General features: G+C 56.6%; 45 protein-coding genes and 1 pseudogene. 30 read left to right on the forward strand and 16 right to left on the reverse strand.

Annotated features, from left to right (window positions below; genetic code table 11):
* From AC6RA8_RS05125 to AC6RA8_RS05135, 3 genes are all read left to right on the forward strand, one after another.
* Positions 1–1,039 (forward strand): COG4223 family protein (locus AC6RA8_RS05125; RefSeq protein WP_500351050.1); only part of this gene is annotated, 1,039 nt, incomplete at its 5' end.
* Between the two features lie 11 nt (positions 1,040–1,050).
* The gene (locus AC6RA8_RS05130) at positions 1,051–2,520 is read left to right on the forward strand and encodes a heme biosynthesis protein HemY (RefSeq protein WP_500351051.1); all 1,470 of its coding nucleotides are present in this window, start codon (positions 1,051–1,053) and stop codon (positions 2,518–2,520) included.
* Positions 2,521–2,690: 170 nt separating this feature from the next.
* The gene (locus AC6RA8_RS05135; RefSeq protein WP_500351052.1) at positions 2,691–3,773 is read left to right on the forward strand and encodes a polysaccharide biosynthesis/export family protein; all 1,083 of its coding nucleotides are present in this window, start codon (positions 2,691–2,693) and stop codon (positions 3,771–3,773) included.
* A gap of 67 nt (positions 3,774–3,840) precedes the next feature.
* On the opposite strand, the gene ahcY is transcribed toward AC6RA8_RS05135, so the two are convergent.
* Positions 3,841–5,229 (reverse strand): adenosylhomocysteinase, encoded by a 1,389-nt coding sequence (gene ahcY / locus AC6RA8_RS05140; RefSeq protein ID WP_500351053.1) that lies wholly within the window; start codon positions 5,227–5,229, stop codon positions 3,841–3,843.
* Between the two features lie 177 nt (positions 5,230–5,406).
* On the opposite strand from ahcY, the gene AC6RA8_RS05145 reads away from it, so the two are divergent.
* Positions 5,407–6,003, forward strand: coding sequence for an HD domain-containing protein (locus AC6RA8_RS05145; RefSeq protein ID WP_500351054.1), 597 nt, complete (start codon positions 5,407–5,409; stop codon positions 6,001–6,003).
* A complete protein-coding gene (locus tag AC6RA8_RS05150) occupies positions 6,000–6,485 on the forward strand; it encodes a GNAT family N-acetyltransferase (protein ID WP_500351055.1) in 486 nt (161 codons plus the stop codon). Before AC6RA8_RS05145 ends, AC6RA8_RS05150 begins: the two co-directional genes overlap by 4 nt.
* 182 nt (positions 6,486–6,667) lie before the next feature.
* Here AC6RA8_RS05150 and AC6RA8_RS05155 read toward each other — a convergent pair whose 3' ends face one another.
* Together AC6RA8_RS05155 and AC6RA8_RS05160 are read right to left on the reverse strand one after the other, a co-directional pair.
* Complete coding sequence (locus tag AC6RA8_RS05155) at positions 6,668–7,222, reverse strand: ActR/PrrA/RegA family redox response regulator transcription factor (RefSeq protein WP_500351056.1); 555 nt, start codon at positions 7,220–7,222, stop codon at positions 6,668–6,670.
* 83 nt (positions 7,223–7,305) lie between these two features.
* The gene (locus tag AC6RA8_RS05160; RefSeq protein WP_500351057.1) at positions 7,306–7,926 is read right to left on the reverse strand and encodes an SCO family protein; all 621 of its coding nucleotides are present in this window, start codon (positions 7,924–7,926) and stop codon (positions 7,306–7,308) included.
* Positions 7,927–8,001: 75 nt separating this feature from the next.
* Between AC6RA8_RS05160 and regB the strand changes: the two genes are divergently transcribed.
* The 8 genes from regB (at position 8,002) to trxA (ending at position 19,811) form a co-directional block, all read left to right on the forward strand.
* Positions 8,002–9,399, forward strand: a complete 1,398-nt coding sequence (gene regB / locus AC6RA8_RS05165; protein WP_500351058.1) for a sensor histidine kinase RegB — start codon at positions 8,002–8,004, stop codon at positions 9,397–9,399.
* 73 nt (positions 9,400–9,472) lie between these two features.
* The gene (locus AC6RA8_RS05170) at positions 9,473–10,993 is read left to right on the forward strand and encodes a PAS-domain containing protein (protein WP_500351059.1); all 1,521 of its coding nucleotides are present in this window, start codon (positions 9,473–9,475) and stop codon (positions 10,991–10,993) included.
* Between the two features lie 44 nt (positions 10,994–11,037).
* Positions 11,038–11,511, forward strand: coding sequence for a tRNA (adenosine(37)-N6)-threonylcarbamoyltransferase complex ATPase subunit type 1 TsaE (tsaE, locus tag AC6RA8_RS05175; protein ID WP_500351060.1), 474 nt, complete (start codon positions 11,038–11,040; stop codon positions 11,509–11,511).
* Positions 11,504–12,523, forward strand: coding sequence for an aminoglycoside phosphotransferase family protein (locus tag AC6RA8_RS05180; protein WP_500351061.1), 1,020 nt, complete (start codon positions 11,504–11,506; stop codon positions 12,521–12,523). The genes tsaE and AC6RA8_RS05180 overlap by 8 nt, the downstream gene beginning before the upstream one ends.
* On the forward strand, positions 12,499–13,191 hold the full coding sequence (locus AC6RA8_RS05185) for a nucleotidyltransferase family protein (RefSeq protein ID WP_500351062.1): 693 nt from the start codon (positions 12,499–12,501) through the stop codon (positions 13,189–13,191). The genes AC6RA8_RS05180 and AC6RA8_RS05185 overlap by 25 nt, the downstream gene beginning before the upstream one ends.
* Positions 13,184–16,135 (forward strand): double-strand break repair protein AddB, encoded by a 2,952-nt coding sequence (addB, locus tag AC6RA8_RS05190; RefSeq protein WP_500351063.1) that lies wholly within the window; start codon positions 13,184–13,186, stop codon positions 16,133–16,135. The genes AC6RA8_RS05185 and addB overlap by 8 nt, the downstream gene beginning before the upstream one ends.
* Positions 16,093–19,452 carry a double-strand break repair helicase AddA gene (gene addA, locus AC6RA8_RS05195; RefSeq protein WP_500351064.1) on the forward strand — a complete coding sequence of 1,120 codons (3,360 nt, stop codon included), beginning with the start codon at positions 16,093–16,095 and terminating at the stop codon, positions 19,450–19,452. The genes addB and addA overlap by 43 nt, the downstream gene beginning before the upstream one ends.
* 38 nt (positions 19,453–19,490) lie before the next feature.
* Positions 19,491–19,811: a thioredoxin gene (gene trxA / locus AC6RA8_RS05200; protein WP_500351065.1), complete on the forward strand. Its 321-nt coding sequence runs from the start codon at positions 19,491–19,493 to the stop codon at positions 19,809–19,811.
* A 32-nt stretch (positions 19,812–19,843) separates the two neighbouring features.
* On the opposite strand, the gene AC6RA8_RS05205 is transcribed toward trxA, so the two are convergent.
* The gene (locus tag AC6RA8_RS05205; RefSeq protein ID WP_500351066.1) at positions 19,844–20,614 is read right to left on the reverse strand and encodes a capsular polysaccharide export protein, LipB/KpsS family; all 771 of its coding nucleotides are present in this window, start codon (positions 20,612–20,614) and stop codon (positions 19,844–19,846) included.
* 238 nt (positions 20,615–20,852) lie between these two features.
* On the opposite strand from AC6RA8_RS05205, the gene hslV reads away from it, so the two are divergent.
* Together hslV and AC6RA8_RS05215 are read left to right on the forward strand one after the other, a co-directional pair.
* Complete coding sequence (hslV, locus tag AC6RA8_RS05210) at positions 20,853–21,410, forward strand: ATP-dependent protease subunit HslV (protein ID WP_500351067.1); 558 nt, start codon at positions 20,853–20,855, stop codon at positions 21,408–21,410.
* Positions 21,407–22,444 carry an aldo/keto reductase gene (locus AC6RA8_RS05215; protein WP_500351068.1) on the forward strand — a complete coding sequence of 346 codons (1,038 nt, stop codon included), beginning with the start codon at positions 21,407–21,409 and terminating at the stop codon, positions 22,442–22,444. Before hslV ends, AC6RA8_RS05215 begins: the two co-directional genes overlap by 4 nt.
* Before the next feature lie 52 nt (positions 22,445–22,496).
* Here AC6RA8_RS05215 and AC6RA8_RS05220 read toward each other — a convergent pair whose 3' ends face one another.
* The gene (locus tag AC6RA8_RS05220) at positions 22,497–22,889 is read right to left on the reverse strand and encodes a DM13 domain-containing protein (protein ID WP_500351069.1); all 393 of its coding nucleotides are present in this window, start codon (positions 22,887–22,889) and stop codon (positions 22,497–22,499) included.
* 171 nt (positions 22,890–23,060) lie between these two features.
* Here AC6RA8_RS05220 and hslU point away from each other — a divergent pair, with 171 nt between their 5' ends.
* From hslU to AC6RA8_RS05235, 3 genes are read left to right on the forward strand one after another with little or no spacing between them, the layout of a single operon-like run.
* The gene (hslU, locus tag AC6RA8_RS05225) at positions 23,061–24,368 is read left to right on the forward strand and encodes an ATP-dependent protease ATPase subunit HslU (RefSeq protein WP_500351070.1); all 1,308 of its coding nucleotides are present in this window, start codon (positions 23,061–23,063) and stop codon (positions 24,366–24,368) included.
* Positions 24,369–24,422: 54 nt separating this feature from the next.
* On the forward strand, positions 24,423–25,523 hold the full coding sequence (locus tag AC6RA8_RS05230; RefSeq protein WP_500351071.1) for an alpha/beta hydrolase: 1,101 nt from the start codon (positions 24,423–24,425) through the stop codon (positions 25,521–25,523).
* 5 nt (positions 25,524–25,528) lie between these two features.
* The gene (locus AC6RA8_RS05235; protein WP_500351072.1) at positions 25,529–26,767 is read left to right on the forward strand and encodes an MFS transporter; all 1,239 of its coding nucleotides are present in this window, start codon (positions 25,529–25,531) and stop codon (positions 26,765–26,767) included.
* On the opposite strand, the gene AC6RA8_RS05240 is transcribed toward AC6RA8_RS05235, so the two are convergent.
* Genes AC6RA8_RS05240 through AC6RA8_RS05250 form a run of 3 tightly spaced genes read right to left on the reverse strand, consistent with a single transcriptional unit; the run spans position 26,750 to position 29,027 of the window.
* Positions 26,750–27,340, reverse strand: coding sequence for a Smr/MutS family protein (locus AC6RA8_RS05240; protein WP_500351073.1), 591 nt, complete (start codon positions 27,338–27,340; stop codon positions 26,750–26,752). The genes AC6RA8_RS05235 and AC6RA8_RS05240 overlap by 18 nt on opposite strands.
* Entirely contained in the window at positions 27,337–28,326 is a 990-nt protein-coding gene (mltA, locus tag AC6RA8_RS05245; RefSeq protein ID WP_500351074.1) for a murein transglycosylase A, read from the reverse strand. Before mltA ends, AC6RA8_RS05240 begins: the two co-directional genes overlap by 4 nt.
* Positions 28,327–28,367: 41 nt before the next feature.
* Positions 28,368–29,027, reverse strand: a complete 660-nt coding sequence (locus AC6RA8_RS05250; protein WP_500351075.1) for a Tim44/TimA family putative adaptor protein — start codon at positions 29,025–29,027, stop codon at positions 28,368–28,370.
* A 114-nt stretch (positions 29,028–29,141) separates the two neighbouring features.
* Here AC6RA8_RS05250 and AC6RA8_RS05255 point away from each other — a divergent pair, with 114 nt between their 5' ends.
* A complete protein-coding gene (locus AC6RA8_RS05255) occupies positions 29,142–29,609 on the forward strand; it encodes an FxsA family protein (RefSeq protein ID WP_500351076.1) in 468 nt (155 codons plus the stop codon).
* Positions 29,610–29,670: 61 nt separating this feature from the next.
* Positions 29,671–30,159 carry a protein-export chaperone SecB gene (gene secB, locus AC6RA8_RS05260; RefSeq protein ID WP_189367219.1) on the forward strand — a complete coding sequence of 163 codons (489 nt, stop codon included), beginning with the start codon at positions 29,671–29,673 and terminating at the stop codon, positions 30,157–30,159.
* 46 nt (positions 30,160–30,205) lie between these two features.
* Here the strand turns inward: secB and dnaQ are convergent, their stop codons facing one another.
* Genes dnaQ through AC6RA8_RS05280 form a run of 4 tightly spaced genes read right to left on the reverse strand, consistent with a single transcriptional unit; the run spans position 30,206 to position 32,920 of the window.
* Entirely contained in the window at positions 30,206–30,892 is a 687-nt protein-coding gene (dnaQ, locus tag AC6RA8_RS05265) for a DNA polymerase III subunit epsilon (protein WP_500351077.1), read from the reverse strand.
* Positions 30,885–31,478 (reverse strand): dephospho-CoA kinase, encoded by a 594-nt coding sequence (gene coaE / locus AC6RA8_RS05270; protein WP_500351078.1) that lies wholly within the window; start codon positions 31,476–31,478, stop codon positions 30,885–30,887. The genes dnaQ and coaE overlap by 8 nt, the downstream gene beginning before the upstream one ends.
* Positions 31,475–32,305 (reverse strand): shikimate dehydrogenase, encoded by an 831-nt coding sequence (locus tag AC6RA8_RS05275; protein WP_500351079.1) that lies wholly within the window; start codon positions 32,303–32,305, stop codon positions 31,475–31,477. The genes coaE and AC6RA8_RS05275 overlap by 4 nt, the downstream gene beginning before the upstream one ends.
* Positions 32,306–32,320: 15 nt before the next feature.
* Complete coding sequence (locus AC6RA8_RS05280) at positions 32,321–32,920, reverse strand: Maf family protein (protein WP_500351080.1); 600 nt, start codon at positions 32,918–32,920, stop codon at positions 32,321–32,323.
* A gap of 409 nt (positions 32,921–33,329) precedes the next feature.
* On the opposite strand from AC6RA8_RS05280, the gene hemJ reads away from it, so the two are divergent.
* The 7 genes from hemJ to AC6RA8_RS05315 all read left to right on the forward strand — a co-directional run bounded on the left by hemJ (position 33,330) and on the right by AC6RA8_RS05315 (position 40,655).
* Complete coding sequence (hemJ, locus tag AC6RA8_RS05285) at positions 33,330–33,776, forward strand: protoporphyrinogen oxidase HemJ (protein ID WP_500351081.1); 447 nt, start codon at positions 33,330–33,332, stop codon at positions 33,774–33,776.
* Positions 33,777–33,899: 123 nt separating this feature from the next.
* On the forward strand, positions 33,900–35,171 hold the full coding sequence (gene rho / locus AC6RA8_RS05290) for a transcription termination factor Rho (RefSeq protein ID WP_500351082.1): 1,272 nt from the start codon (positions 33,900–33,902) through the stop codon (positions 35,169–35,171).
* A 22-nt stretch (positions 35,172–35,193) separates the two neighbouring features.
* Entirely contained in the window at positions 35,194–36,477 is a 1,284-nt protein-coding gene (gene mnmE / locus AC6RA8_RS05295; RefSeq protein WP_500351083.1) for a tRNA uridine-5-carboxymethylaminomethyl(34) synthesis GTPase MnmE, read from the forward strand.
* A gap of 13 nt (positions 36,478–36,490) precedes the next feature.
* Entirely contained in the window at positions 36,491–38,350 is a 1,860-nt protein-coding gene (mnmG, locus tag AC6RA8_RS05300) for a tRNA uridine-5-carboxymethylaminomethyl(34) synthesis enzyme MnmG (RefSeq protein WP_500351084.1), read from the forward strand.
* A complete protein-coding gene (gene rsmG / locus AC6RA8_RS05305) occupies positions 38,347–38,958 on the forward strand; it encodes a 16S rRNA (guanine(527)-N(7))-methyltransferase RsmG (protein ID WP_500351085.1) in 612 nt (203 codons plus the stop codon). The genes mnmG and rsmG overlap by 4 nt, the downstream gene beginning before the upstream one ends.
* Entirely contained in the window at positions 38,951–39,760 is an 810-nt protein-coding gene (locus AC6RA8_RS05310; protein ID WP_500351086.1) for a ParA family protein, read from the forward strand. The genes rsmG and AC6RA8_RS05310 overlap by 8 nt, the downstream gene beginning before the upstream one ends.
* 1 nt (position 39,761) lies before the next feature.
* A complete protein-coding gene (locus AC6RA8_RS05315) occupies positions 39,762–40,655 on the forward strand; it encodes a ParB/RepB/Spo0J family partition protein (protein WP_500351087.1) in 894 nt (297 codons plus the stop codon).
* Here the strand turns inward: AC6RA8_RS05315 and hemW are convergent.
* From hemW to rph, 3 genes are read right to left on the reverse strand one after another with little or no spacing between them, the layout of a single operon-like run.
* Positions 40,652–41,797, reverse strand: a complete 1,146-nt coding sequence (gene hemW / locus AC6RA8_RS05320; RefSeq protein WP_500351088.1) for a radical SAM family heme chaperone HemW — start codon at positions 41,795–41,797, stop codon at positions 40,652–40,654. The two genes, AC6RA8_RS05315 and hemW, sit on opposite strands and share 4 nt — an antisense overlap.
* Positions 41,790–42,401 carry an RdgB/HAM1 family non-canonical purine NTP pyrophosphatase gene (rdgB, locus tag AC6RA8_RS05325; protein ID WP_500351089.1) on the reverse strand — a complete coding sequence of 204 codons (612 nt, stop codon included), beginning with the start codon at positions 42,399–42,401 and terminating at the stop codon, positions 41,790–41,792. The genes hemW and rdgB overlap by 8 nt, the downstream gene beginning before the upstream one ends.
* On the reverse strand, positions 42,398–43,111 hold the full coding sequence (gene rph, locus AC6RA8_RS05330; RefSeq protein WP_500351090.1) for a ribonuclease PH: 714 nt from the start codon (positions 43,109–43,111) through the stop codon (positions 42,398–42,400). The genes rdgB and rph overlap by 4 nt, the downstream gene beginning before the upstream one ends.
* A 100-nt stretch (positions 43,112–43,211) precedes the next feature.
* On the opposite strand from rph, the gene hrcA reads away from it, so the two are divergent.
* Positions 43,212–44,282, forward strand: a complete 1,071-nt coding sequence (gene hrcA / locus AC6RA8_RS05335; RefSeq protein WP_500351091.1) for a heat-inducible transcriptional repressor HrcA — start codon at positions 43,212–43,214, stop codon at positions 44,280–44,282.
* A gap of 3 nt (positions 44,283–44,285) precedes the next feature.
* Positions 44,286–44,849, forward strand: a complete 564-nt coding sequence (locus AC6RA8_RS05340) for a nucleotide exchange factor GrpE (RefSeq protein ID WP_500351092.1) — start codon at positions 44,286–44,288, stop codon at positions 44,847–44,849.
* A 34-nt stretch (positions 44,850–44,883) separates the two neighbouring features.
* Here the strand turns inward: AC6RA8_RS05340 and mutS are convergent, their stop codons facing one another.
* Entirely contained in the window at positions 44,884–47,514 is a 2,631-nt protein-coding gene (gene mutS, locus AC6RA8_RS05345) for a DNA mismatch repair protein MutS (protein ID WP_500351093.1), read from the reverse strand.
* A gap of 121 nt (positions 47,515–47,635) precedes the next feature.
* Between mutS and AC6RA8_RS05350 the strand changes: the two are divergent.
* Positions 47,636–48,012, forward strand: a pseudogene (locus tag AC6RA8_RS05350) (NADP-dependent malic enzyme); the annotation flags it as partial.

A 48,012-nucleotide genomic window follows, 5' to 3' on the forward strand; every position in this document is an offset into this window, starting at 1 on the left:
GCCAGAGCCAGAGCCAGAGCCAGAGCCAGAGCCAGAGCCAGAGCCAGAGCCAGAAAGTGCTGCACCGTCCGCACCGCGGCAACCCGCGCCTGAAAAGCGCAGTGTCGTGCCCATGATCTTTGCCGGGATCATCGCCGCATTGGCGGGCTTTATCGCGGCACGGTCCGACATCCTTGAACCGATCCTCCCCGGCCTTGCCACACAGGCAGGCGCAGACCCCGAACTGGTTGAGCAATTGAACGGAACCGTCGCGGATTTGACCGCACGCCTCGACCAATCCACGGAACAGATTGCGACGCTGACAGCGAAGGTCGAGACCCTGTCCCAAGTTGAGGCGCCGGTGGACTTTGGCCTGCTGGAACAACAACTTGCTGCCTTGTCCGACCGCATCGACGGCCTTGGGTCACAAACAGGCACCGCGCCCGTCGTGCCGGATGAGGCCATCGACTCTGCGCTGTCTGACCTGCGCGCCACGGCATCCGCCCAACAGGCTGAAATCGACAGGCTTCTGTCTGATGCCCGGCTGGCCCGTGAAAACGCCGAAGCGTCTGCCAGCGCGACATTGGCGCGTGCCGCGATCAATCGGGTCCTTGCCGCCGTTGACAATGGCGGGCCATTTGCGGCCGCGCTTGGCGATCTTGAACAGGCTGGAGTGTCCGACATTCCCGACGCGCTGCGTTCGGCCGCCGCTGACGGGGTGCAACCATTGTCAGAGCTGCAGGCATCTGCACCCGACGCGGCCCGCAATGCGCTGGCCGCGGCCCGCGCCGCGGAAGAGGGCGGCGGGCTGGGCGCCTTCTTTGAGCGTCAGCTGGGCACGCGGTCGATTCTGCCAACGGAAGGATCACACCCGGATGCCGTCCTGTCGCGTGTGGAGGCAGCCGTGCGCGATGGCCGTTTGAACGACGCATTGGCCGAAGCCGAAGCATTGCCCGAAGCGGCACAAGAGGCGCTCGCGCCCTGGTTGGAACAGGCGCAACAGCGTCACGAGGCGGTCACCGCCGCAAACGCATTGGCGCAACGCCTGTCGGCACTCTGAAGGGGCCTTTCATGATCTGGTCATTGGTAAAAATCATTATTTTTGTTGTTGCGGTCGCCGCACTCGCGCTCGGCGCCGGATGGCTTCTGGAAACAGAGGGCGGCATTCAAATCGTTGTCGCGGGCAAGGAATATACGCTTGGACCGCTGCAGTCAGTCATCGCTCTTTTGGCGCTCGTGATCGTTGTCTGGATCGGGCTGAAGCTGCTGGGTCTTCTGGTCGCCACATGGCATTTCCTGAATGGCGACGACACAGCCCTGTCCCGCTACTTCGAACGGCGCAAATATGCCAAAGGTTACGACGCGCTGGCCGAGGGCATGATGGCGCTGGCCTCGGGTGAAGCACGCACCGCGCTGGCCAAGGCGGAAAAGGCGGATCGTTACCTTGACCGTCCCGAGCTTACCAACCTGTTGACCGCACAAGCGGCCGAGATGGCAGGGGATCGGAAAAAAGCCGAGGAAACCTACCGAAAGCTCATAGAAAACGATGCAACCCGCTTTGTCGGTGTGCGCGGAATCATGAAGCAAAAGCTGGCTGACGGAGAGACCGAAACAGCACTCAAGCTGGCTGAAAAGGCGTTTGCCATCAAACCCAAACATGAAGAGACGCAGGATATCCTGCTCAAGCTTCAGGCGGAAAAAGAGGATTGGAAGGGCGCACGCGAAACTCTGAGCGCCAAACTGAAACATGGGTCCCTGCCCCGGGATGTGCACAAGCGACGTGACGCCGTACTGGCCCTGAGCGAAGCCAAAAAAGTTCTGGATCAGGACGAGACAATCGAAGCGCGCGAAGCGGCCGTCGAGGCCAACCGCCTGTCACCTGACCTGATCCCGGCAGCCGTTATGGCTGCGCGTGGGTATGTCGAAAAGGGTCAGAAGCGATACGCCACGCGCATCCTGAAAAAGGCGTGGAATGCCCAGCCGCATCCAGATCTCGCCGCCGCCTTTGCCGAGGTTGAACCAGGCGAAGACACGGCAGCACGCCTCAAACGGTTTGCTGCTCTGACCAAGTCCAATGCCGATCACCCCGAGGCGCGCATGCTGCTGAGCGAACTGAACATCGCGGCAGAAGACTTCCCCGCCGCCCGGCGCGTGCTGGGTGATCTGGCCGAAAGCGATCCAACCACGCGGTCGCTGACCCTGATGGCTGCCATCGAACGGGGCGAAGGAGCAGGCGACGCCGTGGTGCAGGGCTGGCTTGCCCGTGCATTGACTGCACCCCGCGGACCGCAATGGGTGTGCGACAACTGCCACAACATCCACAGCGAGTGGGCGCCCACATGTGACAATTGCGGTGCATTCGATACGTTGACTTGGAAACGGCCACCAAACGCCGAACTCAGCCTGCCCGGCGGAACCGAAATGCTGCCGCTTCTGGTTGGATCACCTGCTGAAAAATCAGACGATACGGTCGCCGTTGTGGATGATGAAGATGTGATTGAGGCAGAGGATTTGGGCAATCCGCACACTCAGAACACGTGATGTGATGTACGCGCCTACTATGATTATGCAACGCTTTCGGCAATTGACCGCCCGTCGCAGAGATTCCTTTGTGTTCCGCCGATGTTTCCCGCTAAACGTGCTCTGAATACGCTGCCGTAGCCGGCCCAGAGGAACATGTTGTGCAATATCCAATTCGCTTCTTAGCGTCGTTGTTTTTTATTGCGGCGATGTCCGCCTGTTCATTGCCACGTGGCGCAGCCATCGAAAACGAAGTGATCCGCAACCAGAACGATGAAGATGCTACGTTTTCCGTTGTGCCGATCAGACAGGACAATGTGGCGCAATTGGCGATGTGGCCAGCAACGGGTTGGGCAGGGCACTACCACTGGTTCACCCGCAACCCTGGCCCCAAGTCCAACGTCATCCAGCCAGGTGACACGATTGATTTGGTAATTTGGGACAACCAGGAAAACTCGCTTCTGACTGGCGACCTTCAGCAGAATGTCGTTATGCCGGGCATCACCGTTTCACCCAATGGTATGATCTTTGTTCCCTACATCGATCAAGTGAATGTGGCCGGATCAACCCCTGACGCGGCCCGTCTCCAGATCGAGGAAAAGTTGCGTGTGGTGATACCCGATCCGCAGGTGCAACTTGCCGTCGTATCCGGCCCAGACAACTCGGTCGATGCGGTCCGTGGCTTTAACTCGCCAGGCAACTACCCCTTGCCCAATCGCAACTACTCGATCCTCAGCCTGATCTCGACAGCTGGCGGTATCTCTGCGGACTTGCAGAATCCACTTGTGCGGGTCATCCGTGGCGGCAACTCCTTTGAAATCCGGGCTGGCGACCTGTTTAAACAACCCTCGGCAAATGTCATCCTGCGTGGTGGCGATAAAATCATCGTGGAAGAAGATGAGCGGTACTTCGTTGCGCTGGGGGCCACCGGGTCCGAAACCATCGTGCCATTCACCAAGGAACGCATCAACGCAATCGAAGCACTGGCACTTGTCGACGGCATCGATGATGGACGTGCCAACCCCAAAGGGGTGCTGATCTTGCGCGACTATTCCCGCAAGGATCTGCGCGCGGACGGTTCGGGACCCGAAAAAACTCAAGTGGTGTTCGCGGTTGATCTCACCTCGGCGGACTCACTTTTTGCCGCCCGCAAATTCAACGTGAACCCCGGCGACCTTGTCATGGCTACCGAAAGCTCGGTCACCTCGATCCGAACCGTCTTTGGTCTGATTGGATCGGTCATCGGCGTCGGCAACGCGCTGGACAACAACTAAAAAAAGGGCCGCACATCGTGCGACCCCTTTGCAAGCGATAGGGCGGGGCAATCCCCGCCCTTTTTCATTAGTAGCGATAGTGCTCAGGCTTGAACGGTCCCTCGGGTGCAACACCGATATAGGATGCCTGTTCAGGGTCCATTTGCGTCAGCTTCACACCAATCCGATCAAGGTGTAGGCGTGCCACTTTCTCATCCAGATGCTTCGGCAGGATGTAGACCTCGTTCTTGTATTCGTCGCCCTTGGTCCAAAGTTCGATCTGCGCCAGCACCTGGTTGGTGAAGGACGCGGACATCACAAAGGATGGGTGGCCCGTAGCATTGCCAAGGTTCAGCAGACGCCCCTCGGACAGCAGAATGATGCGATTGCCGTTTGGCATCTCGATCATGTCCACCTGTTCCTTGATATTGGTCCACTTGTGGTTCTTCAGGCTAGCCACTTGAATTTCGTTGTCGAAGTGGCCGATGTTGCCGACGATGGCCATGTCCTTCATCTCGCGCATGTGCTCGATGCGGATCACGTCCTTGTTGCCGGTTGTAGTGACAAAAATGTCTGCCATGCCAACAACGTCTTCCAGGGTCGTGACCTGGAAACCGTCCATGGCCGCCTGCAGCGCGCAGATCGGATCGACCTCGGTCACGATGACACGAGCACCGGCACCGGCGAGGCTCGCCGCCGAGCCTTTGCCCACATCGCCATACCCCATCACAACGGCGGTCTTGCCTGCCATCATGGTGTCCGTGGCGCGGCGAATGCCGTCCACCAGCGATTCCTTACAGCCATACTTGTTGTCGAATTTCGACTTGGTGACACTGTCATTCACGTTGATGGCAGGGAAGGGCAGCTGCCCGTCACGCACCAGCTGGTACAAACGGTTCACACCGGTTGTGGTCTCTTCCGAGACACCCTTGATCTGGTCGCGCATCTTGGTGAACCAGCCGGGGCTTTGCTCCATCCGCTTGGCAATCTGCTTCTTGATCACCTCTTCCTCTTCCGAGGTTGGGACCGGAATGATGTCTTCGCCCGCCTCTGCACGGGCACCCAACAGAACATACAGGGTCGCGTCACCGCCATCGTCCAGGATCATGTTGGGGCCGTCGGGAAACTGGAACGACTTGTCCAGGTAATCCCAATGTTCCTCCAACGATTGCCCCTTAATCGCAAAGACCGGGACCCCGCTCGCCGCGATCGCTGCCGCTGCGTGGTCCTGCGTGGAGAAGATATTGCACGATGCCCAGCGCACATCGGCACCCAGTTCAACCAGCGTTTCAATCAGAACAGCGGTCTGGATCGTCATATGCAGCGATCCGACGATGCGGGCACCGGCCAGCGGCTTGCTTTCGCCATACTCGGCGCGGCATGCCATCAGCCCGGGCATTTCCGTTTCGGCAATATCCAGTTCCTTGCGGCCAAACTCGGCCAGGGCAATGTCTTTAACAACGTAGTCCTGCGACATGTGTCTTGTCCTTTTCAAATAGGGTTGGACCGCAGATAGCACTGACCTCCGACAGGGGCAATCGCGCGTTCAAACGTTGCGATATATGGCAATGGAACTGTGTCCGAGCTTTCAAACCGACCAAAGCTTTCGCACGGCCGATACCTGCGCTAGGACGGGACGACACCGGAGAAAGATATGCCCAAACAACCCCGTGCTTGGCAGCGCATGCTGTCGGGTCGCAGGCTGGACCTGCTGGACCCCACCCCCATGGATATCGAGATTGAAGACATCGCTCATGGCCTCGCCTTTGTTGCGCGTTGGAACGGGCAAACAGCGGGGGACTACGCCTATTCCGTGGCCGAGCATTCCCTTTTGGTAGAGACCCTTTTTGGTCGGATATCGCCCAATGCACCCGCCAAGTGGCGCCTGGCCGCACTTTTGCATGATGCGCCGGAATACGTGATTGGCGACATGATCTCACCCGTGAAAGCGTCGGTTGGTCCGGGGTACAAAGTGCTGGATGAACGGCTGGAAGCGGCGGTGCATATTCGGTTCGGTCTGCCCGCAAAGGTGCCGCAAACAATCAAGCGGCAGATCAAGAAGGCCGACAGGATCAGCGCCTGGATGGAGGCCACGCAGATCGCCGGGTTTACCGAAGTCGAGGCCAGCAAGTTCTTTGGAAAGCCGGATCAGGCCTTGATCGACGGGCTGCAAATCGTCTTGCGTCCCCCCGTAGACACCCGGAACGCATTCACCGCCCGTCACACAGAACTGCTTGAGAACTGCACATGATCAACGTCCGTCCCGCCATCGCCCTTGATGCGCCATCCATGGCTGCACTCCTGAACGCCATCATCGAAGAAGGCGGAACGACAGCTCTGACAAGCAAGATGTCAGGAGATGATCTGGCCGATTGGATGGCAGCGAATGACGGGCGCGCGGCGTGGCATGTGGCCGTAAACGCGTCCGAACAAGTCGTGGGTTTCCAGTGGATCGAAAGCGCCAACTACCTGCCGCCCGAAGCCGCCGAAATCGCCACCTTTGTGCAGATGGGTCAAACCGGCCTTGGCATCGGGTCAAAACTGTTCGACGCAACGCGCAAGGCGGCCAAAGACATCGGCTATGTCTGGATCAACGCCAATATACGAGCCGACAATGAGGGTGGATTGATCTACTACCAGTCCCGCGGGTTCCAGGATTATGGGCGGATCGACGGGTACGAGATGGCAAGCGGCCAGATCGTCGACAAGATTCTCAAGCGCTACGACCTCTGAATCTGTTAACTCTTCGTTGCCCCATCCCTACGGTGGGGCTACACCGGGGGTGACAGGGTGGAATCCAACCTCAGATTTTGAAGATCACAAGAGGTTGCCCAGCGCAAAACGCACCGGCCAATCCTTCCTTTTTTCAAAAAATCCTCGGGGCTCTGGAGGTGGTAAACCCCCAGTCCAACACCTTAACGCGGCGAGCGTTTCGCCAAGATGCGCTGCAACGTCCGCCGATGCATGTTCAACCGCCGCGCCGTCTCTGACACGTTGCGATCACACAGCTCATAGACACGTTGGATATGCTCCCAACGCACACGGTCCGCGCTCATCGGGTTCTCCGGCGGGGGTGGCAGATCATCGCCCTTGGCCAGAAGCGCGTTGGTGATGTCCGTCGCATCCGCAGGCTTTGACAGGTAGTCTGTCGCGCCGATCTTGACTGCCGCAACCGCCGTTGCAATCGCACCGTACCCAGTCAATACCACAACCCGCGCATCGGGTCGTTTGTCCCGCAGCACTTCGACCACATCGAGCCCGTTGCCATCTTCAAGCCGAAGATCAACGACGGCGTAGGCCGGTGGGCGCGCTGTCGCGATCGCTTTGCCTGCTGTCACACTTTCTGCGGTTTCGATTTCGAAACCGCGCTTTTCCATGGCCTTGGCCAAACGCCGCAAAAACGGTTCGTCGTCATCAACCAGTAAGAGCGATTTATCCTCGCCCAGGTCCGGCAGTGCTGCATCCGGCATCAAATTCTCCAGTTCCCGCTTATTTTTCTGGCTGGAGTGGAATATGGCCCGTGCGGTAGATGGGGTCAAATTATTCCTAGAAATCAGGCGTTTTCAACAAAGCATGCAACGCGGTCTGCCATGGCTTCAGCGCCTACATCGCGCCGGAAAAACTCAACAAAACCATGCTCGGGCAACACAAGATATGTGAACGTCGAATGATCCACGAGGTAGAATTCGTCCGATTTATCATGCGCTTTATAGTAGGTGCGATAGGTTTTACTGGCCGCATCGGTCTGTTCAGGTGATCCCGTCAGTCCAATCATTTTTTCATGCAGGTTGTAGGCAAAATCACCGACAATCTCGGGCGTATCCCGTTCTGGATCCACAGTGATGAAGACTGGTGTCACCGACATGCCGCGTTCCGCCAGCACATCAACCGCCTCTGCATTGCGGGCGGTATCAAGCGGACAGACATCCGGGCAGAACGTGTATCCAAAATAGATCAGGGTTGGTTCGGTGATCACATCCTGATCCGTCACGGTTTGCCCTTCCGCGTTGACCAGTTCAAACGGGCCACCAATTCCATTGCCGTCACCCGCCACCTGCGTCGCATTGCATTGAGCAAACGCTGTATCCTCACCACCTGACTGACTGACCCACCAAAGCCCCCCGATAAAAAGGGCGGCGACAATAGCGGCGACGGGTGCGATGATGCGGGTCATATTCGGTCTCCGAGCTAGGGTTGTACCTTAGCTATCAATCCCGGGGCCGAGTTCAACAAACGAAGAAGTGACACAATGGCGCAACCTGACATCGGCCTGCTGACAGGCCAGCAAAGATCAAACTGGATTCGCCTGCGCACGATGATCCTGCTGCGCTGGGTTGCGATTGTCGGGCAGCTTGTGGCGCTGACGGTTGCGCAGCGCCTGTACGGACTACAGCTCGAATTGGGCCTGTGTTATCTGGCCGTTGGCGTATCGGTGATTGGCAACCTGATCGCGATCTTTATCTTCCCTGAAAACAAGCGCCTCAACGAGTTTCAGAACTTACTTATGGTGCTGTTCGACGTGCTGCAACTTGGCTTCCTGTTGTTCCTGACGGGGGGTTTGAACAACCCGTTTGCCTTGCTGCTTTTGGGGCCTGTCACCATCTCGGCTGCCGTTTTGACAACGCGGTCAACCCTGCTGGTCGGGGCTACGGCCATCGTGATCGTGACCATTCTGTCGGATTATCACCTGCCGTTGCGAACGCAGGACGGATTCATTCTTCGCATTCCAGACCTGTTCGTATTTGGGAACTGGATCGCACTTGTGATCGCGATCTGTTTCATCGGCCTGTATTCCCGCCGCGTCACGTCGGAAATCCATTCCATGTCGGACGCGCTGTCCGCCACCCAACTGGCCCTGTCGCGCGAACAGAAGCTGACTGACTTGGGCGGCGTGGTCGCCGCCGCCGCGCATGAGTTGGGAACGCCGTTGGCGACGATCAAGCTTACCAGCGCGGAACTGATCGAAGAACTGGATGATCGCCCGGAACTGAAAGAGGATGCCGCCCTGATCCGTGAGCAGGCAGACCGCTGCCGCGACATCCTGCGCGACATGGGTCGTGCCGGAAAAGACGACCTGCATCTGCGTCAGGCTCCGCTGATGACCGTTGTGCAAGAGGCTGCTGAACCGCACACGCACCGGGGAAAGCTGGTGCAATACACCCATGATCCGGATGCGGGCGACGAAATCGACCAGCCTGCGATCTTGCGTCAGCCCGAGATTATTCACGGCCTGCGCAACCTGGTGCAAAACGCTGTTGATTTTGCGCGCTCGACCGTGTGGATCGAAGCGCACTGGACCAACACGCAGATCACGATCCGTATCATGGATGACGGCCGCGGTTTCCCTCCGCAGCTTTTGGGCCGCATCGGCGACCCCTTTGTCCGTCGCCGAAAAACATCAACAGAACGTGCGCAACGACCCGAGTATGAAGGCATGGGTTTGGGCCTGTTCATCGCCAAAACGTTGCTCGAACGATCGGGTGCCGAACTGACCTTTGCCAATGGCGCAGATCCTTATGCGACGTGGGAACAGCGCGACAGCCATATCGGCGCCATCGTCGAGGTGGTCTGGCCAAGGAAAAAGGTAGATGCGCGAAGCGGTGAAAATGCCGTGTCGATGGGTCGGAACGAACAAATCAGGGCATGAAAACCGCCCTGTGTTAAGAACGCGTTAACCCTGTTCGCCGGATAGTTCTGTCAGTTTGGAGAAAGGTTACGCGATGGCACTGTTGGAAGTTGTCGTGATATTCGGTTCCGCCCTGTCCGCCGTGACGGCAGGCATCTTGTACCTCGGCCGCACACCAGCGCGCGCTGTTCAATCAATGGAACCAGAAATACCGGGCCTATCCTTCCTGTTCGATGGCGTCGATTTGGAACACGCCTCACCGCAGGCTGAGACAACGATGCAGCGCGAATCGGGCTCGACCGATTGGCAAGCACTGAAAGCCGGGCTGAGTTCGAGGTTTCCGGGCCTTCCAGATGCTGATGATATCCAGTCCATTGAAACACTGACACTCCAAGCCGCCCGCAGTGACGATGGTGCGGTTCTGCGCCTCCACCGCGAGGCGGGCATGACTCGCGTAGAGATTGAGGATCAAGTTAGTGCTGATCCAAACGCAAAACACACCATTCAATCCCTGGAAGCCGAGTTGGAAAACCTCCGTTTGGCAGCAACGGCCGCACCCTATCCGATATGGCTGGCGGATGACACGGGGTCGATTACTTGGCGCAACGCAGCCTATGGAACACTGGAGAAGGCAGCAAAGGGTGCTGATGCGGATGATGCATCCCCAATCTTTCAGTTTGATCCAGACGACATGGCTGGAAAGTCTTCGGTACGGGTTCCAGTGCAGATGTACGGCAATGGAACGACTGAGTGGTACAGCCTAACAGAGACGCAGGCAGGCAAAGCCAGCGCGTTCCACGCCGTAGACATCAATGCCGTTATTCAGGCTGAAGTCGCTCAGCGCAACTTTGTCCAGACACTGGCCAAAACATTTGCGCAACTGTCCATCGGGTTGGCGATCTTTGATCGTAACTGCCAGTTGGCTCTCTTCAATCCCGCCCTTGTTGATCTCACTTCGTTGCCTGCGGAGTTTCTGAGTGGGCGACCCGACATGCTTTCGTTCTTTGACAGGCTTCGGGACAATCGCGTGATGCCGGAACCAAAAAACTATGGTTCTTGGCGCCAGGAAATCTCGGAGATGATCAAAGCCGCATCGCATGGCAGCTATCACGAGACGTGGACACTGGATACCGGCCACACCTACCGCGTCAGCGGACGGCCTCATCCCGATGGTGCCATCGCCTTCCTGATCGAAGATATTACGGCCGAGATTTCGCTGACTCGCAACTTCCGTGCGGAGCTTGAGCTGGGACAGTCGCTGATGGACACGTTTGAGGATGCACTGGTTGTGTTTTCATCAGCTGGAGTTCTCACGTTCTGCAACGCGGCTTACCGCGAGATGTGGAAGCTGGACCCGGACAACAGCTTCGCCAACGTCACCATCGTGGATTGCCTGCAAGCCTGGCAGGACCAGTGCAAACCTGACCCTGCGTGGGACGAAATGCGCGATTTTGTCATGAAGGTTGGTGAGCGCGCGCCGTGGGAGGCGGAAGTGCAGCACAGGAACACAGGTACGATCCGCGCGCAAATCTCTCCGATCGTGTCAGGTGCCACGGTGATCCGTTTTTCCGAGTTGGCCGATCAACCTGCAGCAGCGGATCCTGTAACGTCCTGACCATTCAGACTTGCAGCGCACAAGGATGCCGGTAGGTTGTCGGGATGACGCCTGCCACCCTCACCTTGCACTGGCCATCCGAAGAAGAAACCACGCGTGCCGGGGCGGCTCTTGGCCCCGTTCTTCGCGCAGGTGATGTTGTGTTGCTGGAGGGCGATGTTGGGGCGGGCAAGACCCATTTTGCACGCGCCCTTATCCAATCCGTACTTCTGGAACCCGAAGATGTGCCATCACCCACCTTCACATTGGTGCAGGTCTATGACACCCGGAACGGCGCGCTTTGGCACACGGACATGTACCGCGTCTCAGCAGATACCGAGATTGATGAGTTGGGCCTGATGGATGCTTTCGAAGATGCGATTTGCCTGGTTGAATGGCCTGATCGATTGGGTCCATTGACGCCAACCACAGCGTTGACCATCACGATCCAACCCGACGGCAACGGCCGCACGGCAAAATTGCAGTGGACCGATCCACGTTGGTCAGATCGATTGGAGCAAGTCACTGCCAATGCTTGACCGTAAAAATCTGAAAGCGGGCTTCCTGCAAGGTTTGGGTTGGAGCGAGGCCACGTCTAAACTGGTCGCAGGGGATGCATCAAACCGACGGTATGACCGCCTCACGTTGGGTGGTGAAACGCGCATCCTGATGGACGCCCCGCCACACAAGGGCGAGGATGTGCGTCCGTTCGTAAACATCACGAACTACCTGCGACGTTTGGGTCTTTCAGCGCCGCAAATCTACGGCGAAGACACCACGCACGGGTTCCTGCTTATCGAAGATTTGGGCGATGACTTGTTTGCCCGGTTGATCGGGGCGGACAAAACTCGCGAAGCACCACTTTACGAAGCTTCGATTGACGTATTGCTGCATTTGCACAAGGCAGCGCCGCCAGATTTGGCCCGTTACAATGCGCGCTTTATGACCGACGTCGCCTGTTTGAGCTTTGATTGGTACCAGCGCGGCGCCGTTGGATCAGTTGATGCAGACGCGCGCGCCGCATTCGATACGGCCATGTATGCGTCCCTCGCACCTCTGGATTCTGAAGAACCGGTGCTGGTCCAGCGGGATTATCACGCTGAAAACCTGATCTGGCTGCCCAAACGCGCCGGGCTGAAACGTGTTGGGCTGTTGGACTATCAGGACGCGATGCTGGGCCATCCCGCTTATGATCTTGTGTCTGTGCTGCAAGATGCGCGTCGCGACGTGTCACTGGACGTACAGACCAAGATGATTGACCGATACGTAGCGGCAGCAAACGTTGCACCAACAGCATTCCGCGACGCCTATGCCTTGCTCGGATTACAACGCAACTTACGTATTCTCGGTGTTTTTGCGCGGCTTTGCCTTTCACGTGGCAAACCCCATTACATCGATCTGATCCCGCGGGTCTGGGGTCACATCGAAACCGGTCTGTCACACCCGGTTGCAGCCAATATCGCACCGATTGTCGAAGCAGCATTACCCGCGCCAACCCCTTCCATTCTGCAAAGCCTCAAAGACCAATGCCAAACACTTCCCCTGCCGTGATGATCTTTGCGGCGGGGTTCGGGACGCGGATGAAGCACCTGACCCAATCGCAGCCCAAACCGATGATCCCGGTGGCAGGCAAGCCGCTAATTGATCATGCGCTTGAGGTTGCGGATGCGATCAAGCCGCCGCGCGTGGTCGTAAATCTGCACTACATGCCCGATGTGTTGGAGGCGTACCTTTCCGATCGCCCTGTCACCACGTTGCGCGAAGAACCCGATATTCTTGAGACAGGTGGCGGGCTGCGTAACGCCTTGCCGTTGCTGAAAAGTGATCTGGTTCTGACCTTGAACCCGGATGCGGTATGGGCAGGACCAAACCCGCTGCGTTTGTTGCTGGACGCCTGGGATCCCGCGTGGATGGATGCCCTGCTGACATGTGTTCCTCTTGCGCAGGTACATGGCCGAAACGGCGGGGGAGATTTTCGCATCGATCACGATGGTCGCCTGCATCGCGGTGGCGACATGGTCTATGGCGGCGCGCAAATTATGAAGACGGACCTTTTGCACAAGGTTGAAGAGAATGCCTTTTCCTTGAACGTTCCGTGGAACATGATGGCAGCACAGGGACGTCTGTTCGGTTTGCCCTATCCGGGCCACTGGTGCGATGTCGGCCACCCCGAAGGCATCACGAACGCTGAGAACATGCTGCGGGACCAACATGTTTGATCCATCGGACAAAAACCGTCTGTTCGGATGCGCCCCCGGCATCGACTTCCCCCTTGCCGTCGTACGCGGGCTTGAAGACAGATTGAGCGATGCACCTCCCGAAGCATGGGCGCGGGTTACACTGTTGGTCAACACCACACGTATGGCCAGACGCTTGCGAACGTTGTTCGATGAAGGCCCAGCGCGTTTGCTGCCCCGGATCCGCATTATCACGCAGTTGGATGATCTGTTGCCCGGTTCACCCTTACCAGCCGCCGCATCGCCCCTGCGGCGACGGCTTGAGCTGGCGACACTGATCCAGAACCTGATCGAACGCCAACCGGATCTTGCACCAGATGCGGGGCCGTTTGATCTGGCCGACAGTCTGGCAACCCTGATGGACGAGATGCAGGGCGAAGGCGTGAGTGCTGCCGACATTGCGCAGTTGGATGTGTCCGATCAGTCTGGACATTGGGCGCGCGCGCAGCAGTTCATCGCCATTGCGCAGGACTACATCGATGCCAGCGACAGCGCGCCAGACCCGGAAGCCCGCCAGCGTGAAACCGTTCTACGGTTGGCTGATCATTGGAAGCATTCGCCGCCCTCAGATCCCATAATTGTGGTGGGTTCGACCGGATCACGCGGCACGACGTTGTTACTTATGCAGGCTGTGGCTGCGCTGCCGCAAGGTGCGGTTTTGTTGCCCGGTTTTGATGATCACATGCCCGGTCATGTTTGGGACGCTCTTGCCCAGGATCAGACGGCAGAAGATCACCCGCAATTCCGCTTTCTGAAACTGTGTCGTGCGCTCGACCTGCATCCGTCGGATGTGGAACCGTGGACACCCTTGGAGCCGGTCTCTGCATCACGCAATGCACTCATTTCTTTAGCGCTGCGCCCTGCACCCGTCACGGACGCGTGGCGCGAGGAAGGACCAAAACTGCCCGAACTTGGTCCAGCCACGGACGCCATCACACTTGTGGAAGCTGATACCCCCCGAGCCGAGGCCATCGCCATCGCCATGCGCCTGCGGCAAGCTGCGGAAACAGGGGAGGAAGCGGCTCTAATAACACCAGATCGCATGTTGACGCGGCAGGTCACAGCGGCGCTGGATCGCTGGGATATCTTGCCTGATGACAGTGCTGGCACGCCTCTGCATCTGTCCCCGCCGGGACGGTTCCTACGCCACGTGGCGGCGTTGTTTCAGGGCCCATTGGATGCCGAAGCACTGCTGACCCTGCTTAAGCATCCGCTGTCCCACTCCGGCGCTGATCGGAACTTGCACCAACTGAACACGCAAAGACTTGAATTGCGGATTCGCGGGGATGGCTTGCCGTACCCCACCCCAAAAGGCTTGATGCGCTGCGCCCTGAAAGCCACGAAGCTGGTGGACGAGATCGAACCGTGGGCTGCTTGGATCAGCGACATTCTGTGTGGTCGCGAAATCCCCGGCACTCTAACGCTCGAGGCTTGGGTGTCGCTGCATCGTACCCTTGCTGAAACGCTGGCGCAGGGACCAAACGGCGCGGACGCGGGTGAGCTGTGGCAAAAGAAAGCCGGTCAGACAGCACGAAATGTCATGGACGGCTTGGCCGAACATGCGGGTTACGGCGGTGAGATGTCTGCCCGCGACTACGCCGGTCTGGTCGCAACCGCCCTGCGTCAGGGGGAAGATATCCGCGACCGCGATATGCCGCACCCGAACATCATGATCTGGGGCACGCTCGAGGCGCGTGTTCAGGGCGCTGACCTTGTGATCCTTGCTGGGTTGAATGACGGTACGTGGCCCGAACCGCCGGCGCCTGATCCATGGCTGAACCGCAAGATGCGCTTTGATGCCGGTTTGATGCTGCCTGAGCGTCGCATTGGCCTGTCGGCGCACGATTTTCAGCAAGCGATCGCTGCTCCAAAAGTCTGGCTGACCCGCTCGATCAGGTCGGACGATGCCGAAACGGTACCGTCACGTTGGGTGAACAGGCTGCGCAATCTGCTGCAAGGATTGCCGGGACAAGGACAGCCGGATCATTGGGACGCGATGAAGACCCGTGGTACACATTGGCTAGCACTGGCTCGGGAGTTGGACAGGACCAAAGAAACTCCAAAAGCGCACCGCCCCTCACCATGTCCACCCGTATCTGCCCGCCCTCGTCGGTTCACCGTAACGGAAATCCAGACACTGATCCGCGATCCGTACGCCATATACGCAAAGCATGTGCTGCGCCTGCGGGCATTGCGGCCCCTGGTACAAACACCGGATGCGCTGTTGCGTGGAATCCTGTCGCATGACGTGATGGAGCGTTTCGTGCGCGAGACTTTGAAAGACAGTACCGCGTTGACCGTCAACAAACTCATGGCGCACGCCCGCGACGTCTTAGATCGGGACGTACCTTGGCCTGCCGCCCGTGCACTTTGGCTGGCACGATTTGGGCGGGCAGCCGAATGGCTTGTTGAGACCGAGAGGGTACGACAGTCCATCGCAACACCCACATTGTTTGAGAATGAAGCGATTGGAAAACTCACCCTGCAAGCGATCAGGACCGAGTTAGAAGGGCGCGCGGATCGGATTGATGTGGACGATGCAGGATTGGTTATTCTGTATGACTACAAAACCGGTGCGCCCCCGACCAAGGACCAGCAAAAGCACTTCGACAAGCAATTGTTGATCGAAGCTGCAATGGTTGAGGAAGGCGGCTTCCAGCGTCTTGGCCCACGCCCCGTACGTGCAGCGCAATTCATCGGGATGGGCAGCAACCCCAAGACCGAAGACGCACCGCTGGATGTTGAGACACCACAACAGATCCTTGCCGAGCTGGTCGGGCTGTTGAGTGCTTATCTTGAAGGGGACAAGGGCTATACCTCGCGTCGTGCGCTTTACGAGGATCGGGAAGCGCGGGATTACGACCAGCTTGCACGCTTTGGCGAATGGGACGTGACGCAAGAACCGACACCGGAGGTTCTGACGTGACCGAATTAGCAAACGAAGCCACACGTCGTCAGCAAGAGGCGGCACAGCCCATGCAATCCACGTGGCTATCAGCCAATGCGGGATCGGGCAAGACGCGCGTTTTAACGGACCGCGTCGCGCGCTTGTTGCTCGAAGACGTGAAACCGCAGAACATCCTGTGTTTGACGTACACCAAGGCGGCCGCATCCGAGATGCAGAACCGGCTATTTCAGCGTTTGGGTGCGTGGGCCATGCTGGACGACAACGCGTTGCGGTCAGAGTTGGCAGAGTTGGGTTTGGCACACACCCCCAATGCGCAAGAGTTGAGCCACGCACGTACCCTTTTTGCTATGGCAATCGAAACACCCGGCGGGTTGAAAATTCAGACGATTCACTCGTTTTGTGCGTCTCTATTAAGGCGTTTTCCGCTCGAAGCAGGGGTAAGCCCACAATTCACAGAGATTGAAGATCGCGCCGCCGACCTATTGCGGGCTGAGCTTGTGGATCGGATGGCCGATGGTGAGGACGCCGACGTCCTCGTCCAGCTGGCCGCACAGTACAAGGGCGAAGACTTTCTTTCGCTCACCAAGGAAATCGCCGGCAAGGCGGCGAAGTTCGAAAGTCTTACCACAGCCGATGCGCTCACTTTGCTGGGACAACCCGGTGATCTGACACGCGAGAGAATTGTCGATACCACATTTGCCCCCGGCGACTGGGACATGTTGCAAGACCTGTTGCCGATTCTGGCAACGCAAGGTGTGACAGACAAAACAGTTGGCGAGACGCTGAGGGACATTGTTGCCCTCGACACTGAAAGCCTTTCGATTGCGGAGGCCGCGTTTCTGACCCAAGCCGGAACCCGCAAGAAGCGATTTCCCACGAAGTCGACACAACAGCAGGCCGCACATCTACTGCCGCAGCTTGAGGCCCTGATTGAACGGGTCGAAGCAGCCCACGAGGCGCGCCTGGCCCTTGATGCGGCTGAACATACCGTCGCCCTGCACCAGTTCGCCCGGCGATTTGCCCGGCGCTACACCGAAGCAAAACAGCGCCGCGGATGGCTGGACTTCGATGATCTGATCCAGAAAGCGCAGCAACTGCTGAGCGACGATAGGGTGGCAGCTTGGGTTCTATATCGGCTTGACGGCGGTATCGATCATATCCTGGTGGACGAGGCGCAGGATACCAGTCCGAAACAATGGGACGTGATCCGGCGACTGGCCGAAGAGTTTTCGAGCGGCGAGGGTGCGCGGGCAGACGTGACACGCACGATCTTTGTTGTGGGGGACAAGAAACAGTCGATCTATTCCTTCCAAGGCGCTGACCCGCGCGAATTTGACCGGATGCAATCAGAATTCGGCTCTAAATTGGCGGAATCGGATCAGAAACTTTGGGGTAGAAGCCTCGATTTTTCGTTCCGGTCATCCCCTGCGATCCTAAATTTGGTCGACAAGGTCTTTGAGACCGAAAAGGGCGCCGGTTTCGGTGCTGGTCTGCATATTGCGTTCAACGCTGATCTGCCCGGGCGCGTCGATTTGTGGCCCTTGGTACCAAAACCTGAAAAGACACCGGAACGGGAATGGTATGATCCCGTGGACCGGCGCAGTCCCGAACACCAGTTTCGAACTCTGGCGATGGCATTCGCCGGACAGATCAAGCAAATGCTTGATGAAGGTACGTTGATCCCGGATTCAAGCGGACCAAGGCCGGTGCAACCAAGAGATTTTCTGATCCTTGTTCAACGGCGTGGCGGCATCTTTCCCGATATCATTCGCGCTTGCAAAGAGCTTGAGCTTCCTATCGCGGGGGCAGATCGCCTCAAGGTGGGGGCGGAAACCGCTGTGCGTGACCTTGGCGCACTTCTGTCATTCCTCGCGACACCCGAGGACAGCTTGTCGCTGGCGACCGCACTGCGATCACCTCTGTTCGGGTGGTCCGAACAGGATCTTTTCACCCTCGCGCATCACCGAACCGAGGACGAATTGTGGCGCAGCTTGCGCACAAAAACTGACGCTTGTCCTGAAACAGTCTCGATTCTGCGGGACTTGCGCGACAATGTCGACTTTTTGCGTCCGTATGATCTCATCGAACGGATGCTGAACCGGCATCGTGGACGTCAGCGGATGTTGGCACGACTGGGGACCGAAGCCGAGGATGGGATAAATGCACTTCTGTCTCAGGCGCTGTCCTACGAACGCAGCGAAGTGCCCAGCCTGACTGGATTCCTGACGTGGATGGAAACAGACAACCTTGAGGTCAAACGCCAGATCGATAGCGCATCAAACCAGATCCGGGTGATGACGGTGCACGGATCAAAGGGACTTGAGGCCCCTATCGTGATCCTGCCGGAATGTGGAAAACGGGATTTTCAGATCCGCAGCAACATCATCGACATCGATGACACGCCGGTTTGGAAGATGCCATCGACCATCCTTCCAGAACGGATGGCAACCCGACTGGACGAGATGAAGGCGGTGCAACGGCAAGAATCGCTGAGATTGCTTTATGTGGCACTAACGCGGGCAGAAAGGTGGTTGATTGTCGGAGCAGCGGGCGAGCTCGACAGAAATGGTGACGACTGGCACCAACGCGTTCAGGCCGGCATGGAGGCAGGTGATGCAACCGCGCTCCAGACGCCCGTCGGTTCAGGCTTACGTCTGCAACATGGTGATTGGACGTTCTCGGTGACAGGCATCGAAACGGCGGAGGCTGAACAGGGTATCTCTCTACCTGCCACTTTTGAGAAAGCTGCGCCAAGCCCAGCGCCGTTGCCGGAAATACTGTCACCATCGGATCTGGGTGATGCCAAGGCGCTTCCCGGTGACGGGCTTGAAGAAGAGATTGCCAAGACATTCGGAACTGTTGTGCATGCGTTGCTGGAAGCGCCCGAAATAGGTGCCCAAGCCTTGCGTGACGCCAACCTGCCCGATGACCTGGGAACACAGGCCGAGGTGCAAGCGAGCCGCATTCGGTCCGATCCTGCTTTGTCATGGCTTTTCGCCGATGACGTGCTGGCTGAGGTGCCCGTGACCGCAAAGCTTGGAACGCGTCGAATGCACGGAACGATCGACCGGCTGCGCGTGACCGCAGACAGTGTGCATGTGATTGATTTCAAGACAAACCGCGTTATCCCGGAAAAACCAGAACAGACGCCGGAAGGCGTGTTGCGACAGATGGGCGCCTATGCTCATGCAATGGCTCAGATTTATCCTGATCGCGCCATTCGGTTGAGCATTCTGTGGACTCAGACAGGCGCCCTGATGTCCATTCCGCACGATATCGTGACGTCGGCGCTGTCAGGCACGCCATATCTTGACGACACTGTGGGGGGTACCTAGGTTGCCAGCCTACGCTTGAGCCTGGCAGGAGAACTCACATGGCAACCGTGGCAGTCACTGACGCGACTTTCGACGCTGAAGTCAAAAATTCCGATGTCCCCGTCGTGGTGGACTTTTGGGCCGAATGGTGCGGCCCGTGCAAACAGATTGGCCCGGCTCTGGAAGAGCTTTCGGCCGAGATGGCAGGCAAGATCAAGATTGCCAAAGTGAACGTGGACGAAAACCCGAACTCGCCCGCTCAGATGGGTGTACGCGGTATCCCCGCGCTCTTCATCTTCAAGGATGGTGAAGTGATTTCGAACCGCGCAGGCGCTGCCCCGAAGGCCGCGCTGCAAAGCTGGATCGAAGAAAGCATCTGAGAATTCTTGGGGCATCCGCAGCGCGGGTGCCCTTACCCCATCGGCCAACCAGCGGCGGATAGTTTCGCGGCAATCTTGGCCTCAGCGCTGCCATGGCCTCCGTTGATTGCCATGTGCTGCCACACCCACCACAGATATGCAGAATAATCAGGCCGGTGTGACGGGATGCGGTTAAATGCATCCGGGTCTTGCCCATCCAGCATCACGTGATGAAAGTCAGTTTGACCAAACGTGATTGCAGGCTTCCCAAAAAACATCCCATCGAACGCAACGCTCGACGTCATGGTCACAATGTACGAACAGCGTGGCAGCAGGGTATCCCGCCCTCCAGTTTGAATACTGAGATCAGGATCGTTCGTTTGCATCCTTTCCAGCGCTGACAGCTCATCCGCGCTGTAGGTTTCTTTTGGATGTAACGTCGCAATGATTCTTTTTTCGGGGCACGCGGCGCGTGTCCGGGCGAGCATGTCGATCGGACTGCAGGATTGAAAAGAGCGTTGATCCGTCAGGCGGCCCTGCAACGGTATATAGATGAAATCATCATCACTGACGTGATCAAGCAGGGGTCCACAAATCCGCGTCTGCCAATAAGAAAAGAAACGCTGCGCCTCCTTCTTCGGGCAATCCAAAGGATTGAAGCGTGCCTGCACAACATCCCATTCCCAGCGCTTGTCCGACGCCTGAATTTGCCAGAACGGAAAGTGATAGACGCGGCGAAACGTCATCGCGCGCTTGTTTGGCGGCGGCGTCATCTGGCAAAGTGCATAGCCACGTCGCGTGCCGGCCTTCAAACGCTCGGCCAATGTGTTCGCGTGATAGGATATTTCGTATCCGTTTTGCTCCAACACATGCACAATCTTGGCAATGAAGTTGTGTTGTCCATTCTTGGCCCGGCGGCGGGTGCCACCATTCAGGTAAAAGCGAACACGCTTGGGATGCGACATGATCGGACCCTAGGCGCAGCGGATCAAGCGAGCAACCGGCCCTTGCCCGCCTGTCCCTGACCGCCATATATCCCCACAACTGTTGAAGGAGAGCCAAATGGCCAGCTCAGACTTTCCCGGATGGCACGGGACCACGATTATTGGTGTGAAAAAAGACGGTGAAGTCGTCATTGCCGGAGATGGTCAGGTGTCGCTTGGACAGACGGTCATCAAGGGGACAGCGCGCAAGGTGCGTCGACTTAGCCCCGGCGGATACGATGTGGTGGCGGGTTTCGCCGGATCTACAGCGGATGCATTCACCTTGCTTGAACGGCTGGAAAGCAAGCTAGAAGCAACACCCGGCCAATTGGCCCGTGCGAGTGTCGAGTTGGCCAAGGACTGGCGCACGGACAAGTACCTTCAAAAGCTTGAGGCAATGCTGATCGTATCGGATGGCGCCGACATGTTCGTGATCACTGGCGCGGGGGACGTCCTGGAGCCTGAGCACGATGTAACGGCGATTGGGTCTGGCGGAAATTACGCCCTTGCCGCCGCAAGGGGCATGATGGACAGCGACCGTAATGCCGAAACCGTTGCGCGTGACGCGATGCAAATCGCGGCTGATATCTGTGTTTACACCAACGGCAACCTGACAGTGGAGACGATCAGCAAATGACCGAGATGACATATACGCGTCTGGGCAACAGTGGTTTGATTGTGAGCCGCATGTGCTTTGGTACCATGACCTTCAACCACGGATCGGACTGGATTCCCGGTGTTGCCAAAGTTGGTCAGGACGCCGCAACCAAAATGGTAAACCGCGCGCTGGATGCTGGCGTAAACTTCTTTGACACGGCCGATGGATATTCGAGTGGTGAATCGGAAGACATCCTTGGTAAAGCGCTAGGAAAGCGCCGGAACGAGGCAGTGATTTGTACGAAGCTTGGCTTTCGTCAGACAGATCAGGTGGGCGATGCCGGTCTGAACCGCAGCCATGTTCTTAAGCAGATCGACGGAAGCTTAGACCGTATGGGGATTGATCACATCGATCTTTTGGTGCTGCACAAAACCGATTTCACGACGCCGATGGAAGAAACGTTGGCCGCGCTCCAGACCGCAATTGAAGCAGGCAAGGTGCGTTATGTCGGTGTATCAAATTGGCCCGCTTGGCACATGGCCCGTGCCGTGCAATACCAACGTGACCACAGGATGACGCCCTTTGTCGCCGGACAGTACCTGTACAATCTGGTGGCACGAGATATCGAACTGGATGTCTTGCCCATGATGGCCGAGATGGGCGGAGGGCTAATGGCCTGGTCACCGCTGGCTGGCGGCCTGCTGTCGGGCAAGTACGATCCGGAGAAACTGGAGGAGGGTGACGGACGGTTGAGTGAAGGCGGCGATTTCCTTGGCATCGACACCACAACCGCCCGCACGATGATTGAAACGCTGGCCGACATCGCAAAAACTCACAATGTACATCCGGCATCCGTGGCCTTGGCATGGTTGCTTGCTCAGGACCGCGGACACAGCGTGATTTTCGGTGCCTCGAAGATGAGCCATTTGGACGCGGCCCTGGCGGCGCCAGACCTGGAATTGGCTGATCAAGAATTGTCGAAACTGTCCGGCGTCGCGCCCCCCGCCAAAAGGTATCCACATTGGTTCGATGCGATGATGACAGATGAGTTAAATACCAAAATTCTGTCGTGAACGAAAAAGGCCGCTGTGGTCGCAGCGGCCTTCCTCTTGATAGACTGCAGGATCAGTTCAGCTTGGCAACGCCCAACGGAACGTTAAACTTCTCGCACCAGATCCAGACTTCGTTGTAGGTTGCAGCGTCAATTCCGTCCGGTACATCAAAGGTCTGCTTTCCGGAATTGGCTTTCAGCAAACCCATGAGCGTATCACTGTCATAGCCGTCACGGCCGAGCGCAACCTTGGGATCGGGGGCACCATCGAACCAGAAGTCATCCAGAAGGACCACTTGGCTTTTGCCATTCTTGGTGACCACTTCGGCACGGCCTTTGGTCACGTGATTGCTTTTGCCGGTGAATTCACCGATGCGGCCATGTCCACCGGCCAGCGCAAAAGTTGGCAGTGCAGTGGACGCCATCAGGGTGGCGGACCCAATTAGGAAAGAGCGGCGGTTGGTCATGGCATAGTCTCCGAGGATTCAATTCGATGGAGCCAAGTTACGCCTATGCCGCGACAAAATAACCCAACCTCTCGCTCAAGTGATGCTGTGTTGATGAAATACCCGTCAATCGTTGCGTTTCGCCAGTTTTCGCATAGGTAAGGCGGGAAACTTGTAACAAACGGGCCGCTTGTGACTGACCTGACCCCCCGCGAAATTGTCTCCGAACTTGATCGATTCATTATTGGCCAGAAAGATGCCAAGCGCGCCGTCGCGGTCGCGCTGCGGAATCGCTGGCGCAGAAAGCAGCTGGACGATGATCTGCGGGACGAGGTTTATCCCAAGAACATCCTGATGATTGGCCCCACTGGCGTCGGCAAGACCGAGATCAGTCGTCGTCTGGCCAAGCTGGCGCGCGCGCCATTCCTGAAGGTCGAGGCCACCAAGTTCACCGAGGTTGGATATGTCGGCCGCGATGTCGAGCAGATTATTCGTGATCTCGTGGACGCCGCCATCGTGGAAACACGGGAATATATGCGGGAAGACGTGAAGACCAACGCACACCAAGCGGCCGAGGACCGGGTCATCGAGGCTATCGCTGGCACAGATGCCCGCGACGCAACGCGCGAGATGTTCCGCAAGAAGCTGAAGTCAGGCGAATTGGACGACACGGTGATCGAGCTGGACGTCGCCGACACCAGCAACCCGTTTCCGACCATGGACATTCCCGGCCAGCCGGGCGGCGGCATGGGTATGATGAACCTGGGTGACATCTTTGGCAAAGCGATGGGCGGACGTACAGTGCGCAAAAAGCTGACGGTCGCGCAAAGCTACGACGTCCTGATCGGCGAAGAAGCCGACAAACTGCTCGACGACGAGACCGTGACCAAGACAGCGCTGGAAGCAGTGCAGGAAAACGGCATCGTTTTTCTGGACGAGATCGACAAGGTTTGTGCCCGTTCTGATGCGCGCGGCGCGGATGTCAGCCGTGAAGGTGTGCAGCGTGACCTTCTGCCTTTGATCGAAGGAACCACCGTCAGCACCAAACACGGACCGGTAAAAACCGACCATATCCTGTTTATCGCATCGGGTGCCTTCCATATTGCAAAGCCGTCCGACCTGCTGCCTGAGTTGCAAGGCCGACTGCCCATCCGCGTCGAACTGCGCGATCTGACCGAAGACGATTTCGTACGGATTCTCGAAGAAACGGACAATGCACTAACACTGCAATACACCGCGTTGATGCAAACCGAAGAAGTAACGGTGACTTTCGAACCCGAAGGGATCCGAGCGCTCGCCCGCATCGCGGCAGACGTGAACAAGAGTGTCGAGAACATCGGCGCGCGTCGTCTTTACACCGTGATGGAGCGTGTTTTCGAAGAGCTTTCGTTCAACGCTCCCGACCGGGCCGGAGACGAAATCACCGTCGATGCGGATTTCGTCGAAACACATCTCGGCGAACTTGCGCGGTCCACAGACGTCAGTCGTTACGTACTCTAGCTGTTTGCTTCCTGCTCGGGTACATCCCGTGGGATGATCGGGCAGGGGTATTTGATGCGCGCGATTCTATTTGTACTGGTTTTTTTCCTTGCTGCATGCGCCGACAGGACAGCGGCACCTATTTTGCCCGAGGCCAAGCTTATCGGCAAAAACCGCGACGTGTTCATCGGCACCACGCGCGGCATGAACGCGGCCGGGGAATTTGGGATTGGCAGGTCTACTTCCTTGAATCTGTTGCAGGCCACGGTATCGCTGCCACCCGGTCGCACATTGGGAAGCGTATCAGACGGTCAGGAGCGACCCAAACCGGATCGTGATTTTGCCCTCGCCGCATTGAACATCTACGAGTCAAACGATGTGTTTCGCCGCGCTCTTACTGCTGATCTGGCATCGCATCCCCCGTCCGAACGCGAAGTGATCCTATTCGTTCATGGATTCAATAACAGCTTTACCAACTCCGCGTTTCGAATGGCGCAAATGGCCGAGGATCTGGAACTGCCCGGCACGCATGTCAGCTATTCCTGGCCCAGCCGCGGTAATCCCTTGGGGTATGAATACGATCAGGATAGCGCGCTGTTTGCCCGTGATGGGCTTGCTGATCTGATGCGCCTGATCCGATCCGCGGGACAACCGGACATCGTCCTTGTCGCGCATTCAATGGGCAGTGCTTTGGTGATGGAAACGCTACGGCAGCTTGATATTGCGGAACCTGGCTGGGTGGGGCGGAATATCAGCGGCGTGATCCTTTTGTCCCCTGACATTAATGTCGATGTCTTTCGCAGTCAGTTTGCCCGAATCCAGACGGCACCGGATCCATTCGTTGTGATGGTGTCGCGCAAGGACGCGATCTTGCGCCTGTCATCCCGATTGCGCGGTGAACGGACCCAATTGGGCAACATCCAAAATACGGACGCTGTCGCCGACCTGCCGATTACAATCGTCGACGTGACCGCGTTCAGTGACCGGAAATCCGGCAATCACTTCGTTGCAGCGGGATCGCCCGCTTTGATCCAGCTTCTTCGCCGCTCCTCCGAACTGGACAGCGAATTCCTGCGTGGACGGGCCGGGTCGGTGCTAACCATCCCGGGCGCGCGGCGTATCCAGTCTCCGGCACGTCGACCGTCCACCAGTGCAGTCCGCAGTGAGGCCCGCTAGTGGGGATGCTGTCCGGGTCGGAGCCCCTGATCCATTTTCTGAAAAGCAATCAGCAATGGCTGGCCGCAGGTGCACTGCTCACCCTGCTCTCGTCCTTCGGACAGACCTTTTTCATCTCGATCTTTGCGGCGCAAATCCAAGGTGACTTTGCGCTCTCGCATGGCGATTGGGGTGCGATCTATGGTCTTGGAACTGCTGCGTCTGCGGTTGTGATGATCTGGGCGGGTGGCCTGACAGATCGTTTCCGAGCCCGTAGCTTGGGCATGGTCGTGCTCGCATTGCTTGCTGGATCGTGCCTGTTGATGGCCATCAATCCATACGCTGCGCTTCTTCCCATTGTGATCTTTGCACTGCGCCTGACCGGACAGGGAATGACAAGCCACATCGCGATTGTGGCGATGGCACGATGGTTCGTGGCATCCCGCGGCCGTGCGCTTGCCATTGCCACTTTGGGCTTTTCCTTGGGCGAGGCCGTTCTACCCCTTCTATTTGTGGCATTGATGGCATTTCTGGATTGGCGTGTTCTGTGGGTTTTGGCGGCTGCCATAGCGCTGCTAGGCGTGCCCATTCTGTGGCGTTTGCTAGGGGAGGAGCGCACACCGCAATCCATGGCTGATGAAAATCAAAGCGTCGGTATGAAGGCCCGACATTGGACCCGTACAGATACGTTGGGCCACCCTCTGTTTTGGTTCATGGTGCCAGCGCTGATTGGGCCCGCGGCCTTCAACACCGCATTCTTTTTCCAGCAGGTCTATTTCGCTGAGATCAAGGGGTGGTCGCACCTGTCCCTCGTCGCTTTGTTTCCCATCTACACTGTCGTCGGAATCGCGGCGATGGTCCTATCCGGCATCGCATTGGATCGGTTCGGCACCGCACGGTTGATCCCATTTTTCCAGCTGCCAATGGTTGTGGCCTTCGTGACCTTTGCGCTTGCACAATCGCTGACTGTGGCTGCCATCGGCTTCGTATTTCTCGCCGTGACAACCGGTGCAAATTCGACCTTGCCCAACGCGTTCTGGGCGGAATTCTACGGCACTCGCCACATTGGGGCGATCAAGGCGATGGCCGCCGCGGTCATGGTGTTGGGTTCAGCGATCGGGCCCGGCCTTACCGGCGGATTGATCGACGTAGGCGTTGATTTAAACGTGCAATACGTTGGCGTTGCGGCCTATTTCCTGCTGGCGACTGCCTGCATGTGGATTGGCATTCAACGAGCGCGCGGTGATTTACCTGAGGCGACGTAGGTACACATAATATGCACCTCCGCCACCATGGCGGATATTGGCCTGACTGACCTGCAACACGACCGACGACAGCGGCGGCATGGACAACCATTGCGGCACCTGATGGCGCAAGACCCCGAAACGGACAGGTATGGGGCCATCATCGTCGCGGTTCTTGCCTTTGCCCGTGACAACCAAAACCAACCGCTTGCCTTGGGACTGCGCAGACAGGATGAATCGAGTAAGTGCCGGATGCGCGCGGTCAAGCGTCATGCCATGCAGGTCCAGCTTACCCTCTGGCTTGAGCTTGCCGCGTTTCATATGGGTGAACGCCTTCCGATCCATCTGCACCGGTTGGGTTGCAACCTGATCCACAATTGAAGGCGTCAGGTTGACCGACGTAGATGGCTTTGTCGCGGATGTCTTCCCCATCACCGGAGCGATTTCGAATGCTGGTTTCGCGCGGGGCTTGGGGGCTGGTGTTGTCACAAAATCATCTGGATGAAACGGCTTGTCAGGATGAAGCCGCTCCGTCTTGTCCGCCACTTTTCGCCACAACTCTTCTTCGTCCGGGCGCAACTTGCGGCGTGTCATATCGCGCTCTCAGGCAACAGGGCATAGGCACGTTGGATCGGCATCAACACCATCATCTGGCCCGGGTCCTTCAAGCGTCCGGCCTCGCGACCTGCTTTGTCCCCGGTACCAAAAAAAACGTCGGCGCGCTGTGCACCCTTGATGGCTGAACCGGTATCCTGCGCGATCATCAATCGTCGCAAGGGTCCGTTCCCGTCTTTTTCGATCCAAACCGGAGCCCCCAAAGGAACAAAGGCCGGATCGACCGCTATGGACCGCATTGTCGTGATGGACCGGTTCATTGCCCCCAATGGTCCGCGATCTGCCGGCACTTCGCTCACTTCGCGAAAGAATACGTAGGACGGATTGTGATACAGCAGTTCTTTGCCAACTACCGGGTTGTTTCGAACGTAGTTCCGGATGACCTGTGCACTCACTTGATGCGAAGCAAAAGTGCCACGGCGTACCAGCTCTGCCCCAATGGATCGATATTTGTGCCCATTGGCTCCGCCAAATCCCACGCGCATCATTTGGCCATTGGGCAGACGAATACGACCGGACCCCTGGATTTGAAGAAAGAACAGCTCAACCGGATCATCGACCCAGGCAATCTCGAGGCCCCGGCCTTGCATCACAGGCCCTTCAAGGATTTGGCGGCGGGTCAACCAGGGACGTATGTGCCGCGCTTCTGGCGGCATAGCATAGACTGGGAAGCGATAGCGTGCGCTGCGACGACGTGATCCCTCCAACTCCGGTTCAAAATACCCTGTGAACAGCGCCGGTGCACCGTCTTCGATTAGAACGGGGCGAAAGAAGAGTTCAAAAAAGGCGCGCGCATTCGGCACATCGCCTGCCAAAGCGCACAGAGACCGCCAATCGGGATCATCCATATCCCGACATGTATTGCGAAACGTGGTCAGTGCTGCGGCGTGATCATCCTGCGGCCATCCATCCAACGCATCAAAGTCCAGCACCGTGTACTTCAGATCAGAGGCAGCGGCGGTCATGGTCCAGACAATCGCGCAGAAGGATAAGGCGCAAAGACGTACTAAGCGTCTGTAGACACCAGTAGCCAATTCGGGTCGTCTGCCCCCATGGTTCTCGCAAAGGCCCATGTGTCTTTCTGCCGCTTCACCTCAGTCAGGCTACCTTCTACGATATCTCCACCCTGATCGCGAACAGCAGATTTCAATTCTGCGACATAACGGATGGTCAGCTCGCCTTCGCCCGTTTCGGGATCAAAGGTCGCGTCCATCAGTTTCAGCTCCCGAACACCAATAAATTCGGCTTCAATGGTCAGCCCTTGATCCTCGCGAGCGGCAACTCCGTCTACGAACGACTCGTAAATCTCTTCCGACAGGAAAGGCTGGATGTCGGCGAGATCACCACGCTCATACCCCATGACGATCATCTCGTATGCGCCACGGGCACCCTGTAGGAAGTCGGACACCTGAAACGATGGTTCCACCCGTTTCATTTCTGCCAATGCCTTGGCGGCGTTGCTGTCTTCGTCAACATGATCGGTGATATCCAGATCGGGGCCACCTTCAATCACCTCAAAGTCATGACGCCCAGACCGTTCGGAAACTTGTTTCGGAACGGGAGGCTGTTCGAATCCATCGCGTGTTCCCAGCACGTTTTTTAAGCGCAGGATCAGGAAAACAGCGATGCCAGCAAGGACCAGCAACTGGATAAGCGGAGAATTCATTCATGCCTCGTCATTCGGGGTCGGGTGGCAACAGCCTTGTCGGACCCTTATGTAGGTGCACGGGGGGCGCAAGTCCACTGTACGGCCCCCTGTGGAAACGAAAGGATAACGCGGATGTGGCTGTTTCTGGCCTTTCTTCTGGTCCCATTGATCGAGATCGCCTTGTTCATACAGGTTGGCGGTACCATCGGTTTGGGTTGGACCCTTCTGATTGTGGTTGTCACGGCTGTTTTGGGCACCATGCTGGTGCGCGCTCAGGGAATACAGGCGCTAGGGCAGGTTAAGTCGTCCTTCAACCAGATGCGCGACCCAAGCGAAGCACTGGCGCATGGCGCCATGATCCTGTTTTCCGGTGCCCTGCTGCTGACCCCGGGCTTCTTCACGGATGCGGTGGGGTTTGCACTGCTTGTGCCGGGCGTCCGACTTGCTGTTTTCCGTTGGGCGCGAAGCCGCATCAACGTCACCACATTCTCAACACACGGCCAAAGACCACCACGCCCGGACATTGTTGAGGGTGAGTATACCGAGGTTGATCCCGACCGGCGTGAAGTTCGGGGGCCATCAGGCTGGACCAAGCATTGAGGCCAGTGGCCCAAGCTGATACGAAGCGCGGGATTTATCGTTTCCCTCGGAGAAAGAGCTGATGGCCGAAGAACAAGCCACACCACCCGCCGCACCGCAAATGCGCGTGCTGGGCCAATACATTCGCGACATGTCATTTGAAAACATTGTGTCGCAAAAAGGCGCAGCGCCGGACGTGCAGCCAGATGTACAGGTACAAGTCAATCTGGACGCCAAGAAGCGCGGTCAGGAGAACCAGTACGAAAGCGCGATTAAGCTGAACGTAACATCCAAGGCGAAAGAAGGTGACACGGTTCTGTTCGTTCTGGAAATTGACTATGTCGGCATGTTCCACATCGAAAACGTACCAGAAGACCAGCTTCATCCTTTCCTTCTGATTGAATGCCCTCGGATGATCTTCCCATTCCTGCGCCGTGTGGTCAGCGACATCACGCGCGACGGTGGGTTCCCGCCGCTTAACCTTGAGAATATCGACTTCGTATCTCTTTACCGGAACGAAATCGCGCGCCGGCAGAAAGAGGCAGCGCCAGCTGAACAACCGATCAACTGACAGATGTGAATATGCAGGAAGGCCCGGTCATCGCACCGGGCCTTTCTTATTTCGGCCAAAGGGCGTCATCGCCGAGCTTGGCCACAAACGCCGCGTGTGCCTGACGCTCTTGCCCGGTCACCCGAGATGGCAAGGCGCGGGGACGCGGCGGCGGCGTCCAGTTTTCGACCTCAATCGTATTGGATCCCGATCTGGAAGACGTCGATAGTCCAAAGTCTGGCTGACGTCCGCCAATCAACTCCAGATAAACTTCGGCCAGGATTTCACTGTCGAGCAAGGCGCCGTGCAGCGTTCGGGCAGAGTTGTCGATTCCAAAGCGGCGGCACAGTGCATCAAGTGATGCGGGCGACCCCGGAAAGCGGCGGCGCGCGATATCAAGCGTATCGATGGCCCGATCAAATGGAATTTGCGGCAGGCCCATCCATTTCAGTTCGGCATTCAGGAATTTCATATCGAAGGCAGCATTGTGGATCACCAGCTTCGCATCACCCACGAAATCCAGAAACTTCTGACCAAGTGCCGCGAACTTCGGTTTGCCGCGGAGAAAGTCATCGCCCAGACCGTGCACTTCAAAGGCTTCCTGCGGCATCGAGCGTTCTGGGTCGATATACTCGTGGAACACGTTTTCGGTTGGAACGTGGCCGAGCAGTTCAATCGCCCCAATTTCGACAATCCGGTCGCCGCTTTCCGGGTCGAACCCAGTCGTTTCCGTGTCGAGAACGATTTCACGCATGTGACAATCCGCTTTTGATCTGCTGAACTACAGAATGAACCTGAGCGCGGGCATGTTCAACCGTGTCGGTTTCGATCACGAAGTCAGCCCGGTCACATTTTTCAGCACTCGGCATCTGCTTTGCCAGGATTGATAGAAATTGCGCCTCGGTCATCGTTCCCCGTGCGAGGACACGCGCCCTTTGCATTTCTGCATCGACATGAACAACCGCAACTGCGTCCATTGCCGTTTCACCGCCTGTCTCAAACAGAAGCGGGATATCAAAGACGACGATATCCGCGTCTGTCGCGGCAACGAAACGTGCTCGATCATCTGCGACCAGTGGATGCACAATGGCCTCAATCCGGGCGAGAGCGTCCGCGTCATTAGAGATAATTTCGCGTAGTGCATCGCGAGAGACAGCCCCGCTCAGGACAGCGCTTGGGAAAATTTCTCCAATCGGGCCGACGGCTGCGCCATTTTGGCTGTACAGACGATGAACAGCGGCGTCAGCGTCCCATACTGCGCATCCTTCGTCCTTGAACATCTGGGCTGTTGTGGATTTGCCCATCCCGATGGATCCGGTCAGCCCAAGTTTGAATGTCATCTCAAGGCCGCAGCGCGTGCTGCGCTGTCCACTGCGGGCCGATGACCAAACCAACGCTCAAAGGCAGGCACTGCCTGATGCAGCAACATGCCAAGCCCATCAACAGTCACGCAGCCCGCTGCCTCGGCCGCCGCAAGCAGGTCAGTCTTTAGGGGTGTGTAGACGAGATCGGTGACAATGGTGTCGCGCCGCAAACCGTCCAAGGGAATGCGCATTGCCGGTTTACCGATCATTCCAAGTGACGTTGTGTTGGTCACAAGGGCAGAGTCCTCGAGAATGTTCCCGGCTTGAACCCAATCAACAACCGACACCTTCTTTCCAAAGTCATCAGCGAGTTTTTCCGCTCGAACCCGTGTTCGGTTGGTCAACAAGATCTCGGGAACGCCTGCATCCAGAAGCGAAGCAATGACCGCACGTGCTGCACCGCCGGCACCCAGAACCGTGGCCGGACCCGCTTGGGGGTGCCAGTTGGGCGCTCCAGCCTTTAGGTTCTCGATGAATCCATACCCATCCGTGTTGTCCGCATGGATCTGGCCATCCTTGCGAAAGATCAGGGTGTTTGCGGCCCCGATCAAGGTCGCACGATCCGTAACAAGATCGGCAATCTCCAGTGCTGCCTCTTTGTGTGGAATGGTAATATTCACCCCGACAAAACCGGCTTTGGGCAAGGTCCGCAAAACTGTCTCCAGATCCTGTGCCGACACGTCCATGGGGATGTAGTCGCCGCGTAACCCAAGCGTCTTCAGCCAGTGCCGATGCAGTTGCGGTGACTTCGAATGTGAAATTGGGGATCCGATGACCCCCGCCAAAGGAATTTTGTCGCTCATCCCGTTTGCCTTTGATTATCCGTCGATCACACCGCGCAGCGTCAGGAATGCCAGAAGCTCCAACAATGGCATCCCAAGGACATTGAAATAGTCCCCTTCGATGCTGTGGAACAGGCGTACCCCCTCGGCCTCTAGTTGATATGCGCCAACTGAGTGACGAATGTCATCCCAATTCCGTTCGATATATCCATCAAGATATGCGTCAGACACATTTCGCATGCGCAAGCGAACCTGTCCCACGTGGCGCCAGATGGGCTTACCTTCATGATAAATGACGGCCGCCGATAGCAGCATATGGCGCTGCCCACGCATGGCGCGCAGCTGGGTGACGGCGTCTGTTCGGTCAATCGGCTTCGACAGAAGATCGTTGTCGAAAGAAAGAACCTGATCACATCCGATGACCATCGCATCCGGTAACTTGTCAGCCACCTTGCGCGCCTTCATTTCGGCCAGCGCATCGGCAATGTCACGCGGTGATGCTTCCTCGGCGATCAAGGCAGCTTTAACCGCTTCTTCATCTATTCGAGGCACCATGACCTCGAATTCTATCCCTGCGTTTTGCAGCAATTGGGCCCGAATGTCGGAGCCCGATGCAAGAACGATGGGGGTGTCCATGTGGATATCCTTGTGTGTCACGCCTTGTGAACTGCGGGATCAAACCCGTGAAAGCAAGCCGGTTGTCGGTTTCCCCTTATGTATCTGGCGTCGCGAGCCAGATTCACAGTGATCCTTCCCAAGTGCGAAAGAACAAATGACATGTTGAGGGCAACAGATGTTGTTTGGTTTTACTCACAGATCTATCCACGACTTTGATCGGACAGGGCCAGACTAAACACTTGTTTTCAATAAACTTTCTGTACCACTCAATGATTTTGCATGTCTGAGGATAAACCTATCACGCTGTGCACAACCCTTTGGGAAAAACAGTAATCCACAGAAATCGGTCACCCTACAAAATCATCATCCTTTTTCTTTCTCTTATTTATTTATAAGGGTGGATCGGAACAGTAAGGACCGGACTATCATGGATATCCTGATTACCTTCTATCCGTGGATCAAAGCATTCCATATCATGTCGGTAATCGCCTGGATGGCGGCATTGTTCTACTTGCCCCGCTTGTATGTCTACCACTCTGAACGTGTCGGGTTGGAAGGTGATACACATGCGCTCTTCCAAACCATGGAATACAAGCTTCTCAAGGTAATCATGAACCCGGCCATGATCGCAACATGGGTGTTTGGTCTTCTCCTTGTCTTGATCCCTGGTGTGGTTGACTGGAGTGCCGTGTGGCCCTGGACCAAGTTGTTTGGGATTCTGGCCATGTCTGGTTTCCACGGTTGGCTGGCCGCGCAACGCAAGGCATTTGCAGTGGGCGGCCCGATCAAAAGCGGACGACAGTACCGAATGATGAATGAAGTGCCGACGCTTCTCATGGTTCTGATTGTTCTGTCTGTGGTCGTGAAATTCTGAAACCGTTGACTTAGGGCGCAACAGCCCCTATCTGCGATGTCGCACCCCGTCCGGGGACCGCATACAGCTTTTACAATTGACTGGACGCGCACCGCTTGAACCAAGCGGGCCAAGAGTATTCCCATGACCGCAGAACGCCTCGCCCTTGCTGAACTCAAGGCGAAAAGCCCCAAAGACCTCCTTGCTATGGCAGAGGAGCTGGAGATCGAAAACGCCTCGACCATGCGGAAGGGCGAGATGATGTTCCAGATCCTGCGCGAACGCGCGGACGAAGGATGGGAGATTTCCGGTGACGGTGTGCTGGAAGTTCTACAAGACGGCTTTGGCTTCCTGCGCTCGCCCGAGGCAAACTATCTGCCGGGTCCTGACGACATCTATGTTTCTCCCGAGATGATCCGCCAATACTCGTTGCGGACCGGCGACACGATTGAAGGGGTGATCAAGGCCCCGGATGATAACGAGCGCTACTTTGCACTGACCAATGCCACCAAGATCAACTTCGAGGAACCGGAGAAGGCCAAGCACAAGATCGCTTTCGACAACCTGACGCCGCTGTATCCGGATGAGCGTCTGACGATGGAAACGGACGATCCAGCAACCAAGGATCGGTCGGCCCGGATCATCGACTTGGTGGCACCTATCGGGAAAGGGCAGCGTTCCCTGATCGTAGCCCCGCCGCGAACGGGTAAGACGGTGCTGTTGCAGAACATCGCGTCCAGCATCGAGAAGAACCATCCGGAATGCTATCTGATCGTTCTCTTGATCGACGAGCGGCCCGAAGAGGTTACGGATATGCAGCGATCGGTTAAGGGTGAGGTTGTTAGCTCAACCTTCGACGAACCGGCGACGCGCCACGTTGCTGTGTCCGAAATGGTGATTGAGAAAGCCAAGCGTTTGGTTGAGCACAAACGAGATGTTGTGATCTTGCTGGATTCGATCACAAGACTTGGTAGAGCATTCAATACTGTGGTGCCATCATCCGGTAAGGTTTTGACCGGTGGTGTAGATGCGAATGCCCTGCAACGACCCAAGCGTTTCTTTGGCGCGGCGCGGAACATCGAAGAGGGCGGATCGCTGACCATCATCGCCACAGCGCTGATCGATACCGGCAGCCGGATGGACGAAGTGATCTTCGAAGAATTCAAAGGCACAGGTAACTCCGAAATTGTCCTGGATCGTAAGATTGCTGACAAGCGGGTCTTCCCAGCTATCGACATCCTCAAGTCCGGCACGCGGAAAGAAGACCTGTTGGTCGACAAGGTGGATCTGGCAAAAACCTTTGTCCTGCGTCGTATCCTGAACCCAATGGGGACAACGGATGCGATCGAATTCCTGATCTCGAAACTCAAGCAGACCAAGACAAACAGCGAATTCTTCGACTCCATGAACACCTGATCTGTCAGCCGGAGGTAGGGGGATGGATACAATCTTTGCCCTTGCCACGGCGCAGGGTCGCGCAGGCGTTGCGGTGGTCCGTATCTCGGGACCCGAGGCTAAGTCTTGTGCATTGAAGCTGTGCGGATCACTGCCTGCGGCCCGAAAGGCTGCGATGCGTGTTTTGCGCGACGACTCGGGTGAAACGCTCGACCAAGCACTGGTGCTCGTTTTTGACGCGCCGGCCAGTTTTACAGGCGAAGATGTGGTCGAGCTTCACTTACACGGAAGCATCGCAGTTGTTTCTGCAGTGCTGCGTGAGCTTGGCAAGTCCAATGCGCGGATGGCGGAGCCAGGTGAATTCACACGTCGCGCGCTTGAAAACAACAAGATGGATCTTGCGCAGGTTGAAGGTCTTGGCGATCTGATTGAGGCTGAAACCGAAGCGCAAAGGCAGCAAGCGTTGCGCACGGTCTCAGGTGAGCTGGGGCAGCGCATTGAAATATGGCGCAGCCAACTGATCCGAGCTGCGGCGCTGATCGAAGTCACAATCGACTTCGCTGACGAGGAGGTACCGGTTGATGTCACCCCGGAAGTTCAAAACCTCTTGTCGGCCGTTGAGAAAGACATTTCCAATCAGCTGGATGGGTTTGCTGCTGCGGAACGAATCCGAACGGGCTTTGAGGTGGCCATTGTTGGTGCGCCGAATGCTGGTAAATCCACATTGTTGAATGCGCTAGCGCGTCGCGATGCAGCGATAACATCTGAGGTCGCTGGCACAACAAGGGATATAATTGAGGTGCGCATGAGCCTTGGTGGACTGCCGGTGACCTTGCTTGACACAGCCGGATTGCGGCATTCTGGAGATAAGATTGAAGCAGAAGGAATAGCCAGGGCAATATCGCGCGCCAGTGCCGCGCAGTTACGTGTCTTTCTTGCTGAGCCAGGAGAGCATCTGAGTGTTCCTATTTCAGAAGGGGATATTGTACTGGCTCCGAAGGCGGATCAAAGAAATGATGATGCGCCTGCGATCTCTGGGCTCACTGGGCATGGTGTAGATGAGCTTGTATCAAGCATCACCGCCACTCTATCCGAACGAACGCAAAGTGCAGGGCTGATTACTCACGAACGACATCGCGCAGCGATGACAAAAGCATTGTCGATGTTGTGTTCTGTCTCAGCGTTGGTTGGTGCGGGATCAGAACACTATGATATTGCGGCAGATGAAATGCGGGTTGCGATTCGATCCTTGGAGGCAGTTGTTGGCCGCGTGGACGTTGAAAACCTGCTGGACGAGATTTTCTCGAGCTTTTGCCTAGGTAAATGATGGAGTGTTTCACGTGAAACATTTTGAGGTGGTTGTTATAGGCGGCGGGCACGCTGGAACTGAAGCTGCCCATGCATCGGCGCGAATGGGCGCGAAGACTGTATTGGTCACCATGAAAATTTCAGGAATCGGTGTGATGTCCTGCAACCCGGCCATTGGTGGGTTGGGAAAGGGGCACCTTGTCCGCGAAATCGATGCAATGGACGGGATTATGGGCCGTGTTGCTGATGCGTCCGGAATTCAGTTCCGTCTTCTGAACCGTCGCAAGGGGCCCGCAGTGCAGGGCCCACGTACACAGTCGGATCGCGCTGTGTATCAGGAAACCATGCTCAATTTAATGCAAACCACGCAAAACCTCACAATTGTTGAGGGCGAGGTGGTTGATTTGTTCATGAAAGAGGACGTTGTTTCGGGTGTGTGTCTGGCTGATGGGTCGGAGATTTTGGCCGAAGCCGTTATTCTGACCACAGGCACATTCTTGCGTGGCACGATCCATATTGGCGATAAGTCATACTCCGGTGGGCGTATGGGTGATGGTGCCTCAGTTCCCCTCGCCGATCGAATTGATGGATTTGGACTTCCCACGGGGCGGTTGAAAACGGGCACACCGCCAAGGCTGGATTCACGTACGATCAATTGGGATGGGTTGGATCGACAAGAGGCGGACGATGATCCGTCGCTCTTTTCCTTTTTGTCGTCAACTGCGCCTCTTCGGCAGATCTCTTGCGGGATAACGCATACAAACACCAAAACACACGACATCATCCGGGATAATCTTGATAGATCCGCCATGTATGGCGGTCATATCGAAGGAGTTGGTCCAAGATATTGCCCCTCGATCGAGGACAAGATTGTTCGTTTTGCTGATAAAGAGTCACACCAGGTGTTCCTGGAACCCGAAGGGTTGAACGACCACACAATCTATCCCAACGGAATTTCAACGTCCCTCCCGGCTGAGATACAGGTGGACTATGTGCAATCCATGACTGGCTTGGAGCACGCAAAAATTTTGCAGCCCGGTTATGCGATTGAATATGACTATGTGGATCCCAGAGCACTGAATGCTGATCTTTCTGTGCGAGATGTGCCAGGATTGTTCTTGGCAGGGCAAATCAATGGCACCACGGGCTATGAAGAAGCTGCGGCACAAGGCCTCGTGGCTGGTCTGAATGCTGTTCGTAAGGTCAAAGATGCCGAGCCGGTCCATTTCCGCCGTGATCAAAGCTATATCGGCGTAATGATCGATGATCTTACCACGCGTGGTGTTGTTGAGCCGTATCGCATGTTTACGTCACGCGCTGAGTTTCGGCTTTCATTGCGCGCGGACAATGCTGATCAACGACTGACAGAATTTGGTCGCGATTTGGGATGCGTTTCAGATGCCCGCATGTCAGCCTACGCGCACAAGCTCGAGCAGCTAACCTCGATGAGGGATCTCTTGAGCGAAACACAGTTCACACCCAAGCAAATCGCAGCGCAGAGTATTCGTATCAATCAGGACGGAACCAAAAGGACACCGTTTCAGGTGTTGGCCTTTCCGGATGTGACCTTTGAGCAAGTGGCGGGGCTTGTACCTGATGTTTTGGAGTTTCCAAAAGACATCCAGGAGCAGGTTGCGCGCGATGCGCTCTACGCAAATTACATTGCGCGACAGCAGAAAGACGTTGAAAAGCTGCGGAAAGATGAACTTCTGAAAATCCCCGCAGGTTTTGATTATACTGCAATCTCTGGTCTGTCGGCGGAGCTCCAAAGCAAGCTCAAGCGCGTTCAGCCGGCTGACTTGGCCCAGGCAGCGCGTATTGACGGTATGACACCTGCGGCTCTTGCGCTTGTTCTTGGGCGGATCAGGTTCCTGGAAAAGATGTCGGCATGATGCAAGCGCCGGATTGGTGGGACGGGAATGTTTCACGTGAAACACTCGACAAGCTCCAGGCATATGCAGATCTGATCCGTAAATGGACCCCCAGGATCAACCTTGTTGCGAAATCAACGGTATCTGACATTGAAACGCGACATATCTGGGATGGCGCTCAAGTTTACATGCCGCGAACTGGAGTTTGGGCTGACTTGGGAAGTGGTGGTGGTCTGCCGGGCGTCGCAATCGCAATTCTTGCGCAATCAAATGAGCTGGATACCTCGGTTTTCCTGGTGGAAAGCGATCAGCGCAAGGCGACCTTTCTGAGGACATGTGCCCGTGAACTGGATTTGCCATTGAAAGTCGTCGCAAGTCGCATCGAAGAAGTTGAACCACTGCAGGCAAATACCGTTTCGGCGCGTGCGCTGGCGCCTTTGGATACGCTGCTTTCTCTTGCATCACCGCACTTGGTGACAGGAGGGCTCTGCCTTTTTCAGAAGGGTGCGCAATGGCAAGATGAGATTGAAGCTGCGAAGCAAAACTGGCAGTTTTCATACGAAGCGATGCCAAGTAAAACAAACGCAGAAGCAGTCGTCCTCAAGATCAAGGATATTACGCGTGTCTGATCCGACGCGCCCGCCCGGGCCCAAGATTATCTCTGTTGCAAATCAAAAAGGGGGGGTGGGTAAGACGACCACGACCATCAACCTGGCAGCTGCGCTTGTAGAGATTGGTAATCGTGTGCTGGTGGTTGATCTGGATCCACAAGGCAACGCATCTACCGGTCTTGGGATCGAAATGGAGGATCGTGAGCACACGACATACGATCTTCTTTTGGATGACGTCCCGCTAAAAGACGTCATTCTGGCCACGGACATCGACGATCTTGCTATTGTGCCGGCGACAGTTGATCTGAGCTCAGCAGATATCGAGCTTATTTCAAATGAAAAGCGCAGCTTTCTTCTGCATGATGCGCTTCGGCAGACGGATATGGATGCCTATGGCTTTGACTACATCTTGATTGACTGCCCCCCGTCGCTGAACCTTTTGACGGTAAATGCGATGATCGCGTCGAACTCTGTTCTTGTGCCTCTGCAAAGTGAATTCTTCGCGTTGGAAGGGCTGTCGCAGTTGATGTTGACGGTTCGAGAGGTCCGTCAAACGGGCAATCCGAAACTGCGGATCGAAGGTGTCGTGCTGACAATGCATGATGCGCGCAACAACCTGTCGCAACAAGTGGAACAGGATGCCCGGGACAATCTGGGCGATATCGTTTTCAAAACGCGCATCCCGCGCAATGTCCGTGTGAGTGAGGCGCCGTCCTTTGCGATGCCGGTATTGTCTTATGACACCACCTCGAAAGGGGCGATCGCCTACCGCGACCTGGCCAAAGAGCTGGTCGCCAATAACGCAGCAGTAGGAGCCTGACATGGCAAGCAACGACAAGAAACGTGGTTTAGGGCGCGGGCTGTCTGCACTAATGGCAGATGTTGCGGAACCAGTTTCAATAAATACCACATCCGGTAGCTCGGGCGAGCAACGCATCCCGATCGAGAAGATCAGGCCAAACCCAGATCAGCCGCGTCGTCAATTCGATGCCGGGCCGCTGGAGGATCTTGTCGCCTCGATCAAGGAAAAGGGTGTCCTTCAGCCCTTGATTGTTCGGCCTGCCGGGGACGACTACGAAATTGTTGCAGGCGAACGCCGCTGGCGCGCGGCGCAACAAGCACAGCTGCACGACCTTCCAGTTCTGGTACGCGATTTCTCGGATACAGAAGTCCTGGAAGTGGCGATCATCGAAAACATCCAACGCGCTGACTTGAATCCGATCGAAGAAGCGGCTGGTTACAAGCAACTGATGGATCGTTTCGGCCATACGCAAGAAAAGATGGCCGAGGCACTGGGCAAATCGCGCAGCCACATTGCGAACCTTTTGCGTCTGCTGCAGCTTCCCGATGACATTCAAACATTTGTGGTTGATGGCAGGCTGAGTGCCGGACACGCCCGTGCGTTGATTACTGCAGATGATCCCAGTGCGCTTGCCAGAAAAGTAATTTCCGGAGAGCTGTCCGTTCGGGCGACCGAAGCACTTGTTAAGAAAGCATCGGAGGATGTGGGCGATAACATTTTCACAGGATCACCCAAACCCAAGGCTCCAGCGAAAGATGCAGATACGCGTGCGCTTGAAGATGATCTATCTGCGGCCACGGGTGTCAAAGTGTCTCTGACGCATAAACCAGACGGCGAATCCGGCACCCTGACGCTGCAATACGAGAGTTTGGACCAGCTTGATGACCTATGCCGGCGTCTGAGTTCCAGCTAGTCGTTCAATAGGGTACGCAATACCGCGTTCAACAGGCTAAACCCTTGATTCGTAACGGATAAACGCTGACCTTTTTGCGTAATGAGACCTATATCGGCAAGCTCTCTTATCTTGGCGTCGTCCAAGGATCGATTTGCGAGCCGAGCATACCGATCTAGGTCAACACCTTCTGCCAAACGAAGGCCCATCATTAGAAATTCAACGGCTTGATCCGCACCTGACAACGCTTCTTCCTGTGTTCTTTTGTCGTTAAGCAGCCAAGCCGCTGGCATTCGCCTTTGTTCTGTCGCCCGCCGCTGTCCTTGCAACGTCAGTCGGCCATGTGCCCCGGGCCCAATCCCGGCATAATCACCGTATCGCCAATAGATCAGATTGTGACGAGATTCCGCACCGTCCTTCGCGTGGTTCGAGACTTCGTATCGCGGCATCCCAAATTCGGCGCACACATCTTGTGTCAGGGCATACATATCAGCCGACAAGTCATCGTTCGGCAGGCCGCCCAGCTTTCCGCGTTTGTAACGGTCGCCAAACGCTGTGCCTGGTTCAATCGTTAGTTGGTACAAAGACACGTGATCCAGCCCCAGCGCCAAAGCTGTTCGTAACTCCGATTCCCACAGGTTTAGAGACTGGTTTTGGCGTCCGTACATCAAGTCAAAGCTAACTCGGTCAAAGGTCGAACGGGCGATATCAAATGCGGCCAGACCCTCCGCCGCTGTGTGCAAACGCCCCAACGCACGCAGATCAGGATCGTTCAGCGCCTGGATGCCCATGGACACACGGTTGATACCGGCTGATCGAAACGCGGTGAACTTGTCTGCCTCAACAGATGTCGGATTCGCTTCGAGCGTGACCTCAACATCATTCGCCATTGGCCACGTTTTTGCGACAGTATCAAGGACGGCTTCTGTGGTTTTCGGCGCCATCAGGCTGGGTGTGCCTCCACCAAAGAAAACAGACCGTAAAACGCGACCTTTGGTCAGGGCGCCGACGCGTTCAACCTCGGAGACGAGGGCATTGCACCAGGCACCGTGATCCACGGATTGCGTTACATGGCTGTTGAAATCGCAATACGGGCATTTGGCCGCACAAAACGGCCAATGAACGTACAGGCCAAAGCCACCCGCTTCCCAATCCTCAGCCAAAGCAGCCTGCGATCAGCTTCTTGAAGCTGTCCGCCCGATGACTGATCGCATTCTTTTCGTCCGAAGGCATCTCAGCAAAGGTGCGATCATACCCGATGGGCTGGAACATTGGGTCGTACCCATGGCCAAGTTGACCACGTACCGGCCACACCAATGTGCCTTCAACCGTCCCGGCAAATACTTCCTCGTGCCCGTCCGGCCATGCCAGAACAAGGGTCGAACAAAACCGTGCGGTCCACGGCTGCGCCGCCTCGCGCTCCATCAGTTCGGAATGGGTACGTGTCATGGCCATCATGAAATCCCGGCCATTTGGTGTTTCCGCCCAATCTGCAGTGTAAACGCCCGGTGCGCCGCCAAGGCCGTCAACCCGAATACCGGAATCATCGGCAAGCGCAGGCAAACCAGTTGCCTGAACAGCAGCAATGGCTTTGATGCGCGCATTGCCAACAAACGTGTTTTCCGTTTCTTCGGGTTCAGGCAGCTTCATTTTTGCTGCACCAACCACGGTCACACCGAAAGGTTGGAACAGTTGTTCCATTTCTTCCAGTTTGCCCGCGTTGTGGGTCGCGACCAGAATGCGGTCACCTTCGAACCGTCGAGTCATGTAGTTGCGCTTTGCTGCATGGAGACCAGCTCGCTCACGCCCTTATCGGCAAGATCCATCAGCGCATTCATCTGATCCCGGCTGAAGGTGGCGCCCTCAGCACTCATTTGGACTTCGATCAGTTGCTTGTCACCGGTCATGATAAAGTTACCGTCGACGCCTGCTTCGCTGTCTTCGGGGTAATCAAGGTCAAGCACAGGTTGACCGGCATAGATACCGCAGCTGACAGCCGCGACAGGGGACACCAATGGATCTGTCACCACGTCTCCGGCTTTCATCAATTTGTTCACGGCCAAGCGCAGCGCCACCCAGCCACCTGTAATGGATGCGCACCGTGTGCCGCCATCGGCTTGCAGCACGTCACAATCCACGGTGATTTGGCGCTCGCCCAACGCTACACGATCAACACCAGCTCGCAGCGATCTGCCGATAAGTCTTTGGATTTCTACGGTTCGGCCGCCCTGTTTGCCCGAAGCCGCCTCGCGCCGCATCCGCGTGTTTGTCGCGCGCGGCAGCATTCCGTACTCCGCCGTCACCCAGCCAAGACCGGATCCCTTGATGAAGGGAGGCACGCGATCCTCGATTGTCGCAGTACAAAGGACATGCGTGTCGCCCACTTTGATCAGGGCCGACCCTTCGGCGTGTTTTGTAAAGCCAGTTTCGATGGAAACGGACCGCATTTCACTCAGTTCTCGACCGGAGGGGCGCATGTGAATTCCTTATTTCGTGTGTGAAAGGGGGATAGCCTTGGGTCGTGCCCACTGGCAACCCCGATTGACCTTTGAAACCTGCGCCCTTTAATACCAATCGATGACGGATACACAGAAACTTCTGGACGAAATGAACGATCGCTCGCGCGAAGTGTTTCGTCGTGTGGTCGAAGGATACCTGGATTCGGGTGATCCAGTGGGATCGCGCACTCTCACGCGTGATTTTAGTGAAAAAGTCAGTGCGGCAACCATCCGCAACGTGATGCAAGACTTGGAATTCATGGGTCTGCTCAACAGCCCTCACATCAGCGCTGGTCGGATTCCCACACAGTTGGGTTTGCGCATGTTTGTCGATGGGTTGCTGGAGGTCGGAGTTCCCGACGATTCCGACAAGGAAAAGATCGACGCAACGCTTGGATCAAATGAGCGAGATGTTGGTGGATTGCTGGACCGGGTCGGCTCTGCCTTGTCCGGCGTCACCCATGGCGCATCGCTGGTTCTGACCCCAAAACACGAGGCAGAAATCAAGCATCTGGATTTCGTGCCGTTGGGTCCCGAACAGGCGTTGGTTGTCCTGGTGTTTGCGGACGGGCATGTTGAGAACCGTTTGTTTCAACCGCCGCCGGGACAAACGCCATCGTCGATGCGCGAGGCGGCCAATTTCCTGAATGCGATGATCGAAGGTCGAACCTTGAGCGAGGTTAAGACCATCGTTCAACACGAGATCAAGGATCGCAGGCAAGAAATCGATGCGCTGTCGCGTGCTCTGGTCGAAAGTGGATTAGCGACCTGGGAGGGGGAGGGTGACACACCGGAACGCCTGATTGTCCGTGGTCGGTCCAACCTCCTCGACGAATCGACACAGGCCGAAGACTTGGAACGTATCCGCACGTTGTTTGACGACCTCGAACGTAAACGGGACATCGCTGAATTTCTGGACCTGACCCAAGACGGCGATGGTGTGCGCATTTTTATTGGCTCAGAGAACAAACTTTTCTCACTTTCGGGTTCCTCTTTGGTGGTTTCCCCATATATGAACGCGGATCGAAAGATTATCGGAGCGGTTGGGGTCATCGGACCCACGCGGCTGAATTATGGCCGGATCGTTCCGATTGTGGATTACACAGCCCAGCTGGTCGGGCGGATGCTGACCGACCGCAATGAAAGGTGAAACATGGCTGAGCCCAAGAACGACGATTTTCTTGACGACATCGATATCGCCGCGGAAGAAGAATATGCCGAAGAGATGGCCGAAATTGATGATGAAGCGCTTGAGCTTGATCAGTTGCGTGCCGAACGGGATGAACTGAAAGATCGGTTCATGCGTGCGCTGGCGGATGCCGAAAATGCGCGCAAACGCTCGGACAAGGACCGGCGCGAGGCCGAGAACTACGGCGGATCGAAACTGGCGCGCGACATGCTGCCCGTTTACGACAACATGAAGCGTGCGTTGGAGTCAGCAACTGACGAGCAGCGCGAAGTGTCTGCGGCGCTGTTGGAAGGTGTCGAGTTGACAATGCGGGAGCTGCTCAACGTGTTCAAAAAGCATGGGATTGAGCGTATTTCGCCCGAGGTTGGCGACACTTTTGATCCCCAGCATCACCAAGCCATGTTCGAAGCGCCCGTGCCCGGCACCAAAGCCGGTGAGATCATCCAGGTGTCGGCCGAAGGGTTCATGCTGCATGACCGTCTGCTGCGTCCGGCCCAAGTTGGTGTGTCTTCCACGCCCGCAAGCTGACGCTTCAAATCAAAAACGCTCAACAATGACGCGGTCAGGATTTGGCCGCGTCTTTCAATTTGTAGATGATGTCTAGCGCTTCCCGTGGCGTCAGCTCGTCCGGATGAACATGCTCAAGCATCTCTAATGCAGGCGAATTCACCGTTTTTACGGGCTGTGGCGCCGGCGTTGCAGAAAACAGAGGCAAATCATCGATTAGCGTCTTCTGCGTTGCGCCACCTTCCCGTTCTCCGCTTTCCAGTGCATCCAGAACGACACGCGCACGGGCAATCACTGCTGGTGGCAGGCCGGCGAGTTGCGCTACCTGAACACCATAAGACCGATCAGCAGCACCGCGTTTCACCTCATGTAGGAAAATGACTTCGCCGTCCCACTCCTTGACTGAAACGGTGGCATTCTCGACTCCGTTCAATTTGCCCGCCAGTGCCGTCATCTCATGATAGTGTGTGGCAAACAGCGCCCGCGATTTGTTCACATCATGTAGATGTTCAAGAGTCGCCCACGCGATCGACAAACCATCGTAGGTCGCCGTTCCGCGCCCAATCTCGTCGAGAATAACAAGTGCACGATCATCCGCTTGGTTCAGAATGGCCGCTGTCTCCACCATCTCGACCATAAATGTTGACCGACCCCGCGCCAGATCGTCAGACGCGCCTACACGACTGAAAATCTGACTGACAAGACCAATATGCGCGGAACGCGCCGGGACAAAACTGCCCATCTGCGCAAGGATCGCGATAAGAGCATTCTGGCGCAGGAATGTCGATTTACCCGACATGTTTGGCCCGGTCAGAAGCCAAACCGCAGCGCCATCGTCGGCATTCAATTCGCAGTCGTTGGCTATGAATGGCGAACCGCCTTGTTGTGACAGGGCGTGTTCGACAACAGGGTGACGTCCTCCATCAATCTCGAATGCCCGCGAACTATCGAGATCTGGCTTGCACCAGTTTTTTGATGTGGCGAAGTCGGCAAGCGCTGTTGCCAAATCGATCTCAGCCAAAGCGCGCGCTGTTTGGCTGATTTGAGCCGCCTGATCCAGGACAAGCGACTTTAGCCCTTCGTAGAGACGCTTTTCGATCTCGAGCGCGCGCCCACCGGCGTTTAGGATGCGGGTTTCCAGATCAGAAAGCTCGACGGTCGTAAAGCGTACCTGATTGGCCGTTGTTTGGCGGTGGATGAAGGTGTCGTTGTGCGGGGCGGACATCATCTTGTCAGCATGGGTTGCTGTAACCTCGATGAAGTATCCAAGCACGTTGTTGTGCTTGATCTTCAGCGATTGGACGCCGCATTGCGCAGCATAGTCCTGCTGCATCTTTGCGATGACAGACCGTCCTTCGTCTCGCAGCTGCCGCGCCTCGTCCAACTCTTCATCACAGCCGGTTGCGATGAAACCGCCATCGCGGGCGAGGAGCGGGGGATCAGCCACAAGATCGTTTTCCAAGCGATCAATCAGATCTCTATGGCCTGTCAAATCCTTGAATGCGCCTGCCAGAAGTGATGGCAGATCATCGGGCTGCGTATCGAACAAGGTTTGCGCCTGTCCCAAGCCATTGCGGAGGGCGGCCAGATCCCGTGGGCCCCCTCGATCCAAAGACAGGCGGGATAGGGCGCGGTCCATGTCCGGCACCCGCTTGAGCGCATCCTTGGTTGCTTGTGTGAAACCGCGATTTTCAACACTGAATGCCACGGCGTCCAGGCGGTTCGAAATTGTCTCTAACACGCGAGAGGGTGAGGCGAGACGTCGTTCCAACAAGCGGGCACCGGCTGCCGTGATAGTTTGGTCTATCACGGACAGCAACGAACCGCTGCGTCCACCCGACAAGGCGGACGTTAGTTCAAGATTCCGCCGAGTCGCGGCATCGATCTGTACTGTTCGGGCCTGAACCTCCTGCCGCGGTGGCCGAAGCAGGGGCAGCTTTCCCTTTTGTGTGATCTCAAGATATTCGACCAACGCGCCCATGGCGCCGACTTCGGCTCGTGCGAAGGTTCCGAACGCATCCAATGTCTGCACATTGAACAATCCACCCAGCCGATCCGCTCCGGCTGAGCTGTCGAACGCCGCGCCGCCGAGTGTTGTGATTGAAATGCCGAACTCCTCGACCAAGGGGCGTAATTCGCCTTCCTTCGTGTCGGTGACGATCAATTCGGATGGCGCGAGACGCGCCAATTCAGGCCCTAACAAGGCCAAATCGAGCGACAAAACCGAAAATGCGCCCGTTGAAATATCAACCCACGCCAGCGCACCTTGACCCCGCACATCCGCGAAGGCTGCCAAAAAATTGTGCCGCCTTGCCTCAAGCAGTGTGTCCTCGGTCAATGTCCCGGGTGTTACCAAACGCACGACATCGCGTTTTACGACAGACTTGGACCCGCGCTTCTTGGCCTCAGCGGGACTCTCCATTTGCTCGCATACGGCAACGCGGAACCCCTTGCGGATCAGCGTCAGCAGATACCCCTCGGCAGAATGCACTGGTACGCCGCACATCGGGATGTCTGCGCCGTCATGCTTGCCGCGCTTGGTAAGGGCAATGTCCAACGCCTCGGCTGCTGCGACGGCGTCGTCAAAGAACATCTCGTAAAAATCGCCCATCCGATAAAACAAGAGCGCACCGGGATGCGCCGCCTTGATCTCGAGATATTGCGCCATCATTGGCGTGACTGACATGACATCCCCCTGTTCGTCGCGCGACATTACAAACGGTGCGACCCGAGGAAAAGCCAAAGTCGATTGAGGCGCGGCATCCGGCAGGTTAAGACGCCATGGTGCCACGGGAGGACAGCCGCACATGAGCAAGACAAAGGTCACGCCGGAAGACGCATTGGCGTTCCACATGGAACCCACACCCGGCAAATTCGAGATCCAGGCCACCGTGCCCATGACGACCCAAAGGGATCTGAGCCTTGCTTACAGCCCAGGCGTTGCAGTCCCGTGCGAGGCCATCGCTGAAAATCCTGAGACAGCTTACGACTATACGAACAAGGGGAACCTTGTTGCGGTGATTTCAAACGGCACCGCCGTGTTGGGCCTGGGCAATCTGGGTGCACTGGGGTCGAAACCGGTGATGGAAGGGAAGGCGGTTCTGTTCAAACGCTTTGCCGACGTGAATTCCATCGACATCGAATTGGACACCGAAGACCCCGATGCCTTCTGCCAAGCGGTCAA

Source organism: Tateyamaria sp., from assembly GCF_059783535.1.

Coding starts and splice junctions, on each gene's coding strand:
- AC6RA8_RS05130 (WP_500351051.1), top strand. CDS start 1,051: ATGATCTGGTCATTGGTAAAAATCATTATTTTTGTTGTTGCGGTCGCC.
- ahcY (WP_500351053.1), bottom strand. CDS start 5,229: ATGTCGCAGGACTACGTTGTTAAAGACATTGCCCTGGCCGAGTTTGGC.
- AC6RA8_RS05145 (WP_500351054.1), top strand. CDS start 5,407: ATGCCCAAACAACCCCGTGCTTGGCAGCGCATGCTGTCGGGTCGCAGG.
- AC6RA8_RS05150 (WP_500351055.1), top strand. CDS start 6,000: ATGATCAACGTCCGTCCCGCCATCGCCCTTGATGCGCCATCCATGGCT.
- AC6RA8_RS05155 (WP_500351056.1), bottom strand. CDS start 7,222: ATGCCGGATGCAGCACTGCCGGACCTGGGCGAGGATAAATCGCTCTTA.
- AC6RA8_RS05160 (WP_500351057.1), bottom strand. CDS start 7,926: ATGACCCGCATCATCGCACCCGTCGCCGCTATTGTCGCCGCCCTTTTT.
- regB (WP_500351058.1), top strand. CDS start 8,002: ATGGCGCAACCTGACATCGGCCTGCTGACAGGCCAGCAAAGATCAAAC.
- AC6RA8_RS05170 (WP_500351059.1), top strand. CDS start 9,473: ATGGCACTGTTGGAAGTTGTCGTGATATTCGGTTCCGCCCTGTCCGCC.
- tsaE (WP_500351060.1), top strand. CDS start 11,038: ATGACGCCTGCCACCCTCACCTTGCACTGGCCATCCGAAGAAGAAACC.
- AC6RA8_RS05180 (WP_500351061.1), top strand. CDS start 11,504: ATGCTTGACCGTAAAAATCTGAAAGCGGGCTTCCTGCAAGGTTTGGGT.
- AC6RA8_RS05185 (WP_500351062.1), top strand. CDS start 12,499: ATGCCAAACACTTCCCCTGCCGTGATGATCTTTGCGGCGGGGTTCGGG.
- addB (WP_500351063.1), top strand. CDS start 13,184: ATGTTTGATCCATCGGACAAAAACCGTCTGTTCGGATGCGCCCCCGGC.
- addA (WP_500351064.1), top strand. CDS start 16,093: ATGGGACGTGACGCAAGAACCGACACCGGAGGTTCTGACGTGACCGAA.
- trxA (WP_500351065.1), top strand. CDS start 19,491: ATGGCAACCGTGGCAGTCACTGACGCGACTTTCGACGCTGAAGTCAAA.
- hslV (WP_500351067.1), top strand. CDS start 20,853: ATGGCCAGCTCAGACTTTCCCGGATGGCACGGGACCACGATTATTGGT.
- AC6RA8_RS05215 (WP_500351068.1), top strand. CDS start 21,407: ATGACCGAGATGACATATACGCGTCTGGGCAACAGTGGTTTGATTGTG.
- AC6RA8_RS05220 (WP_500351069.1), bottom strand. CDS start 22,889: ATGACCAACCGCCGCTCTTTCCTAATTGGGTCCGCCACCCTGATGGCG.
- AC6RA8_RS05230 (WP_500351071.1), top strand. CDS start 24,423: ATGCGCGCGATTCTATTTGTACTGGTTTTTTTCCTTGCTGCATGCGCC.
- AC6RA8_RS05235 (WP_500351072.1), top strand. CDS start 25,529: ATGCTGTCCGGGTCGGAGCCCCTGATCCATTTTCTGAAAAGCAATCAG.
- AC6RA8_RS05240 (WP_500351073.1), bottom strand. CDS start 27,340: ATGACACGCCGCAAGTTGCGCCCGGACGAAGAAGAGTTGTGGCGAAAA.
- mltA (WP_500351074.1), bottom strand. CDS start 28,326: ATGACCGCCGCTGCCTCTGATCTGAAGTACACGGTGCTGGACTTTGAT.
- AC6RA8_RS05250 (WP_500351075.1), bottom strand. CDS start 29,027: ATGAATTCTCCGCTTATCCAGTTGCTGGTCCTTGCTGGCATCGCTGTT.
- AC6RA8_RS05255 (WP_500351076.1), top strand. CDS start 29,142: ATGTGGCTGTTTCTGGCCTTTCTTCTGGTCCCATTGATCGAGATCGCC.
- secB (WP_189367219.1), top strand. CDS start 29,671: ATGGCCGAAGAACAAGCCACACCACCCGCCGCACCGCAAATGCGCGTG.
- dnaQ (WP_500351077.1), bottom strand. CDS start 30,892: ATGCGTGAAATCGTTCTCGACACGGAAACGACTGGGTTCGACCCGGAA.
- coaE (WP_500351078.1), bottom strand. CDS start 31,478: ATGACATTCAAACTTGGGCTGACCGGATCCATCGGGATGGGCAAATCC.
- AC6RA8_RS05275 (WP_500351079.1), bottom strand. CDS start 32,305: ATGAGCGACAAAATTCCTTTGGCGGGGGTCATCGGATCCCCAATTTCA.
- AC6RA8_RS05280 (WP_500351080.1), bottom strand. CDS start 32,920: ATGGACACCCCCATCGTTCTTGCATCGGGCTCCGACATTCGGGCCCAA.
- hemJ (WP_500351081.1), top strand. CDS start 33,330: ATGGATATCCTGATTACCTTCTATCCGTGGATCAAAGCATTCCATATC.
- rho (WP_500351082.1), top strand. CDS start 33,900: ATGACCGCAGAACGCCTCGCCCTTGCTGAACTCAAGGCGAAAAGCCCC.
- mnmE (WP_500351083.1), top strand. CDS start 35,194: ATGGATACAATCTTTGCCCTTGCCACGGCGCAGGGTCGCGCAGGCGTT.
- rsmG (WP_500351085.1), top strand. CDS start 38,347: ATGATGCAAGCGCCGGATTGGTGGGACGGGAATGTTTCACGTGAAACA.
- AC6RA8_RS05315 (WP_500351087.1), top strand. CDS start 39,762: ATGGCAAGCAACGACAAGAAACGTGGTTTAGGGCGCGGGCTGTCTGCA.
- rdgB (WP_500351089.1), bottom strand. CDS start 42,401: ATGACTCGACGGTTCGAAGGTGACCGCATTCTGGTCGCGACCCACAAC.
- rph (WP_500351090.1), bottom strand. CDS start 43,111: ATGCGCCCCTCCGGTCGAGAACTGAGTGAAATGCGGTCCGTTTCCATC.
- hrcA (WP_500351091.1), top strand. CDS start 43,212: ATGACGGATACACAGAAACTTCTGGACGAAATGAACGATCGCTCGCGC.
- AC6RA8_RS05340 (WP_500351092.1), top strand. CDS start 44,286: ATGGCTGAGCCCAAGAACGACGATTTTCTTGACGACATCGATATCGCC.
- mutS (WP_500351093.1), bottom strand. CDS start 47,514: ATGTCAGTCACGCCAATGATGGCGCAATATCTCGAGATCAAGGCGGCG.